Origin of the sequence: Phytomonospora endophytica, assembly GCF_014202425.1 — a bacterium.
In the GTDB taxonomy this organism is placed as follows: Bacteria; Actinomycetota; Actinomycetes; order Mycobacteriales; family Micromonosporaceae; genus Phytomonospora; species Phytomonospora endophytica.
Genome location: NZ_JACHGT010000020.1, coordinates 123,794 through 165,133, shown reverse-complemented (window position 1 = coordinate 165,133; position 41,340 = coordinate 123,794). Strand labels below are relative to the sequence as shown.

The 41,340-nt window shown below is 70.2% G+C and carries 39 protein-coding genes and 2 tRNA genes (1 of these 41 running past the window's edge); 17 read left to right on the top strand and 24 right to left on the bottom strand.

Translation table 11 applies throughout. The features are described from left to right. Window positions 1-287: 287 nt before the first annotated feature. Window positions 288-1,055, bottom strand: a complete 768-nt coding sequence (locus tag HNR73_RS35005) for a bestrophin-like domain (protein WP_184792332.1) — start codon at window positions 1,053-1,055, stop codon at window positions 288-290. Window positions 1,056-1,112: 57 nt separating this feature from the next. On the opposite strand from HNR73_RS35005, the gene HNR73_RS35000 reads away from it, so the two are divergent. After that, window positions 1,113-2,330 (top strand): DUF6923 family protein, encoded by a 1,218-nt coding sequence (locus tag HNR73_RS35000; RefSeq protein ID WP_184792331.1) that lies wholly within the window; start codon window positions 1,113-1,115, stop codon window positions 2,328-2,330. Here the strand turns inward: HNR73_RS35000 and HNR73_RS34995 are convergent, their stop codons facing one another. Beyond that, entirely contained in the window at window positions 2,331-3,224 is an 894-nt protein-coding gene (locus HNR73_RS34995) for a hypothetical protein (protein ID WP_203686351.1), read from the bottom strand. 172 nt (window positions 3,225-3,396) lie between these two features. Between HNR73_RS34995 and HNR73_RS34990 the strand changes: the two genes are divergently transcribed. From HNR73_RS34990 to HNR73_RS34980, 3 genes are read left to right on the top strand one after another with little or no spacing between them, the layout of a single operon-like run. Then, on the top strand, window positions 3,397-4,881 hold the full coding sequence (locus tag HNR73_RS34990) for an aldehyde dehydrogenase family protein (RefSeq protein WP_184792329.1): 1,485 nt from the start codon (window positions 3,397-3,399) through the stop codon (window positions 4,879-4,881). Further along, window positions 4,866-5,213: a YciI family protein gene (locus HNR73_RS34985; protein WP_184792328.1), complete on the top strand. Its 348-nt coding sequence runs from the start codon at window positions 4,866-4,868 to the stop codon at window positions 5,211-5,213. The genes HNR73_RS34990 and HNR73_RS34985 overlap by 16 nt, the downstream gene beginning before the upstream one ends. Continuing rightward, entirely contained in the window at window positions 5,210-6,418 is a 1,209-nt protein-coding gene (locus HNR73_RS34980; RefSeq protein ID WP_184792327.1) for an RNA polymerase sigma factor, read from the top strand. The genes HNR73_RS34985 and HNR73_RS34980 overlap by 4 nt, the downstream gene beginning before the upstream one ends. Window positions 6,419-6,480: 62 nt before the next feature. Here the strand turns inward: HNR73_RS34980 and HNR73_RS34975 are convergent. From HNR73_RS34975 to orn, 5 genes are all read right to left on the bottom strand, one after another. After that, window positions 6,481-6,556 (bottom strand) — tRNA-His (locus tag HNR73_RS34975). Window positions 6,557-6,599: 43 nt separating this feature from the next. Beyond that, on the bottom strand, window positions 6,600-7,790 hold the full coding sequence (locus tag HNR73_RS34970) for a hypothetical protein (RefSeq protein WP_184792326.1): 1,191 nt from the start codon (window positions 7,788-7,790) through the stop codon (window positions 6,600-6,602). Between the two features lie 178 nt (window positions 7,791-7,968). Continuing rightward, window positions 7,969-8,154 carry a hypothetical protein gene (locus HNR73_RS34965; protein WP_184792325.1) on the bottom strand — a complete coding sequence of 62 codons (186 nt, stop codon included), beginning with the start codon at window positions 8,152-8,154 and terminating at the stop codon, window positions 7,969-7,971. Next, window positions 8,151-8,504, bottom strand: a complete 354-nt coding sequence (locus HNR73_RS34960) for a DUF6458 family protein (RefSeq protein WP_221331278.1) — start codon at window positions 8,502-8,504, stop codon at window positions 8,151-8,153. The genes HNR73_RS34965 and HNR73_RS34960 overlap by 4 nt, the downstream gene beginning before the upstream one ends. Window positions 8,505-8,555: 51 nt before the next feature. Then, on the bottom strand, window positions 8,556-9,164 hold the full coding sequence (gene orn, locus HNR73_RS34955) for an oligoribonuclease (protein WP_184792323.1): 609 nt from the start codon (window positions 9,162-9,164) through the stop codon (window positions 8,556-8,558). 110 nt (window positions 9,165-9,274) lie between these two features. Here orn and HNR73_RS34950 point away from each other — a divergent pair, with 110 nt between their 5' ends. Together HNR73_RS34950 and HNR73_RS34945 are read left to right on the top strand one after the other, a co-directional pair. Beyond that, a complete protein-coding gene (locus HNR73_RS34950) occupies window positions 9,275-10,153 on the top strand; it encodes a MurR/RpiR family transcriptional regulator (protein ID WP_239122170.1) in 879 nt (292 codons plus the stop codon). A 316-nt stretch (window positions 10,154-10,469) separates the two neighbouring features. Beyond that, complete coding sequence (locus tag HNR73_RS34945; protein WP_239122171.1) at window positions 10,470-11,414, top strand: sigma-70 family RNA polymerase sigma factor; 945 nt, start codon at window positions 10,470-10,472, stop codon at window positions 11,412-11,414. 53 nt (window positions 11,415-11,467) lie between these two features. On the opposite strand, the gene HNR73_RS34940 is transcribed toward HNR73_RS34945, so the two are convergent. After that, window positions 11,468-11,947: a nucleoside 2-deoxyribosyltransferase domain-containing protein gene (locus tag HNR73_RS34940; RefSeq protein ID WP_184792320.1), complete on the bottom strand. Its 480-nt coding sequence runs from the start codon at window positions 11,945-11,947 to the stop codon at window positions 11,468-11,470. A gap of 38 nt (window positions 11,948-11,985) precedes the next feature. After that, entirely contained in the window at window positions 11,986-13,278 is a 1,293-nt protein-coding gene (locus tag HNR73_RS34935; RefSeq protein ID WP_184792319.1) for an alpha/beta hydrolase, read from the bottom strand. 180 nt (window positions 13,279-13,458) lie between these two features. On the opposite strand from HNR73_RS34935, the gene HNR73_RS34930 reads away from it, so the two are divergent. After that, on the top strand, window positions 13,459-13,869 hold the full coding sequence (locus tag HNR73_RS34930) for a RidA family protein (RefSeq protein ID WP_184792318.1): 411 nt from the start codon (window positions 13,459-13,461) through the stop codon (window positions 13,867-13,869). Between the two features lie 22 nt (window positions 13,870-13,891). After that, window positions 13,892-14,275, top strand: a complete 384-nt coding sequence (locus HNR73_RS34925) for a winged helix-turn-helix transcriptional regulator (protein ID WP_184792317.1) — start codon at window positions 13,892-13,894, stop codon at window positions 14,273-14,275. Window positions 14,276-14,328: 53 nt separating this feature from the next. Here the strand turns inward: HNR73_RS34925 and HNR73_RS34920 are convergent. Beyond that, window positions 14,329-14,404: transfer RNA gene (locus tag HNR73_RS34920), tRNA-Lys, on the bottom strand. A gap of 104 nt (window positions 14,405-14,508) precedes the next feature. Here HNR73_RS34920 and HNR73_RS34915 point away from each other — a divergent pair. Next, window positions 14,509-15,477, top strand: a complete 969-nt coding sequence (locus HNR73_RS34915) for a helix-turn-helix transcriptional regulator (RefSeq protein ID WP_184792316.1) — start codon at window positions 14,509-14,511, stop codon at window positions 15,475-15,477. Window positions 15,478-15,515: 38 nt separating this feature from the next. Here HNR73_RS34915 and HNR73_RS34910 read toward each other — a convergent pair whose 3' ends face one another. Both HNR73_RS34910 and HNR73_RS34905 read right to left on the bottom strand, forming a co-directional pair. Further along, window positions 15,516-16,445 carry an SDR family oxidoreductase gene (locus tag HNR73_RS34910; protein WP_184792315.1) on the bottom strand — a complete coding sequence of 310 codons (930 nt, stop codon included), beginning with the start codon at window positions 16,443-16,445 and terminating at the stop codon, window positions 15,516-15,518. 45 nt (window positions 16,446-16,490) lie between these two features. Then, complete coding sequence (locus HNR73_RS34905) at window positions 16,491-17,840, bottom strand: RICIN domain-containing protein (protein ID WP_184792314.1); 1,350 nt, start codon at window positions 17,838-17,840, stop codon at window positions 16,491-16,493. A gap of 213 nt (window positions 17,841-18,053) precedes the next feature. Here HNR73_RS34905 and HNR73_RS34900 point away from each other — a divergent pair, with 213 nt between their 5' ends. Then, entirely contained in the window at window positions 18,054-19,673 is a 1,620-nt protein-coding gene (locus tag HNR73_RS34900) for a peptide-N4-asparagine amidase (protein WP_184792313.1), read from the top strand. 43 nt (window positions 19,674-19,716) lie between these two features. Here HNR73_RS34900 and HNR73_RS34895 read toward each other — a convergent pair whose 3' ends face one another. The 6 genes from HNR73_RS34895 to HNR73_RS34870 all read right to left on the bottom strand — a co-directional run bounded on the left by HNR73_RS34895 (window position 19,717) and on the right by HNR73_RS34870 (window position 27,467). Further along, window positions 19,717-20,055 carry a hypothetical protein gene (locus tag HNR73_RS34895; RefSeq protein WP_184792312.1) on the bottom strand — a complete coding sequence of 113 codons (339 nt, stop codon included), beginning with the start codon at window positions 20,053-20,055 and terminating at the stop codon, window positions 19,717-19,719. A 43-nt stretch (window positions 20,056-20,098) separates the two neighbouring features. Further along, window positions 20,099-22,639, bottom strand: a complete 2,541-nt coding sequence (locus HNR73_RS34890) for a CHAT domain-containing protein (protein ID WP_184792311.1) — start codon at window positions 22,637-22,639, stop codon at window positions 20,099-20,101. A gap of 55 nt (window positions 22,640-22,694) precedes the next feature. Next, complete coding sequence (locus tag HNR73_RS34885; protein WP_184792310.1) at window positions 22,695-23,207, bottom strand: hypothetical protein; 513 nt, start codon at window positions 23,205-23,207, stop codon at window positions 22,695-22,697. Beyond that, on the bottom strand, window positions 23,200-23,817 hold the full coding sequence (locus tag HNR73_RS34880; protein WP_184792309.1) for an RNA polymerase sigma factor: 618 nt from the start codon (window positions 23,815-23,817) through the stop codon (window positions 23,200-23,202). The genes HNR73_RS34885 and HNR73_RS34880 overlap by 8 nt, the downstream gene beginning before the upstream one ends. Window positions 23,818-23,827: 10 nt before the next feature. Further along, window positions 23,828-25,273, bottom strand: coding sequence for a S8 family peptidase (locus tag HNR73_RS34875; RefSeq protein WP_184792308.1), 1,446 nt, complete (start codon window positions 25,271-25,273; stop codon window positions 23,828-23,830). 607 nt (window positions 25,274-25,880) lie between these two features. Beyond that, on the bottom strand, window positions 25,881-27,467 hold the full coding sequence (locus HNR73_RS34870; RefSeq protein ID WP_184792307.1) for a M28 family peptidase: 1,587 nt from the start codon (window positions 27,465-27,467) through the stop codon (window positions 25,881-25,883). 168 nt (window positions 27,468-27,635) lie between these two features. Between HNR73_RS34870 and HNR73_RS34865 the strand changes: the two genes are divergently transcribed. Next, window positions 27,636-29,015 carry a choice-of-anchor A family protein gene (locus HNR73_RS34865; protein ID WP_184792306.1) on the top strand — a complete coding sequence of 460 codons (1,380 nt, stop codon included), beginning with the start codon at window positions 27,636-27,638 and terminating at the stop codon, window positions 29,013-29,015. Between the two features lie 80 nt (window positions 29,016-29,095). Here HNR73_RS34865 and HNR73_RS34860 read toward each other — a convergent pair whose 3' ends face one another. The 3 genes from HNR73_RS34860 to HNR73_RS34850 all read right to left on the bottom strand — a co-directional run bounded on the left by HNR73_RS34860 (window position 29,096) and on the right by HNR73_RS34850 (window position 32,155). Continuing rightward, a complete protein-coding gene (locus tag HNR73_RS34860; protein ID WP_184792305.1) occupies window positions 29,096-30,760 on the bottom strand; it encodes an alkaline phosphatase D family protein in 1,665 nt (554 codons plus the stop codon). A 122-nt stretch (window positions 30,761-30,882) separates the two neighbouring features. After that, window positions 30,883-31,170 carry a DUF2218 domain-containing protein gene (locus HNR73_RS34855; RefSeq protein ID WP_184792304.1) on the bottom strand — a complete coding sequence of 96 codons (288 nt, stop codon included), beginning with the start codon at window positions 31,168-31,170 and terminating at the stop codon, window positions 30,883-30,885. A gap of 31 nt (window positions 31,171-31,201) precedes the next feature. Continuing rightward, window positions 31,202-32,155 carry an ABC transporter substrate-binding protein gene (locus HNR73_RS34850; RefSeq protein ID WP_184792303.1) on the bottom strand — a complete coding sequence of 318 codons (954 nt, stop codon included), beginning with the start codon at window positions 32,153-32,155 and terminating at the stop codon, window positions 31,202-31,204. Between the two features lie 94 nt (window positions 32,156-32,249). On the opposite strand from HNR73_RS34850, the gene HNR73_RS34845 reads away from it, so the two are divergent. The 5 genes from HNR73_RS34845 to HNR73_RS34825 all read left to right on the top strand — a co-directional run bounded on the left by HNR73_RS34845 (window position 32,250) and on the right by HNR73_RS34825 (window position 37,340). Further along, window positions 32,250-33,287 (top strand): FecCD family ABC transporter permease, encoded by a 1,038-nt coding sequence (locus HNR73_RS34845; protein ID WP_184792302.1) that lies wholly within the window; start codon window positions 32,250-32,252, stop codon window positions 33,285-33,287. Next, window positions 33,284-34,312 (top strand): FecCD family ABC transporter permease, encoded by a 1,029-nt coding sequence (locus HNR73_RS34840; RefSeq protein WP_184792301.1) that lies wholly within the window; start codon window positions 33,284-33,286, stop codon window positions 34,310-34,312. The genes HNR73_RS34845 and HNR73_RS34840 overlap by 4 nt, the downstream gene beginning before the upstream one ends. Beyond that, window positions 34,313-35,119: an ABC transporter ATP-binding protein gene (locus HNR73_RS34835; protein WP_184792300.1), complete on the top strand. Its 807-nt coding sequence runs from the start codon at window positions 34,313-34,315 to the stop codon at window positions 35,117-35,119. Between the two features lie 170 nt (window positions 35,120-35,289). Then, entirely contained in the window at window positions 35,290-36,438 is a 1,149-nt protein-coding gene (locus HNR73_RS34830; protein ID WP_239122172.1) for a trypsin-like serine protease, read from the top strand. Window positions 36,439-36,560: 122 nt separating this feature from the next. After that, window positions 36,561-37,340 carry a S1 family peptidase gene (locus HNR73_RS34825; protein ID WP_184792299.1) on the top strand — a complete coding sequence of 260 codons (780 nt, stop codon included), beginning with the start codon at window positions 36,561-36,563 and terminating at the stop codon, window positions 37,338-37,340. Window positions 37,341-37,342: 2 nt separating this feature from the next. Here HNR73_RS34825 and HNR73_RS34820 read toward each other — a convergent pair whose 3' ends face one another. Then, window positions 37,343-38,338 carry a GNAT family N-acetyltransferase gene (locus HNR73_RS34820; protein WP_184792298.1) on the bottom strand — a complete coding sequence of 332 codons (996 nt, stop codon included), beginning with the start codon at window positions 38,336-38,338 and terminating at the stop codon, window positions 37,343-37,345. Window positions 38,339-38,450: 112 nt separating this feature from the next. On the opposite strand from HNR73_RS34820, the gene HNR73_RS34815 reads away from it, so the two are divergent. Further along, the gene (locus tag HNR73_RS34815; protein ID WP_184792297.1) at window positions 38,451-38,951 is read left to right on the top strand and encodes a DUF1269 domain-containing protein; all 501 of its coding nucleotides are present in this window, start codon (window positions 38,451-38,453) and stop codon (window positions 38,949-38,951) included. Between the two features lie 429 nt (window positions 38,952-39,380). Here HNR73_RS34815 and HNR73_RS34810 read toward each other — a convergent pair whose 3' ends face one another. Together HNR73_RS34810 and HNR73_RS34805 are read right to left on the bottom strand one after the other, a co-directional pair. Further along, the gene (locus HNR73_RS34810; RefSeq protein ID WP_184792296.1) at window positions 39,381-40,616 is read right to left on the bottom strand and encodes a glycosyltransferase; all 1,236 of its coding nucleotides are present in this window, start codon (window positions 40,614-40,616) and stop codon (window positions 39,381-39,383) included. Between the two features lie 106 nt (window positions 40,617-40,722). Then, window positions 40,723-41,340, bottom strand: the 3' portion of a protein-coding gene (locus HNR73_RS34805) for a HelD family protein (protein WP_184792295.1). 1,467 nt of this gene lie beyond the right edge of the window; the window shows 618 of its 2,085 coding nt (coding positions 1,468-2,085); its start codon lies beyond the right edge, outside the window — the gene reads right to left on this strand; it ends in the stop codon at window positions 40,723-40,725.

Sequence of the window (41,340 nt, the reverse complement as noted above, 5' to 3'; positions counted from 1 at the left end):
CCCTGCTCAGGGGCTCCGCCCCCGAGACCCCCGCTGGGGCTTCGCCCCAGACCCCACCAGGGACTCCGTCCCTGGACCCGGAACTCGCTCCGCGAGTCTCTTCGAGACTCGCTACGCGAAGATCAAAACCAAGCCCTCGCCTCACGGCTCTCGTGCCGAAGTCTCAAGTCCCGACCGACTCGCTACGCGAAAACCAAGACCAACCCGCTACGCGAAAACCAAGACCAAGCCCCACGGCTCTCACGCCGAAGCCCGAAGCCCGAAGCCCCAAGCCCCAACCCCCGTCCTCACCCAATATGCGTGAACCTCTCCAACGCCAGCCGCATCGCCTCCGGCCCGATCGCCATCGCCCGTGAGTACGGGTACTCCAGCTCGTAAACCGAGAACAACAACAGCGCGATCATGCTCGCCGCCGCCGTCACGATCGCCAGGTGCGCGGCTCGTCCTGGGATCCCGAACAGGAACAGCACCCCCATCACCAGCACCGCTCCCGCGATCAGCACCAGCCACATGACTCCCGACAAGCCGTCCTCGGCCGTCCCCAACCTCTCGGCCCGGGCGTCGTACAGGACGCGGATCTGGTCGCGGCCGTCGTCCTTCACGGCGTTCGCGACGTCTCCCTGGGCGTCCCAACTCGACCAGTGGGCCCGGATCGAGTCGGCGATGGCCCAACCGTCCTGGCTCACCGGGCTCTGGGCCCGCATCTGTTCCCATTCGACGTTGATGACCTGATCGGCGTACTGCACGCACAGGTCCTGCACGGCGACGCGTTGCGCGTCGGGCAGGTTCTGCGCGTCCCAGTAGACCTCGACGACGGCCGCGGATTCCGCATAACTCGTCCGCTGGGCCTCGGTCATCTGCTCCCACACCGCGATGAGCACGAAGGCGAGCACGATCGCGTAGAGCACGCTCACGATCTCGAACACCGACCCGGCCACCTCGTTGTACGGCTCCCGCGTCTGTGGCGGGGAGAACCGCTGCTGGACGAGGGCGAGTCCCCCCGCCAGGACGGCGGCCCCGCACACCACGACGGCCCCGAGCAGCCACACGTTCATCGCTGTACCCCTTATATGACCGGACTTTCGGTTATCTTGCACTAACTTGTAGTCATCATGCGCGTATCTGTGGTCAGCTCGGCGCGGCGTGTGCGTCGTATCCCCCTTTTGTTGTCCTGCGCGGGAGTCGTGGCGGGCGCGGTCGTCTTCGGGCTGGCCGTCGTCGGGACTGTCGTGCACGAGGAGGCCTCGGCGGCACCGCCGGGTTCGGCCTGTCTGACGTGGCGCGACCCGGTCTCGGGTGCGCACAAGCTGTCCACGGTGGACCATGGCGACGGCGCCCGCGTCACCGTCGCCGCCCTGCCCTACCGGGTCAACGCCGTCGGTTTCGCCCCCCGCCAGGAGATGCTCTACGGCCTGACGCCGACGCGCGGCGGCGGTTCGGGCGCCGACCTGATCCGCATCGACCGCAAGGGCCAGACCCGTGACCTGGGGCGGGTCAAGGGCGGCGAGGATCTGCGTGGCTTCGCGGGCGCCTATGTCGGCGACGTCGTCGGCGACCGCCTGCTCGTCCTCACCGACACCGAACTGGTCTCGGTCGGCATCGACCCGGCGCAGACGGACGAGTTCGCGTCCATTGTGGAGCGGGTGCGGATCTCGACGCATCCGCGCTTCGGCGACTGGTCCTACGACTCCCAGACCGGTCTGTTGTACGGACTGTCCTCAGTGGGTGGTGGCACGCTGGTCAGCGTCGACCCCGACAGCGGCCGTGTCGTGCTGCGACCGGTGCGCGGCCTGCCCGGCAAGGGCTTCTTCGCCGCGACGTTCATCGCGCCCGGGCGGGTCCTCTACGCCGTCGCGGGCGACATCGGCGGCCGCGCGGCCCTCTACCGCCTACCGCTCGACGGCGAGCCGCGCGCGTCGGCGGTGGCGAACTGGCCGGCCCTCGACTCGGCGGACGCGGCCTACTGTCCGCGCCCACTCGTCACACCGAGCCCGAGCCCGAGCACGTCGAAGCCGTCGCCGTCGCCGTCGAGTCCCGCCCCGACGACGACCGTCCCGCCGTCGTCGCCGCCGGTGTCCCCATCGCCGCCCTCGCCCCCCGCTCCGCCTCCACCACCACCGCCTCCGCCGGGCCAGGAGCCACCGCCGGACTACGACCCACCGCCACCACCACCGCCGCTCCCCCGGGAACTGGCGGTGCCGCTTCCGGAGGCGGCGCCCGTCGAGGCGGGGACCTTCTCCAATCCGCATCGCCGGCGCGCGATGGTGGTCGGGGCGGTGTTGATGGCGCTGTCGGGTTCGGCGGGCGCGCGTTCGCTGCGCCGCCGCTGATCAGTACGTCGGCCAGTCGCGGGATCGCAGCAGGTCCAGCAGTTCCTCGCGCCGCCACTTCAGGGGCAGCCAGAGGATCTGCCGGCCCTGCTCGTCGGTGAACCGCAGGTACCTGGGCCCGACCTGTGCCGAGCGGACTCGGCCCCGGTCGACGGTCTGCGCGATCGTCCCGGCCCGGTAGGAGATCGATCCGGGCCGGACGGTGATCTCGCGGCCCTGCGCCATCACCGCCACGGCCACCCACGCGGCGAGCAGGAGCACCGTCCACGGCAGCAGCAGTACCGGCTGGAACAACGGCGAGTCGAGGTCGAGGAACAACCCGCCGAGCACGACCGGCAGGACGCCGGCCGCGATGAGGATCCACGCGATCGGGCTACGCGCGCCGATCTTGGCGACGCCTTCGCGCAGCACCAGCGTCGTCCCGGCGGGTACGGACGGGTCGACGGTTTCCACCGACGTCTCCTCGGGCGCGTGGACCTCGCCGTACTCGCCTTCCTGGAACGACCACCCGTGCGCGCGCAGGGCCCGCCGCAGGGCCTCGACGTCGACGTCGTGGACGAGGAGCAGCCCCGACTCGCCGCCCGTCGCGCCGACGAGTTTCAGCACCCGGCCCGCGCCGACCCGCCGCATCCGCACGAGTTCGCCGGACGAGCGCTCCAGCACCGCCCCGGCGCCGCGGCCGGTCACGCCGCTGATGCGGTCCCCCGACACCTCGACGCGCTCCACCAGGTTGAGCCGCGCGGCCCGCTGGAGCCGCGGCACGAGCGGCAGCATCAGATGCCACGCGAGCAAACCGATCACCGGCGTCCACTGCCCACTTTCGACGGTGATCCACACCGCCGGCGGCACGAGGACGACGTCCACTCCGAGGGTGATCAGGAGCACGCGGCGCACGGACGGCATCCTGCGCGGCGGCACCGGAACGATCGTCGGCGGCACGGCCCACTCCTCTCACCCGGGGCGGTCAGGGTATCCACCGAACGCACCCCCGCCTTGGGTACGAACCGGCACCAAGCGCCCGGCGCCTCACTAATGTGGGAAACCTACGCACACGACGGGAGCGGCCATGGTGGGGACCGTCGAACTCGCGCGGGCTCGGGACGTCGCCGCCTGGTGGTGGCGGATCGGCTTCGACGCCCGGCGCGACGCGCTCCTGCGCTGGGCGGCGATTCTCGGGCGGCGCTCCCCGGAGATCGGCGCCGTGATGCGCGCCGAAGGCGGGAAGGCCGACGCCGACGCCACGATCGAGCTCATCGTCGCCGTCGAGCACCTGCGCTGGGCCGCCCGGCACGCCCGCCGTGTCCTGCGGCGCCGCCGGGTCCGGGGCACCTGGCTGGCGCCCGAGCAGCGGCCCGAGCTCGACTGGCTGCCCTACGGCGTCGTCGGCGTCATCGGGCCGTGGAACTTCCCCGTCCTGACCCCGCTGGCCTCGATCGGATCGGCGCTGGCCGCCGGGAACGCCGTGCTGTTCAAGCCCAGCGAACACGCCGGCGAGGTCGGCCGGCTCCTCACCGAGACGGCGACCGAGGCGATGCGCGGGGCACCGCTCGTCCAGTTCGTCGACGGCGGGCCCGAAGCCGGGGCCGCGCTGGTCACCTCCGGTGTCGACAAGGTCGCCTTCACCGGCTCGACCGCGACCGCCGCGAAGGTGCTCGCCGCGGCGGCGCCGACGCTGACGCCCGTCCTCGCCGAGTGCGGCGGGAAGGACCCGGCGATCGTCGCGGCCGGCGCCGACGTCGAGCATGCCGCGGCCTCGGTGCTGTGGGGCGCGATGTTCAACGCCGGGCAGGCCTGCGTCGGCATCGAGCGCGCCTACGTCGTCGACGAGGTCTACGACGACTTCGTGCGCGCCATCGTCGCCAAGGCCGAAGGCCTCACCGCCGCGCGGAACGGGGAGCTGGGTGCGATCACCGTCCCCGCGCAGCTGGACGTCATCACCCGCCACATCGCCGACGCCGTCGGCCGGGGCGCGCGCGTCCTCACCGGCGGCCTGGAGGCGATCACGCCGCCCTATGTGCCACCGACGATTCTCGTCGACGTGCCCGACGACGCCCTCGTCGTCACCGAGGAGACATTCGGCCCGGTGCTGCCGATCCTGCGCGCGGCCGACCTCGACGACGCCGTCGCCCGCGCCGAGTCGGGCCCCTACCGCCTCGGTGCCGCCGTCTACGGCGGGAGGGCCGCCCGGGCCGCGGCCGCCCGCCTGACCAGCGGCATGGTGTCGGTCGACTCGTCGCTGGGATTCGCCGGGCAGCCCTGCCTGCCGTTCGGCGGACGCGGCGGCTCGGGCTTCGGCCGCACCCACGGCGAGGCCGGCCTGCGCGAGTTCGCCGTGCCGCGCGCGACCGTCGTGCGACGCTTCCGGCAGCCCTTCGACCTCACGACGTACCAGCGCGGCCGCTTCGCGCTGCCCCTCGCCGAATGGGTGCTGCGCCGGGTCTACGGGCGCGGGGGAACGTTAGGTTTCGCGCGGGTGTCGAGAACGGCCGGGCCCGTTCGTGTAGAGGGTGAAGGAAGCGCTCACCTGGAGGAACCATGCCGCAGTACCTGATCAGCATGTACCACCCCGACGGCCCCGTCCCGTCACCCGAGGTTCTGGAGCGCGTCATGCGCGAGCTCGGGGAACTCGGCGAGGAGATCACCGCCGCCGGCGGCTGGGTGTTCGGCGGCGGCCTGCACCCGTCGACCACCGCGACGGTCCTGCGCGCCCGCGGCGGCGAGGTCGTCATGACCGACGGGCCCTACATCGAGGGCAAGGAGCACCTCGGCGGCTTCACCGTCGTCGAGGCGCCCGAGCTCGACACCGTGTTGGCCTGGGCCCGCCGCGAAGCCGAGATCACCGGCCTGCCCATCGAGGTACGGCCCTTCCAGTCCAGCGAATGACGCCCGAGGACATCGCGGGCGTCTTCCGCGCCGAACACGGGCGCGCGGTGGCCGTCCTGGCCGGCCGCTTCGGTGACCTCGACGTCGCCGAGGAGGCCGTCCAGGACGCCTTCACCGAAGCGGTCCGGCGATGGCTTGAGACGGGACCGCCACCCAGCCCTGCGGGCTGGATCATCACCACGGCCCGCAACAAGGCGATCGACCGCGTCCGCCGCGAGTCGACGCGCACCGAGCGCCACGCCGAGGCCGCCCTGCTCCACGCCCCCGACGAGCCCCGCGAGGAGGGACCCGTGCGCGACGACCGGCTCCGCCTGATCTTCACCTGCTGCCACCCCGCGCTCGCCGCGGAGGCACGCGTCGCCCTGACCCTGCGGCTCCTCGGCGGCCTGTCCACGAGCGAGATCGCCCGCGCCTTCCTCGTGCCGGAGCCGACGATGGCGCAGCGCCTCGTCCGCGCCAAGGGCAAGATCCGCGACGCGCGCATCCCCTACCGCGTCCCGCGCGACGCCGACCTGCCCGACCGGCTCGACGCCGTGCTCGCCGTCGTCTACCTGGTCTTCACCGAAGGGCACACGGCGACGTCCGGCGAAGACCTGACGCGCGGAGGGCTGTGCGACGAGGCCGTGCGACTCGGGCGCCTGCTCGTCGAGCTGATGCCCGACGAGCCCGAAGTCGTCGGACTGCTCGCGCTGATGCTCCTCGTCGACGCCAGGCGCGCGGCCCGCACCACCGGCGAAGGCCACGCCGTCCTCCTCGCCGAGCAGGACAGGACGCGATGGGACCGCGCCATGATCGCCGAAGGCCACGCCCTGGTCCGCGCCTGCCTGCGGCGCGACATGCCGGGGCCGTACCAGGTGCAGGCGGCGATCAACGCCGTCCACACCGACGCCGACACCCCCGCGGCCACCGACTGGCGGCAGATCGTGGCGCTGTACGACCAGCTGATGACAATCGCACCGAGCCCGATCGTGAGCCTGCACAGAGCCGTGGCCGTCGCGGAGGTCGACGGACCCGGGGCGGGGCTGGAGCTCGTGGACGTGCTCCCACTGGACGGGCATCACGTCTTCCACGCGGTCCGCGCCGACCTCTTGCGACGGCTGGGCGACGGGCCGGCGGCGGCGGCGGAGTACCGCCGCGCGATCGCGCTGGCGGGGAACGGGGCGGAGCGGGAGTTCTTGCGGGGGAGGCTGGGAGAGCCGCGTTAGAGGCCGACCTGCGAAAAACGGCCCCCGCGCTGCGTTGCCGCAGCTCAGGGGCCGTTCTCAGATGGGGTGAGTGACGGGGCTCGAACCCGCGACCTCATGGACCACAACCAGGCGCTCTACCAGCTGAGCTACACCCACCATCGTCGCCGCATCAGCGGCGACGCCCAATCATAGCGGTACCTCAACCACTCGCCGCCACCGGGTTTTTGAGTAGCGGGAAGCGCGGTGGCCGGAAGGCGCTGGGCCGCATGTGGCGGGCCCAGGCGCCCGAGCGGGCCAGCGCGTTCACGATCATCCACATGGCCGCGAGGCCCGCGGCGCCGTACCAGATCGAGGCGCCGCCGTACCAGTTCCCGAAGTCGACCGGGGGCGCCTCAAGCAGCTGCCCCTGGATCCACAGGGTGATCCCGGTCAGTCCGGCGGCGAGGACTCCGCCGGCGATCGCCTCGGTCCACCAGGGCAGGGGCCGGAACATGACCAGGTCGATCGCGAGTGCGCCGCCGAGGAGCATGAACGGGACGGCCGACGGGGGAAAGTCCGCCGCCGTGAGCAGTCCCCAGGCGACGCAGCGGTAGGCGACATAGGCACCGGCGACGGCCGTCGCGGTGAACCGCAGCCCGACCATCTTCCGGGCGATGACCAGCGCGATCATGCCGACACCGACGGCCCAGGCGAGGTACACCCAGTTCGGGATCGGCAGCGCGAACGCGATGAACGACTTCTCACCGAGGGGCATGCCCAGCTGTTCGGCGGCGAAGCTGCGCAGCTCCGGCTCGGCGTACGGGGCGCCCCGCAGGTAGGCCGCGATCGACAGGACGCCGTACTCCTGGTGCTGGTTGGGGAACAGCGTGTTCTCGAAGAACGCGAACCACAGCGCGGCGATGGTGAACCGGCGCTCGGCCATCCACTCCTTCGGCCCGAAGAGCCAGTAGGCGCGCAGGGCGCCGACGATCATGATCGCCGTCCCGACGTACAGCCCTGCGTGCGAGAAGGACCACGCCGTGATGTCGAGGCCGTTGACGGCGTGGTTGATCACGTCGATGGGGATGGACACCAGGAACACCGCGGTCCCGAGCTGCATCAGCCGCAGCGAGACCTTGTCCACGCCGAAACCGGTGTACGTGTGGCAGGTCACCAGGACCACGACCATGATGGTGCCGATCGTGTTCAGCATGTGCGGCGGCGCCAGGTCGTCGCGCAGCCACTTGAAGTGCCACGACACGTCCCAGGTCGAGCCGAGGATCTTCAGGGCGAACGCCACCAGCCACCAGCGGTAGACGATGCGCAGCATCCTCGGACGGTCCTCATCGGACGGACCACGCCGGGCGTAGTCGATCCAGTCGAGACCTCTGGTGATCTGCTCCTTGAGCACGTTCGACTCCCCGGAAAAATAGTGAACAGCACGCATCTTTCCCGATGATCGTGCGGCTCGCCATCCGGGTTTCCCCTGAACTGCCAGGCGTGACGACTCGTTCCGTTTCGTGGTGAAACGGTGTCGTCAGGCCGGAACGGAGGCCGGGACGGGCTCCGGGGCCCGTCCCGTCACTCCCTCACCTGCGCCGGCGCCAGGACCCGCGGCCCCGCCAGCCGGCCTTCGGCACACCGGCGAGGTGCAGGGCCACGAACAGCAGTCCGGCCGTCGTGAGCACGCTCGCGGTGATGATGTCGAGACTGAAATCGGCGAGCTGGAAGATGAGCGCGAACCCGAAGAGGACCGCGGCGACGATGGCCATCATGCGCGCTCACCTCGCCGGATGACGCGCCTGCGTTCCCTGGCGGGAGGTTCCGCCTGGCGGTCGTCGTAGTCGCCGCGGGCGACGTGACGTTCCTCGACGACCGTGCGCGGCACGTGCTCCTCGTCGATGACGGTCCGGGGGACGTGGCGTTCCTCGATGATGGTGCGGCGTTGGCGCTGGGCTGCCCGGCGCTTGTTCCACACGCGGAAGAAGATGACCAGCCAGAGTGCGCCGGCTGCCATCAGGATGAGCCCGGCGGCCTGCAGGTTCAGCCAGGAGAGTTCCCACTCCACGGCGAACGACAGGATCGCGCCGAGCACGATGAGAAAGATTGCGGCTCCGATACCCATGGGCTCGGGATACCCATGTGGACAGTGCGCGAATCCTTGTGCGGTGGGCTTCTACTCCACGCCGAGGTCCTCGGCGATCGCGCGGGCGGTCTCGCTGTCGGGGCCGGGCTGCGGGACGAAGACCGCGCGCCGGTAGTACTCCAGTTCGCGGATGCTGTCGCGGATGTCGGCGAGCGCCCGGTGCGCGAGGCCCTTCTGGGGCTGGCTGAAGTAGACGCGCGGATACCAGCGGCGGGTCAGTTCCTTGACCGAGGACACGTCGATCATGCGGTAGTGGAGGTGTTCGTGCAGTTCGGGCATGTCGCGGGCGATGAAGCCGCGGTCGGTGGCGATGGAGTTGCCGCACAGGGGTGCGGTGCGGGGGTCGGGCACCCACTCGCGGATGTAGTCGAGGACGAGCCGTTCGGCTTCGGCGACGGTGACCGTCGAGGCGCGCACCTCCTCGGTGAGCCCTGACTTGGCGTGCATCTCCTGTACGACGGGGAGCATGCGCTCCAGTTCCTCGTCGCCGGCGTGGATGACGACGTCGACGCCTTCGCCGAGGACGTTGAGGTCGGGGTCGGTCACCAGGGCCGCGACCTCGATGAGGGCGTCGGGGGTGTCTCCGCCCAGGTCGAGGCCGGTCATTTCACAGTCGATCCACACCAAGAGATCCGTCACGTCGTCGAGAATACGACCCGTTCCGGTCGCCCGCCCGACACCTTCGGCCGAGTTGACCACGGTTGTCAAATGGCCGTAACGTCCTCCGTGTGGCGAAACAAGACAGTAGGGTGAGCGCTCCCACCGTGGATCTCATCGCGCAGATCCGCGGCGTGCTCCCCTCACTGCCCAAGGCCGAGCAGCGGGTCGCCACCACGATCCTGGGTGATCCGGCGGCGCTGGCGACGTACACGATCACCGATCTGGCGGCCGCCGCGCACACTTCCGAGGCGACGGTCATCCGCTTCTGCCGTTCGATCGGGCTTTCCGGCCACCGCCAGTTGCGTCTGCGGGCCGCAGAGGCGGTCGCGCGCAGGCCTTCGACGCCCGACCCGAAGGTCGTGGGCGGGGACATTCCGGCCGGTGCGGACATGCCGCGCATCATCGCGACCATCGGTTTCCATGACACGCGGGCCGTTTCCGACACGGTCGAGCAGCTCGATCCCGAGGTGTGCACGAAGGTCGTCGACGCGCTGGCCACGGCCGGGCGGGTCGACGTGTTCGGTGTCGGGGCCTCGGGTTTCGTCGCCGCCGACTTCCATCAGAAGCTGCACCGGATCGCCCGCACCGCCAACTGCTGGACCGACGTGCACTCCGCCCTGACGGGCGCGGCGCTGCTCAAGCCGGGCGATGTCGCCTTCGGGATCACGCACACCGGCGAGACGCACGACATCGTCGATGTGCTGCGTCTGGCCGCGGAGCGCGGCGTGACGACGGTGGCCCTCACGAACTTCCCGCGGTCGACGGTTTCGGGTGTCGTCGATCACGTCCTGACCACGGCTGCGGGGGAGACCACATACCGGTCGGGCGCCACGGCGAGCCGTATCGCCCAGTTGACGGTCATCGACTGCCTCTTCGTGGGGCTGGCCGCACGCGGCCGGCAACGCGCGGCCGACGCCTTGGCGGCGACCGCGGCGGCCGTTCGGGACCGGCGCCGGTCGTCGAGATGAGGGCTTGAACGGGGAGGAGTGGCGGAGGTCATAGGCAGTGAGCGTCACCTCGATCGGGTGGACACTCAACCTTTTCCCGAGATAACGCGTGTAGCTGTAGGTAGAAGAGATCCACGACGGGTATGAGAGTGACGAGCGCCGCATCGTCGTCACGAAGGCATCCGTGGTGCGTCTCAAGAACGTCAATATCAGGTAACGAGTGATGCAGGACATGCAGCATTCGCCCTGTGGACGGAATCAACGCCCCGGCCCATCTGTTGTGATGATGGCACCACCGGTGCGATGGGGGACGAACGAGGTTGGAGGACCCTTGAGCGTGGACACGGCGACGAAGAGTATCCGTACTGACGAGGTCGCGGAAGAGCGCGACCTGGTCGGCGTGTACCTGCACGAGATCTCGAAGACCCCGCTGCTCGACGCGGCCGGAGAGGTCGACCTCGCCAGGGCGGTCGAGGCGGGCTTGTACGCGCAACGACTCCTTGCTGACGATCAGATTCCCGATGGGGCTACCGCCAGCGAGCTTAACCGCATTGTGCTCGATGGCCAAAAGGCCAAGGAGCAGTTCATCAAGGCGAACCTGCGCCTGGTGGTCTCGATCGCCCGCCGGTACGTGCGCAGCGGTATGCCGATGCTGGACCTGATCCAGGAGGGCAACACCGGCCTGGTGCGCGCGGTGGAGAAGTTCGACTACCAGCGGGGGTTCAAGTTCTCGACCTACGCGACCTGGTGGATCCGGCAGGCCATCTCGCGGGCGATCGCCCAGCAGGAGCGCACCGTCCGCCTCCCGGTGCACTTGGTCGAAGACGTCAACCGCATGCGCAACATGGCCAGGCAGCTCACCCGCGAGCTCGGGGCGGACCCGGAGCCCGACCAGATCGCCCAGGCTCTGGGTGTGACGGTCGAACGCGTCAACGAGCTGATCCGCTGGTCCCAGGACACGGTTTCGCTGGACACGCCGATCGGTGACGACGGGGACACCAATCTGGGGGACCTGGTCGCCGACTCCGACGAGCCTTCGCCGGAGGACGTGGTCATCGCCGGGCTTGAGCGCGAGCGCATCGACCTCATGCTCAACCACTTGGACGACCGTTCGGCGGGCATCGTGAAGGCCCGGTACGGGCTTGAGGACGGCCGTGAGCACTCGCTCACGGAGGTCGCGAACCGTTTCTCGCTGTCCCGCGAGCGCATCCGCCAGCTGGAGATCCAGGCATTGGCGCGTCTGCGCGACCTGGCCCGCGACGGGGGCCTCGAAGCGGCCTGACGAGGCCGCGAGGACACGACGATCAAACCGGCGCCCACGGGCGCCGGTTTTTTCTATCCCGCCCATCCGCGCAGTACCCCGAGGGCCTCCCCCACCAGTCCCTCCAGGCTCTCGTGCACCTCCACTTCCGGGCGCACCAGCCGCAACTGCTCTCGCACGTCGAGTGCGCGCGTGTAGGTGGGATGGGCGCCGACGACGACGCGGCCGGCGCGTTCGATGGCGCCGCCGAGTTCGAAGAGGGTGATGGGCTGGACCGAGGGGCCTTCGGCGAACCAGAAGAGCACGAGGTCGGCGGCGCGGAGCAGGCGGTGTTCCCAGGCGATCTGCTCGACGGTGTCGGCGAGGCGGGTGACGTCGAAGTCGTCGCGGCGGGGGTTGAAGACGGTGACGGGGAAGGCGGCGCGGCCGAGCAGGGCCTCGGCGCGGGACTGCCAGTCGGCGACGGCGGTGATCCCGCCGGCCAGGAACAGCGAGGGGCCGTCGCCGTCGCGGGGTTCGTAGGGCTCGGGCGCGCGGATGGACCTGATGGGCATGGACCGAACCTACCGGGCTCGGCGTCCTCTGTGGACGGTCAGAGTGGCGCGGTGAGTCCGGTGTGGTCGCCCAGCCACGGCAGGGATTCACGCATTCCGGTGCGCCAGGCGTTCATGTCGTGGCCGCCCGGCACGGTCTGGTACTCGACGTCCATCCCGGCGGCCTGAGCGGCCACGTGGAGCTCCTGGAGGCCCGCGGCCATGCCGGTGTCCTTCTCCCCCACCACGAAGCGCCCCGCGGTGTCGGGGAAGCGCTCGCGGGCCATCACGTCGAGGGGGTTGACCTCGTCGAAGGCGGCCGCGTCACCGCCGAAGGCCTCGTCGAGGGTCTCCTCGTGGGTGCCGATGGTCGGCTCGACCTCACCGCTGAGGTCGATGAAGCGGCCGTAGACGGCCGAGGCGTTGACCGCCATGATCAGCGAACAGGTCCCGCCCTGCGAGAAGCCCCCGAAGGCCCAGGACTTCCGGTCGACGGCCACCGACAGGTTCTCGTCGATCCAGGCGGGCACGTCGACCGACAGGTAGGTCAGCGACTTGCCGCGCTCGGTGTCGAGGCACATCGGGTTGGCCCAGGGACTGCCGAGCGAGTCGGGCATGGCCACGATCGGCGCGAGGCCCTCGTGGGCGGCGGCGTAGGCGTCCATCATCTGCACGATCTGGCCGGAGTCGATCCAGTCACGGGGATTGCCCGGCTGCCCGCCCACGAGCACGAGGACGGGCAGAACCGGGCGCGGTGTCACGAGGTACGCGGGCGGCAGCCACACCCAGCCGCTGCGGACGTGGAAGTCCGACACCTTCGGCGGGACGTCCATCTCGGCGAGCGCGCCGTGCGCGGGGAGACCGGCGGGCGGTTCCCACACGTCCTGGAGGGATTTGCCGTCGGGTGCCGAGATGGTGGCGTCGGCGGGGTCGAGTTCGTCGAGGCCGATGGGTTCGACGGGCAGGTGGCCGAGGAGACCCGCGACCGACGGGTACCAGCCGAAGTAGCGGTTGACCTGGATGGCCGAGGCGCCGATGACGAGGATCGTGGCGATGACGGAGAGGGTGCGCATGCCGGGCCCGAAGCGGCGCATCTTGCCGACGGCCAGGATGATCGCGGCGACGGAGACGGCGATGGCGGCGCAGACGATGATAGGGAGCTTGTCGGGGAAGGGCTTCCAGATGACGTCGACGACGACTTTGGCGAGGACCCCGGCTCCGGCTCCGGACAGGACGGCGACGGGCACCCAGCCCCAGCCGGTCCACCACTTGCGTTCGGTGTCGAGGAGCAGGAAGGCCGCCGAGACGAGTCCGGCCACGACGGAGGTCGTCACGACGGTTCCGGTGATCAAGGACCAGTCCCACATGCGCGCCCCCCAAGTCGGCTGCGGTCATTATGCGCAGTGGCGGCACTCCGGGCGGGGAAAGCCGAGTGGTGGAGTGGCGTGGATCCCATGTGGAGGGCCGGTGTGGCGGTGGCCACAGGGCGGGGGCGGTGACCCGCACGGTCACCGCGAGCACGAGGAGTGGACATGACCAACACCCTGATCGATCCCGAAGGACTGACGCGGGTCCCCCTGTACCGGCAGGTGTCCGTGGCCACCGGCACGCGGCTGGTGCACATCGCCGGCCAGGTCGCCTGGGACGCGGAAGGCCGCGTGGTCGGCGAAGGCGACCTCGCCGCGCAGGTCGAGCGGTGCTACCTCAACATCGCGACCGCGCTCACCGAGGTGGGCGGTTCCCTCGCCGACGTGGTGAAGCTGACCGCCTACTTCGTCGACTTCGATCCGGCGAGGATCCCGCTGTTCGTGGAGGGCGCGGCCCGAGCCTCGGCGAAGCTCGGCGTCGACGTCCCGCTTCCGCCGCTGACGGGTCTGGGCGTGGTCGCGCTGGCCGGGCCGGCGCTGCTGGTGGAGATCGAGGCGGTCGCCGTCCTCGCCTGACGAGCCGTGGCACAGTTGCCCGATGGGGACCAAGCAGTCGCTCAAGGGCCTGCCCGAGGACGCCGATCCGACGAGGGCGGACTCGCTGGCGCGGGAGATCTTCTCCGACGTCGCCAACAAGTGGGCGCTGCTGATCATCGACTTCCTCGGCGAGGGCACGCGGCGGTTCAGCGAGGTGCGCGACGGTGTCGACGGCATCAGCCACAAGATGCTCACCCAGAACCTGCGGATGCTGGAGCGCAACGGCCTGGTGGAACGGACCGTGCACCCGGTCGTCCCGCCGCGCGTCGACTACCGCCTCACGGAGCCGGGGCGGGCCCCGCGGGGCCCCATCGACAGCATGTGCGGCTGGACGCAGCGCTATCTGTACGACATCGAGGCGTCCCGCGACGCCTTCGACTCGTGAGGGCGCAAAGCGAAACCCCCGGGCGGCCCTTGGGCCTCCCGGGGGTTTAACGTTGGTGCGCCGTCAGGGACTCGAACCCCGAACCCGCTGGTTAAGAGCCAGCTGCTCTGCCAATTGAGCTAACGGCGCGCATCTCGGTGCCGTACTTGCCGCACCGAGGGGAAACTTTAGCAGACCCACCGGGGGGCCTTCCACGGGATATCCCCTGTGCCTTGACCAGGAGGTTCACCCGCATGAAGGCCGGCCGGCTCGTGGCGCTTCTCCTCACTTTGCAGACCGAGCGGGGCGCGACGGCGGCCCGGCTCGCCGAGGCGCTCGACGTGTCGGTGCGCACGATCTACCGCGACGTGACGGCCCTCCAGGGCGCCGGTGTGCCGTTGTGGACCGAGCCCGGCCCGACCGGGGGCATCCGCCTCCTCGACGGCTGGCGGACGCGCCTGGACGGGCTGACCGCCGACGAGGCGGCGAGCCTGTTCGCGGGGACCGCCCCGGCCGTCCTCGACGGGCTGGGACTGGGCACGGTCGCGGTCGCCGCGCAGGCGAAGGTGCTGGCGACGCTGCCGCCCGAGCTGCGCGACCGGGCCGGGCGGCTGCGCGAGCGCTTCCACCTGGACGCGCCGACGTGGTTCGCCGGGCCCGACGAGGTCCCGCACCTGCACGCCGTGGCCGACGCGGTGTGGGAGCAGCGGCGGCTCGACGTCGGCTACCGGCGCGGCGAGGAGGTCGCGCGGCGGGTCCTCGACCCGCTGGGACTCGTGCTCAAGGCGGGGGTCTGGTACGCGGCGATGCGCGCCGACGGCGGGCGCGTGCTGACCTACCGGGTCTCGCGGATCACCGACGTCGCCGCGACCGGTGAGGTCTTCGAACGGCCCGGCGACTTCGACCTCGCCGACTGGTGGGCGGCGTCCCAGGCCGCGTTCGACGCGGCGATGCAGCCCCTGTCGGTGCGCGTGCGGCTGAGCCCGCGCGGTGCCGCCAGGCTCGCGCACGCCGTCGGAACCCTCACCGCGCGCCGGGCACTCGACGGCGGCGGCCCGCCGGACGACGAGGGCTGGACGGAGGCGCGGATCGACCTGGAGAGCGTGCACATCGCCGTCTCCCAGCTGACCTTCCTGGGCGCCGAGGTGGAGGTCCTGGAACCGGTGGAGGTACGGGGCGGGCTCGCGGCGGTCGGGGCGGCGATGGCCGCCCGCAACGGCTAGCGCGGGACGGCGGGGAACACCCGCCGCCCCCGTGGCCGCTAGCGGTAGGGCGCGTAGTCGTCCTCGGCGCCACCGGCCTGGATCGCCTTGAAGTACTCCATGAAGCGCGGCTGCGAGCCGTCGAGGTCCCGCACACCGTAGGCCGGCGCGAGGGTCCAGCTGGCGACCCCGCGACCGCCCCAGCGCTTCTCCCGTTCGGGATCGGCGGCCAGCGCGACGATGCAGCGCGCGACGTAGTGCGGCGTCTCCGACAGTCCGAAGTGGACGCTTTGCGGAATGGCGTCGCGCCAGGTCTCCTCGGTGACGCCGAAGTGCTCAAGCATCTGCTCCGAGCGCAGGAAGCCGGGCGTCACCGACACCGCCGTCCCGCCGTGGGGCTGAAGCTCCTTCGCCAAGGCCTTCGCCATCCGGATCGGGGTGATCTTGGCCAGGTCGTAGAAGAACTGGTCGCGGTAGTCGGTGTTGAACTCCTCATCGCCGTCGGTGATCTCGACGACGAGGCCGCCGGGGTTGCGGATCAGCAGCGGAAGGGCCTCGTGGCTGGTGATGATGTGCGTGTCGATCGCCAGCCGCAGCATGTGGAAGCCCTTGTCGAGGTCCATCTCCCACAGCGGCTTGTCCCACTCGGTGAGGTGCTCCCCTCCCCAGATGTCGTTGACGAGGACGTCGAGCCGCCCCTGCTCCTTGTCGATGCGCGCGACGAGATCGCGCACGGCGCCGACGTCGAGGTGGTCGGTCGGCACCGCGATGCCCTTGCCGCCGGCCGCGTCGACGAGTTCGGCGGTCTCCTCGATCGTCTCGGCCCGGTCGATCTCGGAACGTTTCGCGCGCGTCGACCGGCCCGTGGCGTAGACCGTCGCGCCCGCCCGCCCGAACTCGACGGCGATCGCGCGTCCCGCGCCCCGGGTCGCCCCCGCGACCAGTACGACCTTGCCCCGCAACTGCGGCTTCGCTTCGTTTCCGCTCATGCGGGCATCCTCCCGCCGATCCTTGCCACCTACCGGCAGGAATTCCTAAAGGAATGTGAATCGCTGGCTCTTGCCGCTCCCGCAGCTCGCCGACACCGGCGCTCCGTCACCGCTCACGGCGATACAGGTCCCGTTGTCGACCAGGCGGATCCGGTAGACGCCGTTCCCGACCTCGTCGAGGCTGAAGATCTGGGCCGCGTCACCGGTGCAGGCGTCACCGATGAACCCGTTGCCGACCCCGTTGGCCGCCGAGGAGATGCACCCGGCGCCGTGCTGCGGGTGATTCGTGGTCAGGTAGTAGTCGCCGCCGCCCAGGCTCTCCAGGCCCTTCGCCGACAACGGCGAGGACGAGCAGCCCTTCTGCACGACCGTCGAGTCACCCAGATCGGCCTCGTCGAGGCACATCCCGGAGGACACCGACTTGATGCGGAAGGAACCGGTCTTCGGGTCCTTGCCGCCGTCGTCGCCACCACCGCCGGAGGGCTTGTCGTCCTCGGTCGGATCGTCCTTGGTGGGGGTGTCCTTCGGCTTCGGCTTGGACGACGGGGACGGACTCGCCGAACTCGACGACGGTGACGGTGTCGCCGAAGGCGAGGCCTGCGAAGGGATCGGCGCGAGTTCCGGTTCGCCCTGCGCGGCGGTGCCGGTCGCTGGATCGTCGGGCTTGTCGTCACGGAGGGTGCCGATGGCGAAGAGCGCGAGAGCGACGACGAGGGCCGTGGCGAAGACGCGGACGGGGACGGCGTTGAGGCGCAGTGCCCGGCGCCGGGTGAGCCACGCGGGCAGGCGCCGGGTCTTGCGGACCTTCGGCGGCCGTGGCGCGCGCGGCGGCTTGGGGGTCTTGGGTGGCTTGGGGGTCTTCTTCGGCGTGGCCGGGCTCACGGCGGGCGGTGGCGGCGGTTCCGGCGCGATGGCGGGCGGCGGGGCCTCGGCCGTCGCGGTGTCGGGAGTCGCGGCCTCGCCGGCATCCGCTACCACGTCGACGATCGGCGCGGCCGGAGGCGGAGGCGGTACCGGGATCGCCTCGACGGCGAGGGTTCCCGGCACGAGCACGAGCGGGGCCTCCTCCTCGATGAAAGGCTCCGCGGTGATGACCGGCAGCTCCTGGGTGTCGTCGTCGAGCCGTTCCGGCACGGCGGCGACGGCGACCGCCTCGGGGACGGCCTCCGGCTCGACCGTCCGTTGTGGATGCTTCCGGCCCGCCGGCCGCCGCGCCCGCACGGGCGGCGGCGGTACCTCGACGGGCTCCGGTTCCGGCTGTGGTACCCGGGCCTTCGCCGCGCGTTTGCCCGTCGCACCACGCTTCGACGAGGAGCGCCGGCCGTCGGCGAGCGACGGGAAGGGCTCGACCGGGCGGCCGTCGGGTGCGCCGGGATCCTGCGGATTCGCGGTCATGGGCATTCACCTCGGGAAATAAGGGCACGGCGGAGCTGACGGTGCCGTGCGCCCTCATGCTATTTGCCCGGCCGGTTTCCCGCTGTCCCGTCGCTTCGCCACCGAGCGTGCGAGCGACCACGGTCCGCACCGTTGATCAAGCCTTGACGAACCCTCCCGGGATCTGGCTTACTCCCTGCGGTTCACCACTCGCGCAAGGGAGGCCGGGTACAGATGAGACTCACGCACAAGGCCCTGCTCGCGGCCGGTGCCGCGGCACTCGCCGTCGCCGTCGCGGTTCCGGCGCACGCCGCCGAACCGCCACCCGAGTTCGGCACCGACTGGGACGACCCGCGCACGGCCGTCACGCCCGTCGAGAAGCCGGACACGCGCTCGTGCGAGGTGCCGCTCGTCGACTACGAGTTCCGCGACTTCACGCCCTTCGAAGGCACCTACACACCCCCGGCCGACTGCGCCGGCGACTGGTCGAAAGTCGTACTGCGCCTGGAAGGCGCGGTCGCCGGACGCCAGTACGACCGGCTCGGCGCGCTCACCATCGGCGGCGTTCCGATCTTCAAGACCTCCACGCCCGAACCCTCCGCCGAAGGCATCCGCTGGACCGTCGAGAGCGACCTCACCGAGTACGCCGCACTGCTCAGGTCCCCGCAACCGACCTGGATGCTCATCGGCAACGTCGTCAACGACACCTACACCGGAGTCCTCGACGTGCAGGTGTACCTGACCTTCTACACCACCGACGCCGCCAACCCGGCCGGCTCCGTCGCCGAGACCGTCACCCCGCTCGCCGACGAGCACAAGGAGGACGGCACCACCATCGGGAACCTCACGCTCCCCCGCAACTCCGAGCGACTCATCGCCGACGTCTACGCGACCGGCTCAGGCGGTGGCTGCGAGGAGTTCTGGTACTTCACCGCGCCCGCGCCGGACTACTCCTGTCCCAACCCCGACGGGCCCTACCGCGAGGTGCAGGTCCTCGTCGACGGCGAGCTCGCCGGGATCGCCGCGCCCTTCCCGCACGTGTACACGGGCGGCTGGTCGAACCCGTTCCTCTGGTACGTGCTGCCCGCACCGCGCGCGTTCGACATCAGGCCGGTGTCCTATGACCTGACGCCGTTCCTGGGCCGTCTCAACGACGGTGCCGCCCACGAGATCACCGTCCAGGTAGTCGGTGTCCAACCGGGACAGTCGGGCTGGGACACTCCGGTGGCGTTCCGCTCATGGCAGGACGAGGGCAGCACGGTCGTGCGCGGCAGGCTGATCGGCAACCGCGCCACCGACCTGAAGAACACGAGCACCCACACCGCCGACGGCGACGCCCACCGCGTCGACACGAAGGGCTCCCACCGGCTCACGACGGTCGGTACCCTCAAGACCTCGCACGGCACCGTCGTGACCACTGTGGACCGTGCCGTCGCCAACACCGGCGTCCACTCCTGGGGACCCGGCGAGAACCCCGACGGCGTCACCGGCACCTGGACCGACGACGTGACGGTCGCCCGCGTCGGCGGCGGCCTCCCCTCCCTGGAGTCGAGCCGCAAGACGTTCACCCTCGACGGGAACATCGCCGTCGACACCGCCGACCGCCTCACGACGACCATCACCATCGGGGACGCCGAGAAGTACCGGTCGCTGTCCGGCGACGGCCTGACCGTGACGAACATGTCCGATGTGTACACCGGCGAGGCGGGCTGGAACATCAGCGCACCGAGGCCCGAACGGCACGCCATGGGGACCTCGGAGCACCACTACACGCTGTCGGGCACCGAAGGGTGTTACGACCACAGGATCGCCACGAAGAACGGGTACGTCACCGCCGACGAGAACGGCTGCTGAGTCCCGCCCCTGGGCCCGGCCGTCGCGACACGGCCGGGCTCTTCTACGTCCAGGACTTGAGGAACTTGGGTTCGGGCGCGTCGGGACTGTGCCCGTTGGGGCGGTTCTTGCGCGGGAGCTGGTTGAGGCCCATCGCCGAGGCGAAGACCAGGAAACCGTTGAAGAGGGCGACGACCCACTTGATCGCGTTGGCGTCCTTCGCCAGGAACGCCGCCAGGTACGCGAGAACGAGGGCGATGCCCAGCGAGGTCCACTTACGCCACTTGTCGAAGCGCTCGCCGATGAGGTTGCCGAGGACGTTGGGGACGAGGAGGGCCGCGGCCGCGGAGCCCTGCAGGCTGAGCAGGCTGGCGGCACTGAAGAGGGATTCAAGACTGTCCATGTACACATCGTGCTATGTGGACACAAGCCCCGCCACCCGGTGACTAACCGGCTCCGAACAACACGAAGGGCGCCAGGTCGTGCTTGGCGTTCGCCTCGGCGAGCGCGCGTGCGGGAGCGACGCCTTCGGCGATGAGCCGGTGGTATCCGACCATGACATCGCGGGCGACGTCATGCGCGACCCGAGCCACCGACGAAACCACGGTGGACGTGCCGGCGTAGAGGAGGGCGGCGGTGAACCCGAGCGTCTCGTCCCCCACGGCGACGACCGATCGGCCCACATCGCACGCCGACAGCGTGACGTGCCGGGGTGGGGCCGCCAGGCGGGCGATGTCGTAGGCCATGAGCGGACCGTCGGCGAAGTCGAGGCGGGAGAAGAGAACGTTGTCCGGTTCGTGATGGCCGTGAGCCGCGAGGTGGGCGATGGGGGCGCCGTCGAGGGCGGCGAGGGTGGCGGATGCGGTGGCGGTCTCGGCCTTGAGGACGGTGCCCTGTGGGTAGCGGCTCGCGATCTGGGTGAGCTCGGACTCGGCGTGCGTGAGGTCGGGTCCCGCGGCGAGGAGGGGAACGCCCTTGCTGGACCACTCCCGGGTCGCGGCGGCCATCCAGACGGCGGCGGAGGGGGCGACGGTGACGGGACGGCCTCGCAGCGGCGGGAGCAGGCCCCAGGGGAGGGAGGAGAGGAGCTGGGTCGGCACGACGATGAGGTCGCGGTCGCCGATCAGCGGGAGGATCTCCCCGAAGAGGGCATCGGCGAGCCAGTCTGTCTGGTGATGGATGGACGAGCGGATCGCCTCCTCCATCCGCTCGGGGAGGCGGCGCCCCTGGAGGGCGTCCAGGTCGGCGACGAGCCGACGAGCGGCCTCCTCGATGTCGATGCTGGAGCCGAGTTCGACATGCCGAAGCTTGCCATCGAGGACGAGGGCGTGCATCCGGCCCTCATGGGCGAGGAAGGACACGAGCGCGGAATGCCGCCTGTTCAATTCGCCGCGGATCTGGGCGGCGGAGTACTCCGGGATGGATTCACCGGGACCGGTGGCTAGCCATGAACGCTCGCGGAGGACCTTCTCCAGCCTGGCACAACGGGCCTTGTCCTCACGGGCGAGTTCTCCCGCTAGATCGGACTTACGGATTCGATCATGGAGCTGCCTCACCTGAGCGAGCAGATCGGCGATCTCCGGATCCTCGGCCGGGCGAATCGGTGGCAGCCGAAACGCCTGGGCGCGTGACCGCTCGGACCATTTGAAGATGGTCTGCGCTCTACCTGACCCGAGGGCGTACGTCAGGCCACTCCCAGCCAGCTTGCGCCCTAGGTAGGCCGCTCCTACCTGAAGTTCGACGCTCCCCAGGCGACTTCGGAAGTCCTGCAGGGCCGCAAGCCCGGTACGGACACTCGCGAGCGCTCTCGACGGCTCGCCTCGGGCGATGGCGAGTTCAGCACGCACCTGTGCCCTTGAGAGACGAACCGAGATGTGCTCACTTGGTCGAGCACGCGCGACCGAGCTGAAGGTCGCCTCGGCTGACAAGATGTCACCGACGCCTATCCATACTCGCGTGGCAAGCAGTGCGGCGAGATCCGAGTCCGAGATTTGGCCGAGTTCGTGGTGCCGAGAGGCCAGACGCTCGCAATCGCGAGCCATCTCGCGGCTCAAGGGCACGAACTCGAACTCGGCAAATCGCAAGACTAGTTCGGCGCCGACAGCGAGCCTTAGGTCACCCTGCCGAAGACCTCGCGCCTCAGCCGCCTTCGCCTGTTGTGAAGCCAGCTCCGGATTGTCCATCTCCAGTGCAAGTTGGGCACGCAAGACCTCAGCGATCGCGAGTGGATGGTGTTGCAGCAGAGTGCTCATGCCTTTCGTCGCCTGTTCCAGCCGAAGCACCGCCTCATGCAGCAATCCTGCGGAGTGGAGGACGTGGCACTGCGCCGCCAGCAAGACCGGACCCATGTCCGGAGCGTGGATCTCATACAGGCTGCGCGCGTGTTCGAGGGAGGCAAGCGCGGCCGGAACGTCGCCGAGGTGCCGCGCGACGATGCCTCGCGCATGCACCGCCTTCGCCGCCCAAACGGTCTCCCCGAGCCGGTCGGCAAGTTCGTAGCAATCACTGAAGTCCTTGAGCGCGGCCGAGTACTTGCCCTCATCTCCGTATGCCGCGCCACGATTCAGGTACAAGGCCAACAGCGTCGTGGTCTGGCCGTGCCTGACGAGCAACGGCTTCGCCCGCGCAAAGTCTTCCAGCGCCTCATGAAGATGTCCGGCCATGCGCAGGATCAGCGCGCGTTGCTGGAACAGGATTCCCGCGTCCTCGTCAGCAACATGGATCTCGGCGTCTTCCAAGAGCCGCAGCCCCTGCTCGGTGTCACCCTGTTCTGCGTCCGCGTAGGCCAGCGTGACCATGAGGCGTGCGGCGATCGCAGACGCCGCAGGGTCCCAGGAGACCGATCGACCGTCGAACCAGCCGAGCACGCGAAGACCTTCACGCAGCCGCAGGACCGCCTCGGTCAACCGCCCTGTGTTGACCGCCTCTTTGCCGTCAGCGTGCAGCCTGCGAGCTTCGGCCAACACTTCGAGTCCCAGGGAGCGCATTTCGTCATTCTTATACACGCCCCCCGGTGTCGGACTCCCCCATCGGCCATGTACGTCAGACCATGATGGACGGCGTGACCACCACCGGTGGGGTTCCACCGTGCACTTCCTGCCACGAGAGACGAATGACCATCTGCAGCAAGCCGTGCGGGACGTCTTCCACCACGAACCGGCCCTGGGGATCCGCCATCGTCTCACGCTTGGCGTCAGGTGAACGGCATTCCACTCGATGCTCTCCGGCAGGAGCCAGCCAGCCGTCGATCCGCACCGTCTCATCGGTGATCGGTCGAATACTGATCATGACCGTCAGGACCGAACAGTCGAAGGTGATCGTCCTGGTCTCGGTCGCCTCGGTGCTGCGAACACCGACAAGCCGGTGCTCCTCACAGACCCTGGCCACCTCGGCGTCCAAGTCCTCCAAGTCCACGGCGAACTTGATGCGTTCGATCAATCCGGCCGGTACCGGGTCGGTCATCTCGTACAGCTCCCTGACAGCCCGCAACGCCGCCAGGTCGGCCTCATCGATACGGCCCTCGGCGCTGATATCAGGTCCACCAAGCTCACTCATCGGATAACTCCACTCGATCGTTCCACGCCGGATCGGCGCGCAACAGCTGTCGCAACTTCGCCAGACACCGCCCCCGTGTCGGGCCGATACTTCCGCGTGGGATCCCCAGCGCGGTAGAAACCGTCTCGTAGTTGGGCCGGTCGGTGAAGGCGATGATCCGAATCAGCTCTTGGCATCGATCGGTCAACGATGTCACCAGACCCCACAACACTCGGTACTGTCCCTGTACCCGGATCCGATCGGTGACATGTTCGTCCACATCGGGATCTTCGGACATCATCGAGTCCCACTCGGGCTCGACCGGTTCCTCACGGCAACCGGCCTTCCACAGACGAATGGCTTCACGCTTCGCCACCGTGACGAGCCAGCCGACCAGGGCCTCGGGCGTCTCGATCTTGTGGAGGCTGCTCCACAGGCGGAGCCAAGTGTCCTGGACGACGTCCTCGGCGGCGACACGATCGACACCTTGACGGCGGACCACGTTCCACAGCAACGGAGTCAGCTCGACGACCAGTTCGTTCAGCGCATCCCGGTCACCGTCGCGGGCCCTGCGGAGGGCTTCGGCCCTCCGCAGGGCGACCACGTCGACCGGGTTCGATACATGCTGCATGATCGAGACGCTATCCCCCGATGGCCTTCACGGCCGCCTGGAGTCGGTAGGCGCTGGAACGGGCGTCGGTGACCGAGACACCCGCCATGACGTCCTCGGTCGTCAGTGCGGCGGCGAGTTTGGCGGCGATGACGGGAGCCGCGAAAGAGGTCCCGCTCCACATCGCGTAGCCCGAGCTGAAGTCGTCGGGGTCGAAACTCTCGCGGAGACGGCGGCGAGCCCGGTTCTGACTGTCGGGGTTCATCGAACCCTCGATGACGGGGAAAGTGCTCACCATCGAGGCCCCGAGAGCGAAGCAGGTCACCCAGGGACCATCGTTAGAGAACATCGCGACCGAGCCGTTCGGGTTCAGCGCTCCCACGCTGAGCACCGGCGCCGCGGTCGGCTCACGGTCGACCGCCGCCATGGCCGCCGGGTAGAACGGGCGCGTGGTCGCGTAGTTTCCGGCTGCCGCCACGACGGCGATACCGAGGTTGGCGAGCCTGTTGACCATGCCCGCCAATCCACCCTTCGGGCTGTCCTCCGGGTGCTCGTCCGGATAACCCATCGCCAAGACCACGATGTCGACCGGATTCACCGTGTCATCGCCGTTCCACGCTCGCTCCGCCTCGTCGGCGATGTGATCGAGTGCGATGAGCAGTTCGTTCTCGTAGGTGAGACCGTCGTTGTGCATGACGCGATAGGAACGCACCTGGGCGTCCGGTGCGAGCTGCCGGACGACCCCGGTCATGAAAGTGCCGTGCCCGAAGTGAGAGGCGAGGTCGCCCAGGAGCGATCCGTCGACATGCGGCTGATCCCAGGCGCCCTTGAGAACAGGGGTCTCGGCATCGGCGTTCGCGGTCAGCACCTTCTGCAGATCGCTGTTGATGGTGACGAACGTGTCGTCGCCCTCCTGCTCCTCGGAGATGTCGAGGTCCGGGTGATCGACGGCGATCCCGGTGTCCAGGATGGCGATCACCGGCCGGCGGCCCCCCGGAAGCGCTTCGGCCGGCCGACGGGCGGGCATCGGAAGCATGAGATCGACCGGCACCCGTCCCGGATAGGACGGACCCTCGTAGGGGCCGCTACCCTTCGGCCAGAAGTCGTTCCCCTGCCCGATCAGGCTCCCCGGCCCGCCAATCGCCGACCCGACGAGAATGTGCTCCAACCGAACACGGCCGGCAAGATCGGCGTCGCACCGTCCACCGTGGACCGACGCGCGCAGGTTCTGCACCGTCTTCCACGCGTCGATGCTCACGGGCGTGGCCCGGTCGCCGATGGTCAGCCGGGCGCGCTGGAAGCGCCTGGGCACCCGGTCGCCGTTGTGGTCGTCGCGCTCGACGCGAACGCCATGTAGGGCGATGGCGGCGTCGAGTTCCGCGAGCCTCTCCCCGCTGCCGAGCAGCTTGTGGCACAGCATGACGCGGTCGTATCGATAGATCGTGCTGCCGGGGGTGTCCTCACCCGGCGCCAACACGGCTTCGCCCGGGCGGAGTACTCGCGCCCGGTGCCGGTCGAGAATGTTTGCCGGAATGGGTGGGATTCCGGCGGAGCGGTCCCGACGTGAGTCGGGGTCGCCGAGACGAGGGGTTCGTCCGGTGAAGTGGACCTTCATGTTCTCGGTGCTCCATCCTGAGATCGGTCATGCGGGCAAGCCATCGGAGGGCGGTAAGCGAGATCCCCCCGGGATGAGATGTGACGCCGTGGCGTGTACGTCCCCCAGCACGTGCCAACAGCGTCACATCTCATCCCCAGCCCCCGATATCGCCGTGGTCTTCCCTCTCACGGCAGCCCCATGTGGAGCACCCCTCCACGACGCGGTGAGGATCGCGTCGCTTCGTGGTGGGCCGGATGGCCGTTCCATAAGTAAAGAGGGACCACGAGAGGCCGCAGATACGTGACCTGGGTCACATTATTCGAGATTCTTGAACCGGCGCGAGTGAATATCGGTGGGCCGTCGGCGCCAGCATCATCGCAGGTGGCCGAGTGTGCCCACCATGACCGAACGGGCGGAGGCACGGGCTGCGCAGCCGAAAAGGCGCCGTGCCCGGAAGGGGCACGGCGCCGGTCAGCGGTATCCGTTCCTACGGCCGGTTGAAGCCGAGCTGGTAGGCGCCCGAGCCGCTGTAGGCGTAGACGCGGTACCGGTAGGTGCCCGCGGTGCCGTCATAGGTGAGGGTCTCGTCGGGTCCCGAGCCGGTCGACTGCGCGACGTTCGTCCACGTGCTTCCGTTGAGCTTCTGGAGGTACAGGTCGAAGTCGACGCCGGCGGGGCCGTCGAGGCAGCCGGCGTGGCGACCGGACACAGTGGTCTGGTACGAGCCGGTCGGCGGCGGCATGTAGTCGGTGTTCCCCGTGCCGGTGAGGCTGTCGTTGAAGCGGTTGTTGTAGTTCGCGCAGGCCCCGGCACTGACGACCGTCAGTGTGTAGGTCGCCGTCCGCGCGCCCGACGTCCCCGTCCCCGTCACCGTGATCGGGTAGGTCCCGGCCGGTGAGTTGCCCAGCGTGATCTGCATCTGGGAGCTGCCACCGGATGTCACGGCCGACGGGCTGAACTGGACCGTCGCGTTGGCCGGCGCGCCGCCCGACGAGAAGGTCACCGTCTGCGGGCTGCCCGAGACGGTCTGCGTCGACACCGTCGCCTGCACGCTCGTGCCCGGCTGCGCCGAACCCGAGGTCGGCGACACCGCGATGGTGAAGCCGCTCGGCGGGGTGCCGGTGTCGTCGACGGCCAGAACCCAGATGGCACGGGCGATCGCGTCGCCGGCCCGGTCGATGGCGGTGACGTTGATGTTGCCCGGGTAGCGGTCGCAGGAGGAGTGGTAGCAGGAGTCGTAGGCGACTCCGGCGGTGCCGCCCCACTTCTGGACCTGCGCGGCGGTCTTGCGCGCCGACGCGCCCGTCGACAGGAACGTCGTCGCCACACCCGCGTTGCGGAACGGGCCGTCGTCGGAGCAGCACTCGGTCATCGTCTCGGTCGGCACGCCGATCGCGTCGAAGTGGCCCTTCAGGGAGGCCGTGAGCGTGCTGTTGAGGTTGGTCAGGAAGTAGCCGGCGTTCGTCGAGCCGACCATGTCGAAGTTCAGGTAGGCGCTGATGCCCGCCGTGCCCGAACGCGAGACGTAGAACTGCGAACCGCGCAGGCCCGACTCCTCGTCGGCCCACCACGCGAAGCGCACGTGCTTGAGCATCGTCGGGTTGCGCGACGCCAGCGTCAGTGCCGCTTCGAGCAGGGCCGCCGAGCCCGAACCGTTGTCGTTGATCCCCGCGCCGGCGCGGACGCTGTCCAGGTGCGCCCCGAGCATCACGGTGCTGTTGGCGGCACCGCCCGGCCAGTCGGCGATCACGTTGGGATCGCTGCCGTTGCAACTGGTGCAGGGCTGCAGCGTGACGGAGAAACCGGCGGCCGTGAGCTTCTGCTGCACGTAGGCGGCCGAGGCGTCGTACCCGTTGGTGCCGCTGGCTCGGGTGCCGCCGTTGTTGGTCGCGATGGTCTGGAACTGCTGGAGATGGGCCTTGGTGTTCTCGACGTTGACGTCGGGCGGCGCCAGGGCCACGGCCGCGGTGACGGCTTCGACCGGAGCGGCCTGTGCCGGGGCCGGGGTTAACAGCGCGGCCGTGAGAAGGGCGGCCGCTAGCGCGCCGACCGCCCGGATGCTGCGTGGAGTCATGGGGGATGGGCTCCTCTGCCGGGGGAATCGGGCGGATTTCGCCCGACTCGTGCGGCCAGGATAGTGACGGGAGCGTTACGACACCAGCGGAACCAGTAAGCGAATGCCGCGACACGCCGGGTTGGCACCAAATGCCGCGCTCGTCCGCCGAGACGGTAAGTCTGAGCCATGCGAATGATCATCTCGACGATCTCCGCCGGCGGGGTCCTGCTCGTGGCCGCCGCCGTCGCCCAGGGTGGGGACGCCCGGCCTCCCGAAGCCGTCATCACCCCACTGGCGGGGGCCGGTGACTTCAACGCCTTCGTGGAGGGCGACGCCCGCTTCTACGACGGCGAGATGGAGGGACCGCTCGCCGTCGGCGGGAACCTGGTCCTCTCGGGCGGCTACCGGGTCGCGATTCACACACCCGGAACGACGACGGCGCCGGGCGACGCGCTGCCCTCCGCGCTGATCGTCAACGGGCGCGTCGACTGGGATGCGAGCGCCCCGGACGCCACCCTCGACGTCTTCGACGGCTACGTCAAGATCGGCGACATGAGCGGCAGCGCGGCACTCGACCGCGACCGGAACGGCGCTGCCCAGTCGACGCGCGTCAACTCCAGCGGCGACGCCTACGAAGATCTGCCGCACATCTCCAGCCACGTGCGGGAGCCTCTGGACGCCGTCGAAGGCGAGCCGCTCGACGTGGCCGCCGCCTTCGCCGGGTTTCGTTCCGCCGCGGGCGAACTGGCCACGTGCCCGGCCACGGTGGCGCTCCTCACCGGCAATGAGGACCCCTACGTCAATGACCTGCCCGAGAACGCGGAGGTGAAGATCCGCATCGCCTCCGGGCGCACGAACGTGCTGAAGATCGACGCCGCCGAGCTGAGCAGGATCAGCGACCTGGACTTCCTGGGCAAGCCGACCGCGAACGGTCCGCTCGTGGTCGTCGTCGACACCTCCGGCGTCGGCGACGACTTCGACTGGCGTCCGCCGAATCTCAGCGGCGTGGGCGGCGCCGAGGCCCCCTACATCCTGTGGGACTTTCCCACGGCCACCGCGATCACACTGCCCAGCGGCGGGCACACGATCGAAGGCTCGATCCTCGCCCCGAACGCGAAACTCACCGACCACGACGTCAACAACATCGAGGGCCAGGTGGTGGTGCGCGAGCTCGTCGAAGGCGGCGGCGGGACCAGCGCCGGGGAACTGCATCAGTTCCCGTTCAAGGGGATCGTGGACTGCGAACCGCTCGCGCCGACGTCCTCCCCCGGCGTGGGGTCCCCGCAGACGCCGGTCCCGAACGACACGAGCCTCACGCCGTCGCCTTCGGGTATGAGCCCCACACCGTCGCCGTCCGGCGATGGCGGCGGCCCGTCGCCTTCGGGAAGCGGGCCGGTTCCGGCGACGAGCGGACCGGTTCCGTCGGACGTCGTCCCGCACCCGCCCGGCCCGCAGCCCGGCGCGGCCCTGCCCGTCACCGGGAACGGGCTCGCGCTTCCGCTCGCCCTGGCCGGGTTCGCGCTCCTCGTCGCCGGTGCCGTGCTGACCCTCCGGGCCCGTCGCTGACAACCCGCCGCGGACAGAGAGGACCGGGGACACCGCGACGGTGGGGTGTCGCGGCGCCCCCGGCGGGTGGGGATGTGCCGTTAGAGGTCGTCGGCGCCGTCGCCGTAGAAACCATCGGTCGACGGCGGCTCTCCCGTCGCCCGTACATCCGTCGACAGTGGACGGAGGTAGGTCTGCTGGGGTCCGGCCACGCCGTCCTCGATGACGAAGGTCGCCTTCGTGTGCGCCGCCGAGCCGGTGGCCGAGACCATCGGCACGACGCGGAAGTCGGCCTTCAGCTCACCGGGCGTGATGCGGGTGCGGACGTAGCCGCGCTGGCCGTTGAAGAAGCGCAGGTGCGGGTTGAGCCGCATCATCGGGTGGTCCGCCGGGTTCGAGTCGGCACCGTCGCCGCCCGAGGTGATCGACGAGCAGACCAGCTCCGAACCGACGGTCTCGCCGGTCGGGTCGTCGTAGTCGAGCTTGAGGTCGCTCGCCCAGTGCGAGTGCACGTCGCCGGTCAGGACGACCGGATTGCGGACGCCCGCCTCGATCCAGCCCTCCGTGATGCGGCGGCGGGAGGCGGTGTAGCCGTCCCAGCCGTCCATGCTGGTCTTCTTGACCGGACCGTCGGTGTTGTCCCGCTGGCCGAAGAAGACCTGCTGCCCGAGGACGTCCCAGCGGGCGCTGGAGCGGTTGAGGCCGTCGAGGAGCCAGGCCTCCTGCTCACCGCCGGTGATCGAGCGCGCCGGGTCGTCGGCGGCCGGGCAGTCCTGGTAGCCGTCGCCGCAGGCCTGGTCGTCGCGGAACTGGCGGGTGTCGAGCATGTGGAAGGTCGCCAGGCGGCCCCAGTTCAGGCGACGGTAGATCTGCATGTCGATGCCCTGCGGGACCGAGGTCCGGCGCAGCGGCATGTTCTCGTAGTAGGCGCGGAAGGCGGCCTTGCGCCGCTCCAGGAAGTTCGGCTGCGGGATCTCGGGGTGCTCGGGGATCTCGTCGGCCCAGTTGTTGTCCAGCTCATGGTCGTCGAAGACGACGACCCACGGTGCGGCCGCGTGCGCGACCTGGAGGTCCGGATCGGTCTTGTACTGGGCGTGCCGCTGCCGGTAGTTCGCCAGGGTCTCGGTCTCGGGACCCTCGTGGTCGCGGATGTTGCCGCCGGGGATGGTGTAGGTGTCCTTCTTGTACTCGTACTGGTAGTCACCGAGGTGCAGGACGATGTCCGGGTGGTCCTCGGCCATCCGCCGGTAGGCGGTGAAGTAGCCGTGCTCGTACTGCGAGCAGGACACGAAGGCCATGTCGAGGGACTTCGGCATCGAACCGCGCGGCGGTGCCGTGCGGGTTCGCCCGGCCGGGGAGACCCACGTGCCGGTCTTGAAGCGGTACCAGTACTCGTGTCCGGGCGCGAGCCCGTCGGCCTCGATGTGGACGCTGTGGCCCCATGCCGGGGTCGCGTCGACGCTCCCCCGCCGCACGACGCGGCGGAAGCGGCTGTCGGCGGCGATCTCCCAGGAGACGGAGACCGAACGGTCGGGCATGCCGCCCTTGCCGTCCTCCGCGAGCGGATCGGGAGCCAGGCGGGTCCACAGGACGACACCGCGCCAGTCGGGGTCGCCGGAGGCGACGCCGAGGGTGAAGGGGTTGGACTTGATCTCGTATCCGGCGGCGGCGAAGGCCGGGATCGCGCCGATGGCCGAGACTCCGACGGCGGCGCCGCCGGCCAGGATGACGCGCCTTCGCACGCCGGGGCCGATGTGGATGGACATGAGGTGGGCCTCCTCGGAATCGGTCGGGGCGGGTTCGCCCTTACCGTCGCGAGGAGGCCCGTACGTGGCGTGGCAGGCGGTCGGCGATCGCCCGACGCCGACGTGAACAGTGTGCGACCCGCCTAGACCTCCCGCTTCCAGTCCACGGAGAGTTCGTCCCGTGTTCCGAACCTGGTCAGGTGATCCCCGACCACGTACTCGGTCCGGCCGAGCAGTTCCTCGTCGGCGGCCTCGACGCGCAGGATCAGGGCGTCGGTTTCGGCGGCGTAGTCACAGGTGCCGAACTCGAACACGGTCCGTCCCTTGTGGTCGTCCCACTCGGAGTCGGCCTTCTTGTCGAAGTGCGAGCAGAGTTGCTTGATGTAGCGGGAGGCGCGGTCGGTGGCGACCCGGGCCTGGGATGCGGGCATGCGCATGCCTTTCCGTGCGGGGTCCGGGGGTCTACTCGCCGAGGTTGGCGGTGAGGTCGCCGAGCACCTTCAGGGCGCCGAGGGGGCCGCCTCGGGAGGTCCACAGTGTCCCGTCGACCTCCACGAAGTGCTCGTCCTCGACCGCGCCGAGGGCGGCGAAGGCGGGCGTCTCCTTGGCCTCGGCGAGCGCCTCGGCGCTGCCGGGCTGGAGGGTGGCGGCGAAGATCCAGTCGCCGTCGGCCTTGTCGAGGTTCTCCAGGCTGAGGACGTCGGTGTGCGCGAAGCCGGGTTCCTGCTGGGTGTCGGGGCGGACGAGTCCGGCGTCCTGGATCACGAGGCTGGCGAAGGAGTCCTTGAGCATGACGACCGGGCCGTCGGGGTTCCAGCGGATGATGCTCACGCTTTCGCCGGTGTGGTCGGCGATCGCGGTCTTCGTCTCGCCCGCCTTGGTGGTGTAGTCGGCGAGCCAGGCGTCGGCTTCGGCGGTCTTGTTCACCGTTTCGGCGGTCTTGGCGAACGCGGTCTTCCAGTCGGTCTCGGGTTTGTAGGTGACGACGGTGGCGGCGATGTCGCGCAGGGAGGCGAGGCGGGCCTCGTCGGCGACTCCCCCGGCGAGGATCAGGTCGGGTTCGAGGTCGTTGATCGCGTCGAGCGCGGGTTCGGCGACGGTGCCGACGGTGGTGATCCCGGCGGCGAGGTCACCGAGGTAGGCGGGGGGTGTGGTCTGGCCGCGGCCGTTGACGGTGCCGGAGGGCTTGACGCCCAGGGCGAGCAGGCCGTCGAGGTCCTGTTCGGACAGCGCCACGATCTTCTTCGGTTCGACGGGGACGTGCACCTCGGCGCCGGTGGCGTCGATGACGGCTCGGGTCGGGGCGGCGTCGCCGCCTTCCCCATCGTCGCCGGATCCTCCGCACGCGGCGAGCGCGAGGGCCGCCGCGGTGAGGAGGGTGACGGCGGCGGTGCGCCGGGTACGGGTCGTTCGCATCTGCTTGCTCCGTATCAGGTCTGGGGTTCACCGAGGGTGTCGGGGGCGGGGACGGGCCGTCGCCCCCGATCGGAACTTAGGTTAGCCTCACTTTATGTTTCGCTCGCGAGGTGGTCACCCATCGCGTCCGTCGCCGCCGGTATGGGTGCTCGCCGTACTTCCCGTGCCGCTGTTGATCACCGGGTGTCTCGCCTCGCTGCTGATCGGCGGCGGTGACGTCGGTCCGGGTGCGGCGATGAAGTACCTGCTCGGGGGGCTCGACGACGCGCACGTGGCGATGGTCGTCGACACGCTGCGGCTGCCGCGCACGCTCGCGGCGCTCGTGGTCGGCGGCGGGCTCGGACTGGCCGGCGCGCTGCTGCAATCAGTGACTCGAAACCCGCTCGCCGAGACCGGGCTGCTGGGCGTGAACGCCGGGGCGGCGCTGGCGGTCGTCGCCGGGATCGCCTTGTTCTCTCTGGACGGCGCGCCGGCCCAGCTGGCGCTGGCGCTCGTCGGCGCGCTGGCGGCGAGCGCGCTGGTGCTGGTGATGGCGGCATTGCGAGGCGGGACCTCGCCGCTGCGCCTGGTGCTGGCGGGGGCCGCGCTGTCGGCGACGTTCCGGGGCGCGACGGCGTACCTGCTGACGCGCGACTCGGCGGGCTATGACCGTTACCGCTTCTGGGTTCTGGGTTCGCTGTCGGGCGTGACGACGCGGATGGTCGTGCAGATCCTGCCGATCGTCGTGCTGGCCGTGGTGATCGCGGCGGTGCTGGCGCGGCCGATGTCGGCGCTGTCGCTCGGCGACGACGTGGCCGCCGGGCTCGGGCACCGGCCGGGACGGGTGCGGGTCGCGGCGGCCGTGGCGGTGACACTGTTGACGGGCGCGTCGGTGGCGCTGGCCGGTCCGGTGGCGTTCCTCGGGCTGCTGGCGCCGTACATCGCACGGGCAGTGGTGGGGCCACGCATGGGCGCGCTGCTCTGGCTGTCCATGGTGGGCGGCGGGCTCGTGATGATCGTGGCGGACCTGGGATCGCGGCTGATCGTGCGGCCGTACGAGGCACCGGTGAGCATTCTCCTCGCCGTGGTGGGCGGGCCGCTGCTGATCTGGCTCGTCCGCTCGAACCGGACCCTGACCTTGCGGGCCTCGTGAAGCCGCCCGACTCCCTCGCCCTGCGCTTCGGCTCGCGCTCGGTGCTGCTTCCCAAGCGCGCCACCGCCGTCGCGCTGTCCATCGTGGTCCTGCTGTTGCTCGCGACGGCCGCGTCGGTCGCGGTCGGCAACGGCCGGACCGTTGGCTGGCGCGCGGTTGAGGCGCTGCTCGGCGGGGAGAACGCCTTCGCCCGCCGCACGGTCTTCGACTACCGGCTGCCGCGCGTGGTCGCCGGTGCCGTCGCGGGAGCCGCCCTCGGCCTCGCCGGGTGCCTGACCCAGACGCTGGCCCGGAACCGGCTGGCCACGCCGGATCTCGTCGGCGTCAACGACGGCGCCACGGTCGGCGTCCTGATCACCGTGCTCGGCTCGACGACGGCCTCCATCGGCGCGTGGTGGGCCGGGCCGCTCGGCGCGGTCATCGCGGCGGCGGCCGTCGTCGCCGTCGCCGGAGGCCTCGGCACCGCCGGATACCGCGTGCTGGTCGTGGGTCTGGCGCTGTCGGTGACCATCGACGCCGTCACCGACCTCGTCCTCGCCCGCCAGCCCGTCGACGTGGCGCGCGGAGTGTGGGGCTGGACGATCGGCAACCTCAACGCCCGCGGCTACGAGGTCGCCACGCCCGTCCTGCTCGGCCTGGCCGTGCTGGTCCCGCCGGCACTGCTGGCCTCCCGCAAGCTCAACGTCCTGCGCTTCGGCGACGACACCGCCGCCACCCTCGGCGTCGTCCCGGGACGCTGGCGGCTCTACGCGCTCGCCGTCGCCGTCGGTCTCGCCGGGCTCGCCGTCGGCATCGGCGGCCCCATCGCCTTCGTCGCGATGGCCGCGCCGATCCTGGCCACCCGGCTCGCCGGGACCGCCCGCGTCCCGATCGTCACCGCGGCCCTGTCGGGAGCGCTCCTGGTCGTCTGCGCCGACACCCTCGGCCGCGCCTTCGGGCCCGTCGAGGTGCCGGTCGGCGTCCTGGCGAGCCTGCTCGGCGGGCCGTTCCTGTTGTGGGTTCTGCTTTCCCGAAAGGACTCCTGAGTGCGACTCGTCGTCGAAGGACTGCGCGCGGCCTACGGCCACCGCGAGGTCGTGTCCGAGGTGGACCTGTGCGCCGAACCCGGCTCGGTGACCGCCATCGTCGGCCCGAACGGCTGCGGCAAGTCCACCCTCCTGCGCTGCGTGGCCCGGCTGCACCGGCCGACCGCGGGCCGCGTCACCGTCGGCGGCACCGACGTCTGGCAGCGCGCGCCCCGGCACGTCGCCCGTGATCTGGCACTGCTCCCGCAGTCCCCCAGTGCCCCCGAGGCGATCACCGTCGCCGGTCTCGTCGCCCACGGACGCCATCCGCACCAGGGCCTCTTTCGCCAGTGGTCCCGCGAGGACGAGGCCGCCGCCCGGGACGCGCTCGCGGCCACCGGCGTCGCCGACCTCGCCGGCCGCCGCGTCGACCGGCTCTCCGGCGGGCAGCGCCAGCGCTGCTGGCTGGCCATGATCCTCGCGCAGGACACCCCCGTGGTCCTCCTCGACGAACCGACCTCGGCGCTCGACCTCGGACACCAGGTCGAGGTGCTTTCACTGATTCGGAAGATCGCCCGAAAACGGAACCGGACGGTCGTGATGGTCGTCCACGACCTCGCCGCCGCCGCGCGCTACGCCGACCGGCTCATCGCCATGCGCGACGGACGCGTCACAGCCGAGGGACCACCCGCCGAGATCCTCACGGGTGAGCTGGTCAAGCGCCTTTACGGGGTCGAAGCGGACATCCTGTCCGCCCCGGGCGACGGCTCACCGGTGGTCGTCGCACGACCCGAGGAGGGCGCGACCACTTCGTCCCCTGGCAACTAATCGGTTTAGTGAATCTTCCGGCAAGGCAAGGGAATACCCGTAAAAATCCCGGTGACATCGAGATTTCTCGATATTGACGAGTCCTGTTGTCACCGCTATGTTCCTTGCAGTCCGTCACGGTCACGTCCACCGATGGATGCGACACGAACGGTGTCTCGAAGGAGTTCTCCGTGAGGAAGACATTACGGACCGCAATGCGACTCGCCCTCGTCGCATTGACCGGTGTGCTGGCGGTGGGCTTCGCCTCCGCCCCCTCTCAGGCGTCGGATCCCGGCACCAACGTCGTGGGCGGTACGCGGGCCGCGCAGGGTGAGTTCCCCTGGGTGGTCCGTCTTTCGATGGGATGCGGCGGCTCGCTCGTGCACCCCCAGGTCGTCCTGACCGCCGCGCACTGCGTGAACGGCACCGGCAACAACACCTCGATCGGCGTCACCGCCGGCGTCGTGGACCTCCAGGACCCCGCTCGCATCACCCGTCAGTCGACCTATGTCCTCCAGGCGCCGGGCTACAACGGCACGGGCAAGGACTGGGCGCTGATCAAGCTCAACACCCCGATCACGAACATCCCGCTGCTCGGCATGGCGACCACGGGCGCCAACGACAACGGCACCTTCGACATCATGGGCTGGGGCGCGGCCTCCGAAGGCGGCGGCCAGCAGCGCTACCTCCTCAAGGCCCAGGTCCCGTTCATCAGTGACGCGTCCTGCCGGGCCGCCGGCGGCAGCTACAGCGGCCTCGTCGACGCCGAGGAGATCTGTGCCGGCCTGCAGCAGGGCGGCGTGGACACCTGCCAGGGCGACTCCGGTGGCCCGATGACCAAGAACGTCAACGGCACGCCCGTCCAGATCGGCATCGTCAGCTGGGGCGAGGGCTGCGCGCGTCCGGGCAAGCCCGGCGTCTACAGCCAGGTCTCCGGCATGTACAACAACATCAAGTCGGCCCTCGACTCGCTCGTCGGCACACCCCAGCCCGGTTGCGGCAAGTCCGCCACCAACGCCGCCGACGTGCAGATCCCCGACAACACCACGGTGTCGAGCTCGGTCGCCATCTCCGGCTGCACCGTCGCCCCCTCCTCGACCTCCACGGTCGCGGTCAACATCGTGCACACCTACATCGGCGACCTCGTCGTGAGCCTCATCGCCCCCGACGGCTCCGCCTACGTCCTGCACAACCGCACCGGCGGCAGCGCCGACAACATCAACCAGACCTACACGGTCAACCTGGCCGGCGAAGGCGCCAACGGCACCTGGAAGCTCCAGGTCCGTGACGCGGCCTCGGCCGACACCGGCTACATCAACACCTGGACCCTGACGGTCTGACGGTGACGCGGACGCCCCCGCCTCCGACGGGGGCGTCCGCACTTCCGGCCCGGTCGAGCGGCGGCCCGGCCGGTTTCGGCACACGAGGCCGGGAAGAACGTTCACGCGCCAGGGGAGGGACCATGCGAAGGAACCCGGCCTTACTGGTCGTACTGACCACCCTTATCGCGGCCCTGCTCACCGCGTCGGCGGCACCGGCGCACGCGGGCGACGTCGGCACCGACATCGTCGGCGGGTCCCCCGCCGCCCCCGGAGAGTTCCCGTGGATGGTGCGGCTCTCCATGGGCTGCAACGGTTCCCTGGTGCACGCGCGGGTCGTGCTGACCGCCGCGCACTGCGTCGGCGAGACCGGTCCGGACGCCACGATCACCGGGGTCGCGGGTGTCACCGACCTGGCCGATCCCAGGGCCATCCGCTTCCGTTCCGACTTCGTGCACCGGGCGCCCGGCTACGACGGTTACGGCAAGGACTGGGCCCTGATCCGCCTGACCACGCCGATCCCGGGGATCCCGGTGCTCGCGCTGCCCGAGAGCGCGGCCCTGGACAACGGGATGTTCACCATTCTCGGCTGGGGCTCCACCTGCGACGGCTGCGCGCCGTCGCGGCAGCTGCGCAAGGCACAGGTGCCGTACGTGCGCGACGACGTGTGCGCGGAGGCTTACGGCGGCGACCTGATCTGGGCCGAGGAGATCTGCGCCGGCTACGCCGAAGGCGGCGTCGACTTCTGCCAGGGCGACTCCGGCGGGCCGATGCTCCGCAAGGACCCCGGCGGGACGTGGCGCCAGATCGGGATCATCAGCTGGGGCATCGGATGCGCACGGCCCGGCTACTACGGCGTGTACACACAGGTCAGCCACTTCGCCGTCGCGATCCGGGCGGCGATCGCCCAGCTCACGGCCTGACCTCAGCCGCGCTGCCACTCCTCGTAGCGTTCGACTTCACGGAAGCCTAGTTCGAGGTTCACCGAGACCATCGGGCCGTTCTGGACGGCGTTCCACGTCTCGATGCTCGTGTGCTTCGGGTATCCGGCCTGCAGGGCGCGCTGGTTGGCGACCTTGAGGGCGAGTCCGAGGCGGTGGCCGCGGTGTTCGGGGAGGACGAGGGTGTCCCACTGGAACGCCCGGTGCTCGCCTTCGCGGGAGACGCCGATCTGGGTGTGTCCGGCGATGACGCCGTCGGGTGCCACGGCGATGACGGTGAGGATGTCGCGGCCCTGGTCGGCGGCCTTCTTCTCGTCGGCGCGCAGGCGGGCGACGTCCCAGACCTCGGCCTCGTAGTCCATGTCGCCGACCGGCGCCTCGGACATCAGCAGCGACTTGAGGTGCGCGTACTGCTCGGCGTGCTCGTCGGGGCAGGGGCCGGTCCAGGTGACGAGGCGGTAGTCGCCGATCTTCTCGGCGGCCTTGGCCTCCAGGCGATCGAGGAGTTCGTCGGCGACGGGCAGGTCGAGGGCCCGGCGCATCTCGATGTTGCGTCGGGTGAGGCCGCAGCGGGTCGCGAAGCCGACGCCGGGCACCTCGTCGGCGCCGATCGGCTGATTGACGACGCCGAAGAGGCTCGTGCGGCCGAGTTCGGCGACGCGCGCCTCGATGTGCGCGAACAGGGCCGTGCCGATCCCCTGGCGGCGGTGCGCCGGGACGACGGCGATCTCGATGTCGGCGAGGTTGAGGTTGTCGTGCTTGGGAAGTTCGAGGCGGACGGTGCCGACGATCCGGCCGTCGACGAAGGCGCCGTAGATCTCGTAGTCGTAGGGGCCGTCGGCGGCACGGAAGGCCACGGCCGACTGCGCGGCGCTGAACAGGGGCGGGTCGAAGCGACCGGCGCCGACGCCTTCGCGGGCGGCGGCGTGCCAGGCCCCGAAGGCGGTGTCGTCGAAGTGGTCCACGCGCGAGATCTTCACGCGCGGACGATAACAGCGGCCGTGCGCCGGGTCGAGGTGATTTCGCCGAGCGGCCACCCGCGACGCGTGGGCTTGGTGCAATGGGAGGACACCCACGATCAGCGGAGGATCCATGGCAGACCTCGTCGTACTGGGATTCCGCGCCGAATCCACCGCCCAGATCGCGCTGGACGCGATCGACCTCCTGGAGAGCGAAGGGCTCGTCTCCCTGGAGGATCTGGCGCTGGTGACCAGGCGGGAGAACGGCCACATCGACGTCAAGCACGCCCACCACCGCGTCGCGAAGGGCGCGACGGCCGGAGCGGCCGCCGGAGTCGTCGTCGGCGCCCTCGCGGCGATCCCGGTCTTCGGCCTCGCGGTGGGTGCCGCCGCGGGAGCCGCGCTGAACAAGATCGGCCACATCGGCGTCGACGAACGCATGGTGGAACGCATGGCTGGGGCACTCCCACCGGGCGCCGGGCACGTCCTGATGATGGTGAAGACGGCCGACGACGCGAAGGTCGTGGAACGCCTGGCGCCCTACGAGCCGCACCTGGTGGTGACGACGCTGCCGGACGAGCGGGTGGCGGAACTGCGCCGCTTGCTGGACGGGACGGGGATCCGGCGGAGGTAGGACGGGGGACGGCGAAAGGCGGCGGACCGGCGGGCTCGCGCGCGGGCTAACCGACTCCCGCACTCGCAGGCTGACGGACTCACCGGCGGGCTCGCGGGCCCGCTGGTGGCGTGACACAGCGCTCAGCAGCGACGAGGACAGGTGCGGGCCGAAGATCCGCCACCGCCGCAACGCCCAACGGGTGAACTCTGCCGCGTATGGCGCGGTGGTCGCCAAAGCCGCCCCGCAACACAACGCCCACGCCAAACCCTCCCCGGCCACTCCCGCCACCCGCTAAAGGCGGCGGAGGCGACCACCACGCCCAGCGGCAAGCGGGCCGAAGGCCCGGAGGCGAAGCCGCGCAGCGGCTGAGCCGCATCGCGAGCGCAGCGAGCCGGCAAACACAGGCCCTAAGCCCAAGACCCGGCCCCCACCACCCGCAGGCGACCCCTACCCGACCCCCGCCGTCTCCCCCACGTCCTCACCCGCATCCGCGCCTTCCCGCACCCCGCACATCCGGTCGATGACCTCGAAGTACGTCGCCCGCTGTCGGCTCCACATCCGTTCGGTCATCAGCCCGAGCGTGTGCTCGCTTCGCGCCCTCGCCGCGGCCTGGTCTCTCGCGACGGCCGTGATGGCCTTGGCGAGTCCGGGCCCGTCGGCGGGGTCGGCGAACACGACGGCCTGTTCGTCGAAGTAGCGGGCGACGGTGGGGTTGCGGAACGAGACGATGGGCACGCCGACGCCGGCGTATTCCATGATCTTGTTCGGCAGGATGTCCTGGGTGAGCGGCCCGATCTGGTGGGGCACGAGCCCGAGGTGGAGTTCGCCGAGTTCGGTGGGCAGGTCGGTGACGGCGATGGGGGTGTCGTCGAAGTGGACGCGGTCGGCGACGTCGTGCTTGGCGATGTGCTCGTGGAGTCGTGGCGCGTCGTCGCCGGCGCCGCGGATGCGCAGTTTGAGTCCGGGCATCTCGTCGCGGAGCAGGGCGACGGCGTCGACGGCCTGGAAAACGCCCTGCCGTTCGGCGATGAGGCCGTGATATCCGGCGACGAACTCACCGTCGGCCCGCCATTCGCGCCATTCACGCGGCTGGAAGATCGCGTCGTCGGGGCAGTTCAGCACCGAGGTCACGCGAGTCTTGGTGAGTCCGCGCAGGAGTTCGGCGTAGGGCTCGTTGGCGGTGATGACTTCGGTGGAGAAGCGCATCGAGGCGCGTTCGGAGGCCCGCACCGAGTTGAGCAGCGCGGGCCTTGAGGCGAACTTCTCCTCGAAGGTCTTCGAGGTCAGGTCGTGCACGTCGAGCAGAACCGGCAGCCCCCGGAGGCGCTGCGGCAGGCCGCAGAAGACCAGCGTCTCGGGCATCGAGTGCGCCTGGACGAGGTCGAACTCGCGGCGGTGCTTCGACGCCCAGCGCAGTGCGCGCCAGCTGAAGCGGCCGTACAGCTTCAGGTAGGCGCCGGCCGACGCGCCGCGGTATTTACGGATCGGGAGTTCGACCACCCGCACTCCGTTGACCACGCCGGTCTCGGGTTTCTCGCCGACCTGGAGGGCCAGCACGGTCACGTGGTCGCCGCGGTTCACGAGGGCCTCGGCCTGCCGGCGTACCCGCGCGTCGGTGCGGTAGTCGGTGACGACGACCATCAGGATCCGCAGGGGGCGGCGAACCGATCGGGGGCTCGACATGGCACGAAGAATAGCCCCGGAAACGTCCGGTCAAACCTTCGGGAAGACCGAAAACCCACCATTCACCAAAAGCGGCGTTCGCTTTTCACCAACGGTATTCCTGTTGTTAATCCTGCGCGTTGATCACCGTCAGGAATTGCGTCGCACGGGTGAACACGACGTAACGGACCTGGGGGCCCGACTCGGCCGCGACGACGTCGGGCCGCACGGCGACGACGGCGTCGAATTCGAGTCCCTTCGACTCCAGTGCGGTCATGACGTGCAGTCTCTCGTGCGGTTCGAACCAGGCGGCGATCTTGCCGCGGTCGTCGGCCGGGGTGATGACGCCCACGGTCCCGGCGACCTCGGCGAGGTGTTCGGCGACCTTGGCGACGACCGTCGCGGTCAGTTCGGCGGCCGGGACGCGCAGGTCGACGGGGACGGCGCCGGTCCGGCGGACGGCCTTGGGGATGTCGGCGTCGGGCACGGCCCGGCGGATCGACTCGGCGGCGAACTCGAAGATCTCGGCGGAGTTGCGGTAGTTGGTGGTGAGGTGGAACTCCTTGCGCGGCAGGCGCCCCAGTGCCTCGTTGCGCGCGCGGCGGGCCTCGGCCGGGTCGGGCCAGCTGCTCTGGGCGGCGTCACCGACGATGGTCCAGCTCGCCTGGCGACCGCGACGGCCGAGCATCCGCCACTGCATCGGGGAGAGGTCCTGCGCCTCGTCGACGACGATGTGGGCGTAGCC

Bases quoted from the DNA above. Each gene is read 5' to 3' on its own strand.
- HNR73_RS35005 (WP_184792332.1), bottom strand. From the start codon at position 1,055: ATGAACGTGTGGCTGCTCGGGGCCGTCGTGGTGTGCGGGGCCGCCGTC.
- HNR73_RS35000 (WP_184792331.1), top strand. From the start codon at position 1,113: ATGCGCGTATCTGTGGTCAGCTCGGCGCGGCGTGTGCGTCGTATCCCC.
- HNR73_RS34990 (WP_184792329.1), top strand. From the start codon at position 3,397: ATGGTGGGGACCGTCGAACTCGCGCGGGCTCGGGACGTCGCCGCCTGG.
- HNR73_RS34985 (WP_184792328.1), top strand. From the start codon at position 4,866: ATGCCGCAGTACCTGATCAGCATGTACCACCCCGACGGCCCCGTCCCG.
- HNR73_RS34980 (WP_184792327.1), top strand. From the start codon at position 5,210: ATGACGCCCGAGGACATCGCGGGCGTCTTCCGCGCCGAACACGGGCGC.
- HNR73_RS34965 (WP_184792325.1), bottom strand. From the start codon at position 8,154: ATGATGGCCATCGTCGCCGCGGTCCTCTTCGGGTTCGCGCTCATCTTC.
- HNR73_RS34960 (WP_221331278.1), bottom strand. From the start codon at position 8,504: ATGGGTATCGGAGCCGCAATCTTTCTCATCGTGCTCGGCGCGATCCTG.
- HNR73_RS34940 (WP_184792320.1), bottom strand. From the start codon at position 11,947: ATGCCCATCAGGTCCATCCGCGCGCCCGAGCCCTACGAACCCCGCGAC.
- HNR73_RS34930 (WP_184792318.1), top strand. From the start codon at position 13,459: ATGACCAACACCCTGATCGATCCCGAAGGACTGACGCGGGTCCCCCTG.
- HNR73_RS34925 (WP_184792317.1), top strand. From the start codon at position 13,892: ATGGGGACCAAGCAGTCGCTCAAGGGCCTGCCCGAGGACGCCGATCCG.
- HNR73_RS34915 (WP_184792316.1), top strand. From the start codon at position 14,509: ATGAAGGCCGGCCGGCTCGTGGCGCTTCTCCTCACTTTGCAGACCGAG.
- HNR73_RS34910 (WP_184792315.1), bottom strand. From the start codon at position 16,445: ATGAGCGGAAACGAAGCGAAGCCGCAGTTGCGGGGCAAGGTCGTACTG.
- HNR73_RS34905 (WP_184792314.1), bottom strand. From the start codon at position 17,840: ATGACCGCGAATCCGCAGGATCCCGGCGCACCCGACGGCCGCCCGGTC.
- HNR73_RS34900 (WP_184792313.1), top strand. From the start codon at position 18,054: ATGAGACTCACGCACAAGGCCCTGCTCGCGGCCGGTGCCGCGGCACTC.
- HNR73_RS34895 (WP_184792312.1), bottom strand. From the start codon at position 20,055: ATGGACAGTCTTGAATCCCTCTTCAGTGCCGCCAGCCTGCTCAGCCTG.
- HNR73_RS34890 (WP_184792311.1), bottom strand. From the start codon at position 22,639: ATGCGCTCCCTGGGACTCGAAGTGTTGGCCGAAGCTCGCAGGCTGCAC.
- HNR73_RS34885 (WP_184792310.1), bottom strand. From the start codon at position 23,207: ATGAGTGAGCTTGGTGGACCTGATATCAGCGCCGAGGGCCGTATCGAT.
- HNR73_RS34880 (WP_184792309.1), bottom strand. From the start codon at position 23,817: ATGCAGCATGTATCGAACCCGGTCGACGTGGTCGCCCTGCGGAGGGCC.
- HNR73_RS34870 (WP_184792307.1), bottom strand. From the start codon at position 27,467: ATGACTCCACGCAGCATCCGGGCGGTCGGCGCGCTAGCGGCCGCCCTT.
- HNR73_RS34865 (WP_184792306.1), top strand. From the start codon at position 27,636: ATGCGAATGATCATCTCGACGATCTCCGCCGGCGGGGTCCTGCTCGTG.
- HNR73_RS34860 (WP_184792305.1), bottom strand. From the start codon at position 30,760: ATGTCCATCCACATCGGCCCCGGCGTGCGAAGGCGCGTCATCCTGGCC.
- HNR73_RS34855 (WP_184792304.1), bottom strand. From the start codon at position 31,170: ATGCCCGCATCCCAGGCCCGGGTCGCCACCGACCGCGCCTCCCGCTAC.
- HNR73_RS34850 (WP_184792303.1), bottom strand. From the start codon at position 32,155: ATGCGAACGACCCGTACCCGGCGCACCGCCGCCGTCACCCTCCTCACC.
- HNR73_RS34845 (WP_184792302.1), top strand. From the start codon at position 32,250: ATGTTTCGCTCGCGAGGTGGTCACCCATCGCGTCCGTCGCCGCCGGTA.
- HNR73_RS34825 (WP_184792299.1), top strand. From the start codon at position 36,561: ATGCGAAGGAACCCGGCCTTACTGGTCGTACTGACCACCCTTATCGCG.
- HNR73_RS34815 (WP_184792297.1), top strand. From the start codon at position 38,451: ATGGCAGACCTCGTCGTACTGGGATTCCGCGCCGAATCCACCGCCCAG.
- HNR73_RS34810 (WP_184792296.1), bottom strand. From the start codon at position 40,616: ATGTCGAGCCCCCGATCGGTTCGCCGCCCCCTGCGGATCCTGATGGTC.